Source organism: Liquorilactobacillus aquaticus DSM 21051 (assembly GCF_001436755.1).
GTDB lineage: Bacteria > Bacillota > Bacilli > Lactobacillales > Lactobacillaceae > Liquorilactobacillus > Liquorilactobacillus aquaticus.
Window position 1 is genome coordinate 1 of the sequence record NZ_AYZD01000002.1, and the last position, 42,779, is coordinate 42,779.

32 protein-coding genes, 1 pseudogene and 1 riboswitch are annotated in these 42,779 nt (G+C 38.6%); of the genes and pseudogenes, 6 read left to right on the forward strand and 27 right to left on the reverse strand.

From position 1 onward, the window contains the following. Window positions 1-522 precede the first annotated feature (522 nt). From serS to FC19_RS00940, 6 genes are all read right to left on the reverse strand, one after another. Window positions 523-1,791 carry a serine--tRNA ligase gene (serS, locus tag FC19_RS00915; RefSeq protein WP_057875121.1) on the reverse strand — a complete coding sequence of 423 codons (1,269 nt, stop codon included), beginning with the start codon at window positions 1,789-1,791 and terminating at the stop codon, window positions 523-525. Further along, the gene (locus FC19_RS00920) at window positions 1,778-2,047 is read right to left on the reverse strand and encodes a hypothetical protein (protein WP_057875122.1); all 270 of its coding nucleotides are present in this window, start codon (window positions 2,045-2,047) and stop codon (window positions 1,778-1,780) included. Before FC19_RS00920 ends, serS begins: the two co-directional genes overlap by 14 nt. A gap of 51 nt (window positions 2,048-2,098) precedes the next feature. Next, window positions 2,099-3,559: an amino acid permease gene (locus FC19_RS00925; RefSeq protein WP_057875123.1), complete on the reverse strand. Its 1,461-nt coding sequence runs from the start codon at window positions 3,557-3,559 to the stop codon at window positions 2,099-2,101. A 134-nt stretch (window positions 3,560-3,693) separates the two neighbouring features. Beyond that, window positions 3,694-3,868, reverse strand: a riboswitch (Lysine riboswitch). 76 nt (window positions 3,869-3,944) lie between these two features. Continuing rightward, the gene (alsS, locus tag FC19_RS00930; protein WP_057875124.1) at window positions 3,945-5,627 is read right to left on the reverse strand and encodes an acetolactate synthase AlsS; all 1,683 of its coding nucleotides are present in this window, start codon (window positions 5,625-5,627) and stop codon (window positions 3,945-3,947) included. Window positions 5,628-5,990: 363 nt separating this feature from the next. Next, on the reverse strand, window positions 5,991-6,494 hold the full coding sequence (locus tag FC19_RS00935; RefSeq protein WP_057875125.1) for an RrF2 family transcriptional regulator: 504 nt from the start codon (window positions 6,492-6,494) through the stop codon (window positions 5,991-5,993). Window positions 6,495-6,523: 29 nt separating this feature from the next. Next, the gene (locus FC19_RS00940; protein WP_057875126.1) at window positions 6,524-7,039 is read right to left on the reverse strand and encodes a GNAT family N-acetyltransferase; all 516 of its coding nucleotides are present in this window, start codon (window positions 7,037-7,039) and stop codon (window positions 6,524-6,526) included. A gap of 295 nt (window positions 7,040-7,334) precedes the next feature. Here FC19_RS00940 and FC19_RS00945 point away from each other — a divergent pair, with 295 nt between their 5' ends. Both FC19_RS00945 and FC19_RS00950 read left to right on the forward strand, forming a co-directional pair. Continuing rightward, the gene (locus FC19_RS00945; protein WP_476703308.1) at window positions 7,335-8,399 is read left to right on the forward strand and encodes an LCP family glycopolymer transferase; all 1,065 of its coding nucleotides are present in this window, start codon (window positions 7,335-7,337) and stop codon (window positions 8,397-8,399) included. Window positions 8,400-8,728: 329 nt separating this feature from the next. Next, window positions 8,729-9,001 (forward strand): hypothetical protein, encoded by a 273-nt coding sequence (locus tag FC19_RS00950; protein WP_057875128.1) that lies wholly within the window; start codon window positions 8,729-8,731, stop codon window positions 8,999-9,001. A gap of 341 nt (window positions 9,002-9,342) precedes the next feature. On the opposite strand, the gene FC19_RS00955 is transcribed toward FC19_RS00950, so the two are convergent. The 13 genes from FC19_RS00955 to FC19_RS01015 form a co-directional block, all read right to left on the reverse strand. After that, window positions 9,343-10,527, reverse strand: a complete 1,185-nt coding sequence (locus FC19_RS00955) for an MDR family MFS transporter (protein WP_057875129.1) — start codon at window positions 10,525-10,527, stop codon at window positions 9,343-9,345. A 76-nt stretch (window positions 10,528-10,603) separates the two neighbouring features. Next, window positions 10,604-10,804 carry a cold-shock protein gene (locus tag FC19_RS00960; RefSeq protein WP_057738235.1) on the reverse strand — a complete coding sequence of 67 codons (201 nt, stop codon included), beginning with the start codon at window positions 10,802-10,804 and terminating at the stop codon, window positions 10,604-10,606. Between the two features lie 160 nt (window positions 10,805-10,964). Continuing rightward, window positions 10,965-11,612, reverse strand: a complete 648-nt coding sequence (locus FC19_RS00965) for a metal-dependent transcriptional regulator (protein ID WP_057875130.1) — start codon at window positions 11,610-11,612, stop codon at window positions 10,965-10,967. 124 nt (window positions 11,613-11,736) lie between these two features. Continuing rightward, a complete protein-coding gene (locus FC19_RS00970) occupies window positions 11,737-12,648 on the reverse strand; it encodes an RluA family pseudouridine synthase (RefSeq protein ID WP_057875150.1) in 912 nt (303 codons plus the stop codon). Between the two features lie 25 nt (window positions 12,649-12,673). After that, on the reverse strand, window positions 12,674-13,543 hold the full coding sequence (locus FC19_RS00975; protein ID WP_057875131.1) for a hypothetical protein: 870 nt from the start codon (window positions 13,541-13,543) through the stop codon (window positions 12,674-12,676). A gap of 92 nt (window positions 13,544-13,635) precedes the next feature. After that, entirely contained in the window at window positions 13,636-14,427 is a 792-nt protein-coding gene (locus FC19_RS00980) for a hypothetical protein (RefSeq protein ID WP_157061229.1), read from the reverse strand. Then, entirely contained in the window at window positions 14,424-15,293 is an 870-nt protein-coding gene (locus FC19_RS00985; protein ID WP_057875133.1) for an ATP-binding cassette domain-containing protein, read from the reverse strand. Before FC19_RS00985 ends, FC19_RS00980 begins: the two co-directional genes overlap by 4 nt. A gap of 2 nt (window positions 15,294-15,295) precedes the next feature. Further along, entirely contained in the window at window positions 15,296-15,658 is a 363-nt protein-coding gene (locus FC19_RS00990) for a GntR family transcriptional regulator (protein WP_057875134.1), read from the reverse strand. Window positions 15,659-15,693: 35 nt separating this feature from the next. Next, a complete protein-coding gene (locus FC19_RS00995) occupies window positions 15,694-17,511 on the reverse strand; it encodes an FtsX-like permease family protein (protein ID WP_057875135.1) in 1,818 nt (605 codons plus the stop codon). An 11-nt stretch (window positions 17,512-17,522) separates the two neighbouring features. Then, window positions 17,523-18,284: an ABC transporter ATP-binding protein gene (locus FC19_RS01000; RefSeq protein WP_057875136.1), complete on the reverse strand. Its 762-nt coding sequence runs from the start codon at window positions 18,282-18,284 to the stop codon at window positions 17,523-17,525. 398 nt (window positions 18,285-18,682) lie between these two features. Further along, window positions 18,683-19,900, reverse strand: a complete 1,218-nt coding sequence (locus FC19_RS01005; protein WP_057875137.1) for an ABC transporter permease — start codon at window positions 19,898-19,900, stop codon at window positions 18,683-18,685. Then, entirely contained in the window at window positions 19,897-20,790 is an 894-nt protein-coding gene (locus tag FC19_RS01010; protein ID WP_057875138.1) for an ABC transporter ATP-binding protein, read from the reverse strand. Before FC19_RS01010 ends, FC19_RS01005 begins: the two co-directional genes overlap by 4 nt. Window positions 20,791-20,894: 104 nt before the next feature. Beyond that, entirely contained in the window at window positions 20,895-21,782 is an 888-nt protein-coding gene (locus FC19_RS01015) for a LysR family transcriptional regulator (protein ID WP_057875139.1), read from the reverse strand. A gap of 136 nt (window positions 21,783-21,918) precedes the next feature. Between FC19_RS01015 and FC19_RS01020 the strand changes: the two genes are divergently transcribed. Together FC19_RS01020 and FC19_RS01025 are read left to right on the forward strand one after the other, a co-directional pair. Continuing rightward, window positions 21,919-23,538, forward strand: a complete 1,620-nt coding sequence (locus tag FC19_RS01020) for a malolactic enzyme (protein WP_057875140.1) — start codon at window positions 21,919-21,921, stop codon at window positions 23,536-23,538. Window positions 23,539-23,553: 15 nt separating this feature from the next. After that, window positions 23,554-24,972, forward strand: a complete 1,419-nt coding sequence (locus tag FC19_RS01025) for an anion permease (protein ID WP_057875141.1) — start codon at window positions 23,554-23,556, stop codon at window positions 24,970-24,972. A gap of 169 nt (window positions 24,973-25,141) precedes the next feature. Here FC19_RS01025 and FC19_RS01030 read toward each other — a convergent pair whose 3' ends face one another. The 4 genes from FC19_RS01030 to glpK all read right to left on the reverse strand — a co-directional run bounded on the left by FC19_RS01030 (window position 25,142) and on the right by glpK (window position 30,904). Continuing rightward, the gene (locus tag FC19_RS01030; protein WP_057875142.1) at window positions 25,142-26,362 is read right to left on the reverse strand and encodes an acetate/propionate family kinase; all 1,221 of its coding nucleotides are present in this window, start codon (window positions 26,360-26,362) and stop codon (window positions 25,142-25,144) included. A 420-nt stretch (window positions 26,363-26,782) separates the two neighbouring features. Beyond that, window positions 26,783-27,499, reverse strand: coding sequence for an MIP/aquaporin family protein (locus FC19_RS01035; RefSeq protein ID WP_057875143.1), 717 nt, complete (start codon window positions 27,497-27,499; stop codon window positions 26,783-26,785). A 9-nt stretch (window positions 27,500-27,508) separates the two neighbouring features. Beyond that, window positions 27,509-29,368, reverse strand: coding sequence for a type 1 glycerol-3-phosphate oxidase (gene glpO, locus FC19_RS01040; protein WP_057875144.1), 1,860 nt, complete (start codon window positions 29,366-29,368; stop codon window positions 27,509-27,511). A gap of 18 nt (window positions 29,369-29,386) precedes the next feature. Continuing rightward, on the reverse strand, window positions 29,387-30,904 hold the full coding sequence (gene glpK, locus FC19_RS01045) for a glycerol kinase GlpK (RefSeq protein ID WP_057875145.1): 1,518 nt from the start codon (window positions 30,902-30,904) through the stop codon (window positions 29,387-29,389). 365 nt (window positions 30,905-31,269) lie between these two features. Here glpK and FC19_RS01050 point away from each other — a divergent pair, with 365 nt between their 5' ends. After that, entirely contained in the window at window positions 31,270-34,233 is a 2,964-nt protein-coding gene (locus FC19_RS01050; RefSeq protein WP_057875146.1) for an LTA synthase family protein, read from the forward strand. Window positions 34,234-34,366: 133 nt separating this feature from the next. Here the strand turns inward: FC19_RS01050 and FC19_RS11270 are convergent, their stop codons facing one another. After that, the gene (locus FC19_RS11270) at window positions 34,367-36,322 is read right to left on the reverse strand and encodes a peptidoglycan amidohydrolase family protein (protein ID WP_162261175.1); all 1,956 of its coding nucleotides are present in this window, start codon (window positions 36,320-36,322) and stop codon (window positions 34,367-34,369) included. Between the two features lie 320 nt (window positions 36,323-36,642). On the opposite strand from FC19_RS11270, the gene FC19_RS01060 reads away from it, so the two are divergent. Then, the gene (locus FC19_RS01060; RefSeq protein ID WP_057875147.1) at window positions 36,643-37,854 is read left to right on the forward strand and encodes an NAD(P)/FAD-dependent oxidoreductase; all 1,212 of its coding nucleotides are present in this window, start codon (window positions 36,643-36,645) and stop codon (window positions 37,852-37,854) included. A gap of 155 nt (window positions 37,855-38,009) precedes the next feature. On the opposite strand, the gene FC19_RS01065 is transcribed toward FC19_RS01060, so the two are convergent. The 3 genes and pseudogenes from FC19_RS01065 to FC19_RS01075 all read right to left on the reverse strand — a co-directional run. Continuing rightward, a complete protein-coding gene (locus tag FC19_RS01065; RefSeq protein WP_057875148.1) occupies window positions 38,010-40,544 on the reverse strand; it encodes a M1 family metallopeptidase in 2,535 nt (844 codons plus the stop codon). Between the two features lie 171 nt (window positions 40,545-40,715). Next, the gene (locus tag FC19_RS01070) at window positions 40,716-42,092 is read right to left on the reverse strand and encodes a DUF2252 domain-containing protein (protein ID WP_057875149.1); all 1,377 of its coding nucleotides are present in this window, start codon (window positions 42,090-42,092) and stop codon (window positions 40,716-40,718) included. A 312-nt stretch (window positions 42,093-42,404) separates the two neighbouring features. Further along, window positions 42,405-42,779 (reverse strand): annotated as a pseudogene (locus FC19_RS01075) (N-acetylmuramoyl-L-alanine amidase family protein); the annotation flags it as partial.

Below are 42,779 nucleotides of genomic sequence, written 5' to 3' on the forward strand. Positions count from 1 at the left end.
GGAGACCCTACACATTTGATTCGTCGAAACTTTGTTCAGTTTTCAAAGGTCTACATAAGTTAACAACGAGTACTGATTATAAACTACAATTCAAAGTGTGTCAAGATAATTTTGATTTATAATTATTAAGTATTCACACACGTAAATGTATAAATAACCATTTATCCTTCCTCTAGTTAACCCTGTCAAACAACCAACAATAATTTAAAAATATCCTTACAGGAATTATTTCTAACCTCATGCATGTCACTGACAACAATGAATATAATACCAACTATTCAACTTTACGTCAACAACTTTTTTATTTTTTTGCATATAATCTGAATTGATTCAATTTATCTGAATTTTATTTTTTATGAATATTCACTTTTAGGCAATAATAATTTGTTTACTCGCCTTATTCAGCCATTTTAGTGTCCAATTTAATAATTTTTGATTCGTTATTAATTTTATTGTTCGTCTTCTTATAAAAGAAGCACATGCAAAAATAATTGCGTGTGCTTCTTAACGAGATTATTAATCTTACTTGATTACTTCAACTCCGTGCATATAAGGCTGCAGAGCTTGGGGTACATTCACAGTTCCATCCTCATTCTGATAATTTTCCAAAATAGCCGCAACCGTTCTGCCTACAGCGAGGCCTGACCCATTCAATGTATGGACAAACTGTAACTTGCCATTTTCATCACGATATTGAATATGTGCGCGACGAGCTTGGAAATCTTCACAGTTTGAGCAGCTCGATATTTCACGATACATATTTTGCGCAGGAATCCATACTTCAAGATCATGCGTCATCGCAGCAGAAAAACCCATGTCTCCCGTTGAAAGAGTAATTATATGGTATGGAAGACCTAGTTTTTCTAAAATACTTCCCGCATTTTTGGTCATTTTTTCTAATTCGTCATATGAATTTTCCGGTTTGCAATACTTAACCATTTCAACCTTGTTGAATTGATGCAGCCTAATCAATCCACGCGTATCTCGACCAGCGCTTCCCGCTTCAGATCTAAATGCCGGCGATAGTGCTGTAAAGTAAACTGGCAATTTTTCGTCTGGAATAATTTCATCACGATAATAATTTGTCAGAGGTACTTCAGCAGTAGGTATCAAAGTCAGATCCTGTCCTTGAATTTGAAAAACATCCTCTTTAAATTTAGGAAATTGACTAGTCCCAAACATCGAAGCTCCATTAACTAAGTACGGAGGTAATATTTCTGTATATCCCTCTTTTTCATGCTCATCCAACATAAAATTATAAACTGCTCTTTCAAGTTTAGCTCCTAGACCCTTATAAAAAAGGAAGCGACTTCCAGAAACTTTTGCGCCGCGTTCAAAATCCAAAATATCAAGATTCTCACCTATTTCCCAGTGAGGTTTTGGTTCAAAATCAAATTTCCGCGGTTCGCCTACAACCTTTATCTCCACGTTAGAATCTTCATCCGGTCCAACAGGGATAGTCGGGTTAGGAAGATTAGGAAGACGCGCAGCCATGTCTTTCACACTTGCTTCAATGGCTTTCAATTCCTCTTCTAAAGCCTTTATCTTAGCTCCGACTTCTTTCATATCAGTAATCTGTTGACTAGCATCTTGTTTGTTTCTTTTTGCAGCTGCAATGGCTTCAGATACTTCGTTTCGTTTCTGACGCAAAGTTTCGCTATCAACAACCAATTCGCGCCGCTTTTGATCTTCTGCGATCAATTTATCAATCGTTTCTGCTTTTACGCCACGTGTTGCCAACCGTTGCTTTATCTCCGCAGCATTTTGACGGATCATTTTAATATCTAACATCTTGTTTCCTCCTTAATTTACAAACTAAAAAAGTCTTCTCATCCCTAATTGGGACGAAAAGACTAGATTCGCGGTACCACCCAAGTTCGACAAAAAGCATCGCACTCAAAATAATAACGGTCTCCCGTGCAGCATTACCTGCCCATACAACTGAACGCTGGAATTTCGACGTCATGGTTTGCAGCGACCACCATGTCTCTTCGTGTCTACTTATGGCGAACTTAGATGTTTTCACTATTACTTTTAAATACATCATAATATCAATTGTCTAAAAATTCAAGTACTAAAAACACCTTCCAAAAGCGGCTTATTCCTTTTTGATGTCTGTTCGTTTCAAATCAATTGACTCTAGGGGTATCAATTTAGTGTGGTATTTAATTTTATAGTACAGATAAAGAACCAAGAACAGCGGCACACTCATATAACTGACCCCTATTGCTTGCCAGTCCCAATTAGCGAAAGATTTCAAGTCCTGGCCCACAATTACCAAAATACAGAGTATCAATGACAAAACAGGCCCTAAGGGAAATAATTTAGCTCGATAACGCAATTCGTCCAAGGATTTCCCTTGTTTCTTAAAAGCCCTCCGAAACCGATAATGTGAAATTGCGATTCCCAGCCATGCAATAAAGCCGGTCAATCCGCTGGCACTAACCAGAAAAGTATATATTCTTGTCCCATACACACTGGCTAAAAATGTGAATAACCCTACAACCGTAGTTCCTAAAAGTGCAGGAAATGGAATCCCCCGAATATTTAACATTCCGAAAACTCTAGGTGCATCTCCACTGCGTGCCAGTGAATACAACATTCGCGTTGAAGCATACATTCCAGAATTGGCAGACGACAATACAGATGTCAGAATAACAGCATTCATGACGCTCGCGGCTGAAGCCAGCCCTGCTCTGCGAAAAACAAGTGTAAATGGACTAATTGTAATATCGTTTGTGCTGGAACCTAGTAAATTAGAGCTTGTATACGGAATTAAGCAGGCTATAACAAAAATCGATAAGATGTAGAATAGCAAAATTCGCCAAAAAACTTGTTTAATTGCTTTGGGAATACTTTTTTCCGGTGTTTTTGATTCACCAGCAGTTATTCCAATCAATTCTGTACCTTGAAATGAAAAACCAGCAACGACAAAAACACTTAGAATCGTTGGAATACCACCAACGAACGGAGCTTTTTTATAGAAAAAATTCTCCAATCCAACAGCATGTCCGCCCATAATACCGACTATCGTCAACATACCAACGATTAAAAAAATAATAACGGTTATCACTTTAATCAGTGCTAACCAATATTCTGTCTCACCAAACGACAGAACCGAAAATGCATTGATGCAAAAAATAATAGCCAGTGCAGCCAAACTAAAAATCCAGCTTGGCACATTTGGCAGCCAAAACTTCATTACAAGCGCCACCGTACTGATATCAACAGCTAATGTTATTGCCCAATTAAACCAATAATTCCATCCCATTGCAAAACCAAGAGCAGGATCAACGAAACGTTTAGAATACGTCGCAAAAGAGCCCGTTACAGGTAGGTACGTTGCCATTTCACCTAAACTTGTCATCAAGAAAAAAACCATTAATCCTATTCCAATATACGCAACAAGTGCTCCCCCAGGGCCGGCCGTACTAATTGCCGAACCGCTGGCAACAAAAAGCCCAGTTCCTATGCTTCCGCCTAATGCAATCATTGATAAGTGCCGTGTTTTAAGCGCTCTTCTAATATGCGATTGCTGCGGATGTTTATTAACTCCCATCTTTAAACAAACCTCCCTAATTTTGAGGCCCCTATACATATGCTTCAATCACCGCACTCAAAAAGCCTTGCCGCTGATACTGTATCGACAAGGCTTTTTATAATAGTCAGTTTAATAAACCAAAACTCAAAGTCATATTCGATAGCGCTCCGCAATTAATTGCGACAGTTCCCAGCCTATTAAGCTGAACCCCAGCCGTACACCGTTAAAGCGGCATCAGCTTCGGCAGATTCTCCTTTCATTATTTTTCAACGGTGCTTTACCACCTCAAAATAACTACTGATATCATCTGCGACCTCTCTTCGACAAAATATTTTACCCTTTTATGGCTCTAAAGACAACACTAAACTATACGACTGTTAAAACTTACTGAGACGTACCAAAATTAATGTATTTGATCCTCCAAAATTTGTTTGCCAAGCTCTTGATTGAAACTATAATCAACAGGAATATCAACTACCACTGGCCCCTTGGTAGCAAATGCTTGATCCAAAACTTTGCCGAGTTCACTTGCTTGTGTTACACGCAAACCTGTAGCGCCAAAGCTTTCAGCATATTTAACAAAATCAACAGGTCCAAACTTTACACCCGCAGCACGTCCGTATTTCAACTCTTCTTGAAATTTGACCATGTCGTAATTTCCATCATTCCAAATAATATGAACGATATTCAGTCCTAAGCGCACAGCTGTTTCCAAATCTTGACTTGAGAAAAGAAATCCCCCATCACCCGAAACAGAAACGACTTGTGTTTCAGGGCGAACCAGCGCAGCAGCTATCGCCCATGGCAAAGCTACTCCCAGTGTCTGCATACCATTGCTGAACAACAAATGACGCGGTGAATAACTTCTAAAATGACGTGCCATCCAAATATAAAAGCTTCCTACATCGACCGCAACGGTCATGTCATCAGTAACTCTTTTTTGAAGTTCACGAATAACACTTAACGGGTGGTTCAAAATTTGTCCCTCTTTGACCGCGGGTGCTTCATCCCGTTCTTCGAATTTAATATGCAATTCACTTAAATACTTCTTTGAGACATCTGAAACTTTGTAACCTTTCATATATGGCAAAAGAAAATCAAGTGTTTGCGCAATATCTCCAACCAATTCACGCTCAGGCTGGAAGTTTTTATCAATTTCCGCCCGCATTGTATCAATTACAACAATATTCGCTTTCCCATCTGCATTCCAGTTTCGTGGTTCATATTCAATCGGATCATATCCAATCGCTACAACCAAATCACTGCGTTTCAATAGCTGATCACCAGGCTGATTGCGGAACAAACCTACACGCCCAAAGAAATCTTCTTCCATTTCATGCGGAATAATACCTGCACCCTGAAACGTTTCTACAACCGGTAGATGAGTTTCCGCGATCAAATTGCGAATGGCTTTAGTCGTTTCTGGCGAGGAGGCACGCATCCCCAGAAGCAATACCGGCAATTTAGCCGCCTTGATCCGCTGTGCTAACAAAGTTGATTCAATCGGACTAGCAGGCCCCAGCTTAGGCGCTGTCAATGGTTTGATAACACGGGTTTTCACTTCCGAATCAGTTACATCCTGAGGCACTGATACAAACCCGGCTCCTTGTTTGCCAGCTTCTGCTTCCTGATATGCATTAGCAATTACTTCAGAGATATTTTCAGGGTCCTGAACTTCTGCACTATATTTAGTAATAGCAGCAAACAAAGCTGAATTATCCATACTTTGATGGGTCAAACGAAGTAGATCCGTTCTTTGGACTTGACCAGAAATCGCTAATACAGGATCACCCTCGGCCGTTGCCGTAACCAATCCTGTTGCCAGATTACTTGCTCCTGGGCCTGATGTAGTTAACACAACTCCCGGTTTGCCTGTGATACGGCCAATTCCCGCTGCCATGAAAGCCGCATTTTGCTCATGCCGCGTCAGAATCAATTTTGGTGTCTTGGGTGAAGCTGGATTTTCCAAACTTTCAAAAACACGATCTATTTTCGCTCCTGGAATCCCGAAAACGTATTCAACACCGTGGTTAATCAAACTATCAACAATCGCATCGGCTCCATAATACTTTTCATCATCTTTCATCTTACTAACTCCCTTTTGACTAAAAAGATTTCTTACATTAAAAAATTACAGCATAAGTACACCTTTTGATAACCATTTCAAAATTCATCATAGCATTGCACTTAGGCAAATACTAGTATCTTTTATGCTTGTGATTTTATTAATAAAAAAATAAACCAAACAATTATCATACCAACTATTTCGAGTGTTAAAAGTTTGTGAACTTGTCTCAAAGTAAGCTGTTACATTGTCGGTAAAAAGAAGTCTTTTACAGCGCTATTTAAGATAATTCCATCTAAGCTTTACCGTAATTTGGCATAGTCATCAGGCTCTAGCTTGTGAAAGGGCAAACTACAGTTAACTGTTTTACATATTTTTAGTAATTTACCTTAGTTTGGGAATGACATCACTTTTGGTCACAGCTGGATTATTCCAATCTACAAGAGGGATTTCTTCCTTCCCCAGTGTTTTTGAAATAACATGATAAACGGTCTGTTCATCCAGAAACTGGCACCAGCGTTTGTCGGCTTGCTGAAAAATATCATTCATGACTTGCTTTGCTTCATGCGGAATAGGACGAAAGTCTTTAAAAACAAGATCAATAAAGCCCAAATCGGGATAAGACTGAATTTCACCTTCAGTCGCATCGACAATCTGCAATATCGTAATTTCTTTGGGATCTTTGGCTAAAGAAAACCCCCCACTATTACCCGAAACAGATGTTATCAAACCTGCAACAACTAATTTTCGCAGCAGTTTTTGCAAGTATGTCTGTGAACCGCTTATTCTTTGATGAATCATCTGTGAAGAGAGCGGTACTTTTCGATCTTGTGTTGCAAGTAAAGCAATAATACATGCCGCTTGCTCAAATCCTTTTGTTAATTGCATTTTAAAATCCTCACCTTTGAGTTACATAATTAATTAAAAATTCTACGATATGTATAAACCTGTTTCATAGATGCATTTCTCAGAAACGGATTAGGCTTGTTTTTAGCAACTAATTCAAACCCATTTTTCTCAAGAACACGTTGCGATGCATGGTTCGTATCTGAGACGATTCCAATAATTTCTTTTATATCATTTTGCTGTGCCCATATGCATATGCCACCTAAAGACTCAGTCATAAAGCCCTGTCCCCAGTAATTTGCGTTGAGCGCATAACCGGCGATCCGCTTAGCAGGCTGTGGTTCATTATATTCGCCAATTTGCTCATACAGACAAATATTGCCAATTACCTTATTTTCAGCAACATATTCAAGAACCCAAGTATGATCGTTATCCAAAATGTCATAAAAGGCGTGTACATCATTCATTGTTTTGCATACAGTGAACTCTGCTTCTTGGGCAACCTCTTCTTGTGACGCATATTCCTGTAGGTCATGTAGATCACTCTTTCTTATCCGCCTAATTCTCAATCTCTTTGTTGAAAGCATAGACTCACATCTTTCCATGTTGTCTCTGAAAATCACACCGTAAAGCTGTTCAGAAAATACAAAACTTGTGTTTCATGAACCGCTTCATAAATTTATTTTTAGATAGGAACTGCTGACTTTATTTTAGCATTTTTTTTAAGCAATATACTACTAGTTTGTAAGAGCGTAAGCTTTTACCTTTAGCATAATAAATTATCTTTCCTCTAACGATTTATATATGCTGATTGGTCATCGTTAAAATAATTTGTTAAAATATAAATAGGTTAATAATAGAGCGTTAGGGAGATGTTTGTCGGTGGCTAAGAACAGAGAAGAATCTAAAGAGGGGGATTCTAGGCGCAGTTCGAAGAAAACCCGTTCTACTCAATCTTCAAAAAAGCGGCGAAAAATAATTTTTTTCTGGATCTTATTTGGAATGGTATGCTGTCTTAATTTAGGCCTGTTTTATTTTTCACGTGTCTATAAGAATGCACGCGAGGCTACCAACACAATGTATAGCCCAAACAATGTGAAAAAAAAGCGCGACACAACCTCCTTGCTGAAAAACGGCGAACCTATTTCAATCCTTTTGATGGGAACTGACACTGGTGCACTAGGGAGAAACTTTAAAGGTCGAACAGATACGCTGATTCTTTTGACCCTAAATCCAGACAAAAAACACATGACATTGGTTAGTCTCCCGCGTGATGCCAAAGTTGCTATCACTAATTACGAAAGTTATTATCCAAGCAAATTAAATTCTGCTTATGATTATGGTGGTTCTACAACAGCTGTTAAGACAGTTCAAAAGTACCTTAATGTTCCAATCGACTTTTATGCTACGATCAATATGGGTGGCTTAGAAAATATGGTCAACGCTGTCAATGGTGTTGATGTCAAGCCAACGCTTTCCTTTTCTTATGGTGGCTACTCATTCACTAAAAACAAAATGGTTCATATGTCCGGGCCTGAGGCCTTGGCCTATGTTCGGATGCGCCACGATGACCCCCAGGGAGATTATGGGCGCCAATTGCGCCAGCGACAGGTTCTTACTAAGATTGCGGCCAACGGTAGCAGTTTAAAAAATCTGCTGAGCGAAAAATTTTTCAATGAGATTTCAAAACAGTTAAAAACGGACCTTTCATTCAACGATATTATGTTGTTGGCTTTAAAATATCGAACAGCCACACACCACATGACTTCTGACCATGCTCAAGGGGATCCAGAATTAATCAATGGCGTTTCTTTTGAATCAGTCCCAGAAGATGAGAAGCAGCGCGTTACTGATTTACTCCGCTCCTCACTTAACATTCCAAAAGCAGATACAGGGAATACGCTTTTGAATTCAGACGACACTAGCGCGACAGACAGCCAGAATTAAATATCCTGCAAAAAGCAAATAAACTGAGAAATCGTAATATTGACTTTACGCTTTCCCAGCTTATTTTTATACAATTATTCAGGATTTAAAAATTTAAGACTTTTTTTGCAAACAAGGCGTTTAAATATTCAGAAATCGCCCATGTTCACAGTCAGTTCTTAGCGTTCAATTGCCGATCTCCACCATATATACACTACTTTTCAGTGCTTTCCTATCCCCGTTTTTATATAGCTGATTAATTTTTTAAAAAGCCTATTGACAATTGTCTGGTTGAAGTAGTATATTATCCATTAGTTAAAGAAAGCGTTTACACCAAAGGAGGATTATCTATGAATGAAGAAAGTTATCTTGCTTGGGCCGAAGCAACACCACATATTTATGAAATAAATTTCAGTAATAGTGTCCTAGTCCCACAAATCGATGATTTTCCCGAAATCAACGAGCTAGGTGTTGTTACACAGCTCAAACATAAGAAATGGCGTATCGAATCTATCGTTCCGGAACTTGATGTCTTCAGTCAATGTTTCATCGCTATCATGAAAAAACATCACGTTCCAACTGAAAACTATACTATCGTTCAGCTTGAAGAAGAAAACGTCTAATTCAAGATTCTTTCTAACTAACTGTAAATATCGATTAAAGAAGAGCTATGTGCGTCTGCACATAGCTTTTTTGTTTTCGCTAAAGACATGGTACTTTGTATAACGCAAGGTTAAAATAAAAAGCTGAGCGAGGAACATAGATGAGGAAAATTGAATACTAACGTGCAATTGCGAACATAGGGTGTGTTTTTCTATGAGTGATTCAAAATCAGACGATAAATTTTGAATTACGGAACACACTTATAGGGAGTCAATGAGCTAACTAGATCAAGCTTTACGACCCCACTCCCCTTTTCACCTGCTCCTGTCTTTCTAACTTACCTAAATCATATTTGTAAAGATCAATTCTTCTGCCTTTTCCCTCGGACTCCCGTCAATACAACGCATGCACTCCCACTAAAAACCACTAAAATGACCATGCAGGAAAAGAGCATTTCGTAGGAACCCATCTCAATGATCACGCCTCCAAGCAGTGGTCCGACAGCATGACCTAAGGAAGCAGCCATGCTGACAAAACCTTGAAATCTGCCTTTTTCAGCAACACTGCTCAATTTATTAACCAGTGAAGAAATCGTTGGAAAAGTAATAACTTCTCCGATCGTCACAACAACCATAGATAAAATGAAATGAGCGTAATCCTTAGCAAAAATCAGTGACGCAAAAGCGAGTCCAAATAAAAGAAAACCTACGTATATTTTTGTATACTCATTAACATTAAAATGTTCATCAACATAATTCACTAACGGTTGGCCCAAAACAATCAATAAACCATTAAGTGTCCATAACAAACTATAGTTTCTGACAGCAATTCCCAAACTCTGCATGTAAACAGATAAATTACTTTGCCATTGAGAATAACCAATTTGAATTGCCAAATAAGTTAATAAAATTAATGCAATAATTATAATGTTTCTCGTTCCAGTTTTTACAGTTGCTTTGTTGTTTTTCTTCTGGTTCTGCTCGCGTGCCTCTTTAGTAGGATTGCTATAATACTTCTTAGCAATTATAAAAAAAAGCAAAAACAAGATAAAGGTTACCAAAAAGACATAATGAATGCTGATGTCGATAATAAAGCCCACTAAAAGTGTGCCTAAGACCACACCAACATTAGCGGTGAAATACAGCATATTAAAAACATAGCGCGAATCATATTTCTTTATTGAAGTAGCCAAAGAATTAATCAACGTATTTGCAACCGCCCCGCCAAAACCGTTGATGATCAAAAGTATTGGGTAAGCCGGCCATCCATTAAAAAAAATTAAAACAAACATTGAACTCATTGATAACCCAATTGATGCCAGCAGCCATTGGTGACTGTTTGAACGATCATAAATATACCCACCTAAATAACTTCCGATAATCATGACTACTGATTCTATACATAAAACAATTCCTGCTGTCGTCAAACTTTGCTGCAAGTAGTCATGCACATATATCGTTGTTAGTGGCCATACAAAACTCGTTCCCGTACTGGCTATCAAACTTCCTACTAGTAACCAGCTTAGTTGAATTTCCCCTTTTCTCATGCATTCTCCTGAAATACAAAAAACCGGAGTAAGACAGCTAGCTGTCTTACTCCGGTTAAATTGTTTTATAATTTAATTAATCTTTAACAACATTAACAGCTTGTGGGCCACGGTCGCTTTCTTCAACATCGAAAGTTACATGTTGGCCTTCGTCTAAAGTTTTGAACCCGTCACCTTGGATAGCTGAGAAATGTACGAATACATCGCTACCATCTTCGCGAGTAATAAAACCAAAACCTTTGTCTGCATTGAACCACTTTACTGTACCTTGTTCCATAAATAAAATCCTCCTTGTGCCTCATGGCACTAAAATAGTTGTAATTCTTGATCGGCACAAATGGGGAAAGTTATTTGAAACAATCTAACCACGGTAACCCATACAAAAATACAACCATAGTATAACATGACATTACCAAAAAAGATAGCCCAAATAGCAATTATTTTACAAATATATAATGGGCAGCTTTAAAGCTAACATTAGTTTCCTGACCCGTTTCTTCAATCAATATTTTAATGGGGCCCTCAAAAGGAGCATGATTTATTATAGTTAATTTATCACCTATGTTCAATTCAATATCATCTAAATAAGTAAGCAGATCATGATTATCAATAAAACGGTCAACGACAACACTTTGACCATCCGCTGCGTCTGCTAGGACTTGATGACTATCTTCTGTATAATCGCCATTCTTATTAGGAATAACACCGCCGTGTGGACAGTGGGATGGATGACCCAAAAAATCATCCAAGTGATCCATTAAACGTTCACTTGTTACATGTTCCAGTACCTCAGCATCAGTGTGCACATCTTGTAACTTATAGCCTAATTTAAAAACTAAGAAACTCTCCCACAACCGATGTCTTCTAACCAAATTTTCTGCAATTTTAATTCCTTCAGAGGTAAGCGAAATGCCTGCATAAGGCGTATGTTCAGCTAAACCATCTTTAACCAGCTTACCGACCATTTCTGTAACCGAGCCCGCAGCAACATTCAAGCTCAACGAAATCTGTTTATTTGAAACCTTAGTTTGTGTTCCACCTAACTCAAAAATAATCTTCAAGTAATCTTCCTTCATGGGTGTCATGCCATTCACCTCACTTAATTTATCACTGACAATAGACCTAAAAAATGAAAATTCTAATAGCCATTATACCAGAATTTTTCCCTATCTGTTTGACTAAATAAATTTAACAGTTTTCTATTCAAGATTAATTCGACTGTTCTGAAACAGGAAATTCTAATCCAAGTGTGCGACAAAGTTCTAAAAAATCAGTTGGTGGAATCACAGAAACCTCGCGCGCAGTCCCGTCAAAAGGATCTGTATACTCTACCAAATTCGCATGTAGCGCCTGCCTTGATATTTTTCTTCCCATCTCACCACCATAAAGCTTATCTCCAAACAAAGGATGCCCGCAGTACTCAAAATGCACTCTAATCTGATGCGTTCTACCCGTATGTAGTTTCACTCTGATCAATGACGCGTCTTTATTTTCTGAGACTACCCAATATTCAGTTTTAGCGTACTGTCCATTTGCCAAAACAGCTCTCCTTATTTGATTGTCTTCACGCCCAATTGGTTGCTCAATCACCCCATGTTTACTCGGTAATTTACCTTCAACAACTGCTAAATAAAGCTTATTGATCTTTTTTTCCTCAACCTGCTTATTGATCAAGCCCTGCGCCAATCGATTTTTGGCAATCAGAACTACCCCACTTGTAAACCGGTCAAGTCGAGTTATTACGTGCGGAACTAGATCCTCAGCATGATTGTCGATCAAATAGCCCTTTACCCGATTGACTAATGTTTTCGCTCGATCACTCGGACCTGGAACACTGGTCAACCCAGCAGGTTTGTTAACTACAAGCCAATTCTTATCCTCGAACAATATCTCTATTTTTTCATAGTCAGCACTAACGTCTTGATTATTTTCCGGCGGTAAACAGAGTGTCACTTCTTCGACCCCCAAAACACGATCCGTCAATAACACTCTCTTTCCGTTAACTAAAACTCTTCCGTTCCCCTTTTTTACTTGGCTTAAAAGTCGGTGGCTTACTCCACGATTTGCCAAAAAACGTTTAACAGTTACGTTCTCTTTACTGTTGTTCCATGTATACTGCATAAAACTCTCTCTTCCAATTAAAATTCTAGGATTTCCTCCTGAAAATTCCAATAATCACTCCAAACACACCGCCTAGCATCAGTAACAACCCAGCATTTTGAAAACTTGCAGCGCTAAGTTCCAGCAAATTCTCTACTAATCCGCTTGCTTGATCAGCGCGTTCGGCTATTTGAGCAAAAAAGCCACTGTTGCTGGCAATAAAAGCCAATGCCGCCATTAGTGCTCCGCTCCAAAGAGCCGATAATCCCATATAATGCATCCAACGCAATAAGGAACGATCATGAAAAATCAGAATAATTGCTAAAATGAAGGCTGTGATAATACTAATCCAAAAAACAAGTTTGTTCACGCTGTCAGCTTTATTTATCGCAGCTGTTGCCTTATCCAAGTATCTGTCTTGAATCGTCTGATCAATATAACTGTCCACACTCCCTAGTAAAGCTGTCTGAACTGCTGTAAATTCCTCATTGCTCGTTGAAATGCCTGCATTTTGGGCCTTAACTGCAATGTTTTGGCTAATCTGCTGCTTTATTTTTTGATTGTCAATTGCATTTGCTTTGCCTGCATAGACATTCTCCACAATTTCAGCCAAATCTTCTTTGACTTGCTTGGTAGTCACTAAGTTGGTCGTCATAGTCGTTGGAACACCGTTTGAAGACGCCAAATCAGCCACAACATTATTTACAGTCGTTGTAGCTTCATTGACATAATCTGATTTGGTAGCTTGTGCAATTACAAATTGCGAATTCAAAATCGTTTTCTGCAAAACATGCGTGCTTACTGCCAGAAAAAGTGTAATTCCAATCAAAACAACCAGCCAGCGGCTGATTGCATATCCTGGAATTTTCACTGTTTGGCGGCCGCGTCTGCTTAGTTGCTCCACATCCTTTTTCATTATTTCACTCCTCATCCTTCATCATCTACCTCTTTAAGTATAAACTACTATACATCAGGGACAAATAAATTAGGTTGAAATTTTGAAAATAACTACTCATTTCTGATTTTAAAGTGCTTCATAACCTTTAAACTGCATATGCCGCTGAAGATTCCAAATATTATCAAATCAATAAACGGCATCGTTGGATTTAAACCTTTTCCAGCAGTGCTTTTGTCGTATCCTGCTAAAAAATTCAGCACATTGATAACCTTCGATGATACCGTAAAACCATATCTATTATATCCATCTGCTGTCGTCATAATTCCAACAACAAACAATGTTATCAGAGCCAAAAATATCAATCGCCGTTGTTTTTTAGTGAAAAGGCTAAAAATACTTCCAATCAAAATACAAAAGAGCGAGAATACAAAAGACGATAGTATGGCAAAAAGAAAGCTCATTAGATATGCAACCGTGGTGTTTTTGAAGAATCCCCCATATATCTGCATAAACAGTGAGTATTTTTCCCAACCAGTGCCACTCAATGTCTGTCTAATCAGAAAAACATACAAGATGCCTATTACTTGGCTCAAGCCACTAATCCCTAAAAAAGCAATGACTTTGGCTTTCCAGTATGTACGCCGTGAAATCCCATTTTGGATCAATATTTTAAAATCACTGTAACTCAACAGTGCAAGACATCCTATAATAATATAAAGCATTGGCCCGAGAGTTATATTTCTAATTGCTTCAACTAAATTATAGTTGGTTCCCGTTATAAAGGATAATACCATTGGGAAAACAATTCCACCAAGCAACAGCCACATCAATACATATAGTAGCTGACGAAAGACACGTTTGGATAGGAAAAAAACAACATTTTTCTCTTTTACTGTCATCACTTTTTTTCCCCCCTTGCGTTCGTTAAATTAATAAATAGTTTCTGCAGATCCATCTTTTCGACTGTAACTGTATCAGGCAGGATCCGTTCGCTGTCTAACTCACCGAAAACATAACTTCCTTGAATATTGCCTAAAGTCTCTTGACCGATAACATTTAATCCAGCCGTGTACTGCTCAACTTCTTTTACAGGACCGGCAATCAAGTAAGCTTTCTCAAGCACATCGTCAACGTCACCATCGACAATAATTTGTCCATCTCTTATTACAAAAACATGTTCCAAGCTATTTGCAACTTCTTCAATCAAATGTGTCGAAATCACAAATGTCTTCCCCGTTTTAACATAATTATCGACTAATTCGCGGTAAAATAGTTCACGATGATTCGCATCCAGTCCCAAAACTGGTTCATCCAAGAAAACATATTTGGCTGGTACACAAAGCGAAACAATCAATTTAAAAATCGTACGATATCCTGTCGATAATTTTCCAAATTTTTGATTTAAATCAAGTTCAAACATATTTGCCAATTTTTGTGCATAATTGTAATCAAAATTTCCGTACAGTAGCTCTGTAGTATTGAATAATTGCCTTAACTTGCTGCTGTTAGAATAAAGGTTTCGTTCACTCATCAAATATAGTTGTCCAAGCGCCTCATCATTCTCAAAAACAGTGTTGCCATCCAACATTACAGTCCCCTCATCTGAAAATATACGATTGGTAATAATGCTTAGCAATGTACTCTTTCCCGCGCCATTACGTCCTAATAGACCGTATATTTTCCCGGGTTTGATCTGAAGATCGATATTTTTTAAGATCGTTGCTTTATTGAAAGATTTTTTGATTTCCTTAACAATTATTCCATCCATACTTAAAACCCCCTTTTTATCAATTCAACCAACTCTTTTTGAGAGATCTGTAATTTTTTGGCCTCGCTAATCAGCTTAACTACCTCATCCTGATAAAAAAATTCTCTTCTTTTTTCAACAATCCTTCTTTGTGCGCCTTCCGCAACAAACATCCCGATTCCCCGTTTCTTTTCAATTAACCCGTCTGCAACAAGTAAATTCATGCCTTTTAAGACCGTTGCCGGATTAATATGGAAATCGCGTGAGATTTCCGTGGTCGAAGGTATTTGTTCGCCTTCTAAGTATGTCTTTGTAAAAATAGCCTCTCGAATTTGCTGAGCTACCTGCAAATAAATCGGTTCTGAACTGTTGAAATTAAAACGCATCTTTTTCACCTCGTCATCCGTAGGACAGAATTATTTCAATCACTTTGTCCGTTTTTCTTTTTTAGTACGATACGTCCATACATCAAAACCATGACTACATAATAACCAAAATATAATAATGCAAATATAGTAAACGGCACCCAGATAGCATAATATGGATTTTCCAACAATCCTTCAAAGAGCTTCAATCCAAAGAGCACATGCATTACACCGAGTACTCCAGGTATAGCAAAAAGGATTGCAATCTCTTTTTTTATTGCATTTTTAAGTTTCGATCGTCTTACGCCTAATTTTGCAAGCATTTGATAGCGTCTAACATCCGCAAAAGCCCCAGAGAGAATTTTAAACATTAGACAACTTGCTAGCATAGCCAGAAAAGCAATCCCTAAAAAGGCCCCCATAAATTCAAAGCCTCCATAAATTGCCTTCAGCTGTTTGAAACTACCAAAGCTTCCATTGACAAGATTATCCTTAGGCCTCTGCCCTGTAATTGACATCCCATTTTTATTTTTTGCATTCTCAACTTTTTGCAGCAAACCATAATCGTTCGTTATGTTTTTAACTCTAAACAGAAACAAAGTCTCCGTTTTTGTATTAATTCCTGCAAATATATTTTTGTCAGCAATTTTCACAGAATGCTTGCTGTTGGCAGTTGGCAAAAACGTCATGATTTCATCGCTGTTTTTTTCAAGTGCTGCAACTTTTTGATCAACGTATTTAATATTATACAAGCTACTACCAAATTTGACTATTTGAAACGGGGCGTGCCTTAATTGATTTTTGTCGAAATAGACAGTGCTCTCATCAATTTTCAGCTTATAAGTACTTCTTTTCGTGATATCCATCTCAGATAGCCATTTTTTCTGCTTTTTGCTTGGATTCACAATTCCAAGTGTATATGCTGACTGAGCACGAGCTGTGTTCTCAATAGAATTTCTAAAACCGATCCCCGTCGTTATGGCTCCCAAAGCTAACGCAAAAAGCATCGAAACAACTGTCAATATCTTGGTATAATCATGTATTCTATATTTTAATTGTCCCAGTGTAAAAGCATTCAGCTCCTTTTTGGACATCTGAGTCTTCTTCAAAAAATCGATGATTACAATTATACTAGCATTAAACAGGAAATATGAACCCAACGATAAAGAGAGTAATGCTGCTGGGATTGTTTTTTGTTTTAGAATAGACGGCTCGGACATTACCCAGTACCCAGCGATCAAGAACAACATCCCCATAAAGGCCTGTAGAAGCTGTATATACCAGGACATGAAATTTTTGCTGACTACCTGTTCACTTTTGAGAAGATGCAATGCTGGTTTACGCACCATAACAATTGTGTTAACAAAGGCTCCCAGCAAAAACAAAGCCAAATACAAAAACACAGTCCATAAAACAGCTTTCATCCAGAAGGGTTCATAATACTTAGGTGTTATTCCCAACATTTTCGTTAAAAGTTGAGGAACAAATGAACTAGCTAAAACACCCCCTGCAATTCCCATAGTTGTTGACAAGATTCCTATCAATATCGTTTCCAACCACACAAGTTGGCCGATCTTTTTCTTTTTTGCGCCTAACATCATAAAGAGCCCATAATCACGTTTTCGCATATTCAGCAGAAAACTATTAGCATAATTGAGATAGACAAATGTTATCAGCACTAACAACGTCGAACCAAAGTTAAAAATATAACCGGTAAAACTAACAGCTTCCCCGTTAGCATGCAAATACCGGTCATTTGTTGCCAATGTCTCAAAAAGATAAAAAATCGCACTGGAAACAACGAGCCCGGAAAGTAAAATCAAATAATCTTTCCACCTGTTTCTTAAACCGCCAATTGCCAATTTTCGTAACATCTAATCCCCCCTTATTGTTCAAATGTTCCTAAAACATCAAGAATTTCTTGGTAAAAAGCACTTCTCGTCTGTTCATTTTCTTTAATCAATTCACGGCCAATACATCCATCTTTAATAAAAAGAATTCTATTGCAAAAACTTGCTGAAAAAGCATCATGTGTCACCATCAGAATAGAGGTTGCATGTTCTATATTGATTTTAGTCAAAAGCTTTAACATTTCACGTGCTGACTTTGAATCAAGTGCTCCTGTCGGTTCATCGCCAAATAAAATTGCCGGATTATGGACTAAAGCTCTGGCACAAGCTACTCGTTGTTTTTGTCCACCTGATAGTTCATAAGGGTACTTCTTCAATAAAGCAGAAATTCCTAAGATTTGTGTAACTTTTGTTACCTTTTTATCTATTTCACTTGCAGAGCAATTTTGCAGGGATAAAGGTAAAGCAATGTTTTCAGCTGCCGTCAGGCTTTCGATCAAATTAAAATCTTGAAAAATAAATCCGATTTTTTGAGCTCTGAAATCAGCTAAATGGTTACCTTTTAATGAGCTGACTTCATCTCCAGCTATTTTTACTGAACCCGCTGTCGGCTTGTCAAAAGTTGACAGCATATTCAGTAATGTTGTTTTCCCTGAACCTGAGGCACCCATTATGCCTACAAATTCGCCTTTCTGCATCTCAAAGTCAATTTGCTTAAGTGCCATGTATTTTTTTTCGTTTCTTTTACCATAGATTTTTTGCAAATTTACAACTTTAACAACTGGTGTCTTCAACATTAATTTTCCTCCATTGCTCCTTTGGTTAGTTACTTATGCAGTTAACCATATCACTAGTTATTTAAAAAATCAACTTTTATCTAATAAATACAAAAACAGATGTACTAACAATTATTATGCTTCGAATATTAACTACGAATTACAAATATATGCTCATAATTCATAAGTACACAGAAAATATAACTATTGAAAAAATTAATTTACAATCCAAAATTAAAATAAGGAGATAGATCAAAAATTAGATTTTTGATCTATCTCCTCTGCAATATACGTATTAATTTGTTCCAGTGGTTAACTTTTCTTGTGCTCTATCAATTATTTTAATTTGCTAAAAACATAAAAGAAACATCTACAACAACTAAAAAAATTTCTCTAACAGCTAGATTCCAGCCCAGAAATCACTTGATGCTGATACCTCTTCTGAAGCTTTTTAAAAGCCCGATGTCATCTGTCTGCAAAATCAAACCTGAATATATTTTCCCAACATAGAATGTCAGTCCGAATGTGCTGGCCAATAAAATCAACAGTGAAATAATGACTTGCACCGTCCCTGCACTTCCATCGATTATTCTGATAGGCATAAAAAATGAAGACAAAAATGGGACAAATGACAGTACTTCAACAATAATATTAGTTGGATTTTGTCCCAGCATCAAGGCCCCAAAGAACCCCACCATCACTATATACAAAGCCGGCTGTGTTGCTTTAGTTGCATCTTCAGGGCGAACAACTAGCGCCCCACAAAGTGCAGCTAAAACAGTGAATAAAACAACACCTGCAATGACATATATCAAGTTCAAGGATCCTAAATTAGCAATAATTTTGTCAATAAAAGTTTTATTATCATTGAAAATCTGTTTAGAAAATTCAAATCGAGGCGCAAGACTGTATAGTATGCTTCCTCCCAAAATATATATCAAAATTTGAGTTGCAATCACACAAAAAATGCCCCCGATTTTACCATAAAAATACTTTTGTGCTGTCATGCTCGAAAAGATCATTTCCATAATCTTAGTGCCTTTTTCAGCAGCAATTTCCTGTGCTGTTGCCGAAGTATAAGTTATTAGTATGAAATACATTATAAAAAGCAATAACATGAAAGAAGCCGTCTTTATTGTTTCTTGATTATCGTTGTTATCGGTCTTAACAACCTGCTCAAACTGCGGTTGCATTCCCAGTGCCTTAGCTTGGGCTTGGCTTAAATCTGCACTCTGCACATTAATTTCTTGCTGCTTTTGACCAATCACTTCTAAAAAACTTCTTTTTTCATTTTGAGTTAAGTGCTTCGTGCCATGATAGACCGCAGCTATTTTATTTTTACTTTGTTCTATCTTCAAGTAGCCTTTGATCTTATCATTCTTGACAGCTTGTTTGGCTCGCGTCGTCGTTCCGTATTTTGCAGTCACAGTTTTGCTGTTTTGCAATTCGTGCCGTAACGATGCGTCAGTTGTCACAACCGCAACTTGATTATTATTCTGCCCAGTATTGGAAGATACATACCCTACACCAAAGGAAATTAGAATAAAGACAAAAGGCGAGATTACAAGTATCAAAAAGCTCCATGCCTTAACTTGGCGTCGATAAGTTTCTCTTATCACGACTCCGATTTGACTCATTTATTTTCACCCGCTTTTATTTTGAATATTTCGTTCAAGGTCGGTGGTTGCTGATCAAAGGTTTGAACATATTCGCCCTTAGTAATCGTCTCAAAAAGCTCTGTCCCATACTTTTCATCATCTAATTCCAAACGGTAGCTTCCAGATTTAGTCTGTGAAACCCTTCTTACGTGCGGCAAACCCGCTAGTTGTTCTTTTGTCCAATCTGATCTGACGAAGATCCGTGTTAGTCCAAAACTGTTTCTAACAGCTTGAATATCACCATTCAAGACAACCTTTCCATTACTGATCATTATCAAATCATCACATACTTCTTCGACATTTGTCATATCATGATCAGAAAAGATAATTGTTGCTCCTCTTTTTTTCTCATCAAGAATAACTTGTTTTAACAAATCAGTGTTGATCGGGTCCAATCCGCTGAACGGCTCATCTAAAATAATCAGCTTGGGATTGTGCAACAAAGTACAGATCAACTGAATCTTTTGCTGATTTCCTTTTGAAAGACTTTTGATCTTGTCCTCTGGTTTTCCTTTGACTTGCAAACGCTCAAGCCATTCTCCAAGACGCTTTTGAACTTCCTTAGTTGAGACACCTTTAAGATTAGCTAAAAAACGTACTTGTTCAAAAACTGTCAGTTTAGGCATTAAACTGCGTTCCTCCGGCAAATAGCCAATTTGTGAATAGTGTTTTTCTGTCAATTTTTTCCCATCAAAAGTTATTTCACCCTCGAAACCAACAAAGTTCAAAATACTATGAAAAATGGTCGTCTTACCAGCCCCATTTTTACCCACCAAACCTGCAATTTGTCCGCTTGGGACAGTGAAATTGATTCCTCTCAAAACTTTCTTATCTGAAAAGTTTTTATAAAGAGCGTCAACTTTAAGCATTAATTTCCTCCTAATCAACCATCAGCACTAAAATCAGAATGCTCAATGGCATGATGTTTAATCATCATATTATAGCATAAGCTCTTGAGTTTCCTCAGTTACTATTATTTTTTAAATAAAGTTTTCCTAATATTTTTTAAAATATCACGTTGAAGATCATTAAAAAAATATGCATGTCGATATGCAATACTTGTTACAAATTGCGGCATATCTTTATCTAGTAAATTAATTTTAACAATATCGTTCCTCATTGGTGTGATAACAGATGTTAAAAAACCGATACCAACTCCATCTGCAATCAGGTTCATAAGACTGTGTGTTCCATTCGAACGGAAAACGACATGTGGTCTAAAATGATTTCTCTGCGCTAAAGTATTAATAGCTTGATTATGCACAAATCCATTTTTAAACAGCACAAAATCTTCCTTTTTTAAATCCGCGAAGTAGACACTTGTTCTCCCTGCAAGTTCATGCTTTCGTGAAACAAAAATACTGAAATTCTGTCGATCAAATTCCTCCGTAATAATATCTTCATCACTTAATGAATCGATCGACCCGAGAAGTGCTAAATCTATCTCACCCTTTCGTAACGCTTCAAGTGTACGCATTGAACCATACTCCATTGTCTTAATTTTATTTAGCAACTTCTTTTCCTTGAGCACGCGTGCTACCGCTGGAAAATAATTGTTCTCAATAATCGGTGGGAGTCCTAGGGACAATTTCTTTTGTTTAATATCAGTTATTTCCATCTTGATCAACTGATAATGCCGGAGCATTCGTCTAGCATGTCGCAGCAGTTGCTGGCCGCTATCAGTAATAATCAGCTGGCTATGTGCACGATGTCTGATGATCAGCTTTGCATCTAATTCTTTTTCCAGTCTCTGAAGTGCAAAGGTAATACTCGGCTGACTAACCTTGAATTCCTGTGCAACTTTTGAAAAGTTTTTCACTTCCGTTAATCTTATAAAGTACTCAATATCCCGCGTGTTCATTTAGCCCCTCCATATACACTGATATAGCAACATTTTAAATTTCATTATAATAAATACTTATTATAATACAACATTTTGACTATAAAAATAATCTTCGCTTATCATAAGGGCAACTTTAAAAAAGGGAGTAATACTATTGGGACTAAATATTATTAATGATCCATTCAAAAACAAAGGTACTGCTTTTACCGCTCAAGAACGTAAAGATCTAGGCTTAGAGGGCTTGCTCCCTCCTTACGTTCAAACCTTAGATGAACAAGTAAAACGCGTTTATGCTCAATTTCAGGCCAAAAGTTCAAATCTCGAAAAAAGATTATTTTTAATGGAGATTTTCAATGAAAATCGCGTGTTATTCTTCAAAATGTTCAGTCAGCATGTTGTTGAGTTCATGCCGATCGTTTATGATCCAACGATTGCTGATACGATTGAAAACTACAGCGAACTTTTTGTAGATCCGCAAAATGCAACTTTTCTGTCAATCGATGATCCAGATGCTATTAAGAATTCACTACGCAATGCCGCAAACGACCGTAAAATTCGCCTGATTGTTGTTACTGATGCGGAAGGAATTTTAGGCATCGGTGACTGGGGGACAAACGGGGTTGACATCGCTGTCGGCAAACTAATGGTTTATACCGTAGCTGCTGGCATTGATCCTAGTCAGGTCTTGCCTGTCGTTTTGGATACAGGTACAAACAACGAAAAACTTTTAAAAGATCCATTATACTTCGGCAATCACCACAAACGCGTTACCGGACCAAAATATTATGATTTCGTTGATCGCTTTGTCGATGCAGCCGAGAGCCTATTCCCTAATCTCTACCTTCACTTCGAAGATTTTGGGCGTGGGAATGCCGCCAACTTGCTCAACAAATACAAGGATAAAATCACGACCTTTAATGATGATATTCAAGGTACGGGAATTATCGTTTTAGCAGGTATTTTAGGCGCTATGAACATCTCTAAACAGAAGATGACTGATCAAACCTACTTATGTTTTGGTGCTGGCACAGCGGGTGCAGGTATCACAAAACGTATTTATGATGAATTCTTACAACAAGGATTGACACCGGATGAAGCACGAAAACATTTCTATATGGTTGATAAACAAGGCTTATTGTTTGACGATGACCCGACTCTGACACCGGAACAAAAGCCATTTGCAAGGTCACGCAGCGAATTTCAAAATGCGGACAATTTAACTACTTTAGAAATGGCTGTTAAAGCAATCCATCCAACTATTTTAGTCGGTACTTCAACACAACCTGGTGCTTTTACAGAAAACGTTGTTAAGGAAATGGCAGCACACACTGAACGTCCGATTATTTTTCCATTGTCCAATCCAACTAAATTAGCAGAAGCCCAAGCTGCTGACTTGTTAAAATGGTCAAATGGCCGAGCTTTAGTTGCTACAGGAATTCCTGTTGAAGATGTCGAATTCAATGGCGTAACCTATCAAATAGGGCAAGCTAACAATGCTCTTGTTTATCCTGGGCTAGGACTTGGCGTGATTGCTTCAACGGCTACCCTATTGAACGATGAAATGATTTCAGCCGCAGCTCACTCATTGGGTGGAATAGTTGATCCGAATAAACCTGGTGCTGCTGTTTTACCTCCTGTCTCCAAGTTGAATATCTTCTCAACAACCGTTGCCAAGGCCGTCGCAAACAGTGCTGTTAAGCAAGGTCTGACCCGCACACCAATCACCGACGTTGACAGAGCTATTGAAGATACCAAGTGGATACCGCATTATTAGGAGAGCGTGACAAAATTGAATATTGAAAAAATAAATTATAAAAAGTTTCTCTTACCTCTTGTCGTAGGCTTGGTAATTTGGTTTTTAACACCTTTTAAGCCTGTTGGTGTTTCAATAGTTGCCTGGCACATGCTGGCAATCTTTGTTGCCACGATCATTGGCTGCATCACACAACCTCTACCGATCGGAGCAGTTGCCATTCTAGGATTCACGGTCACTGTTATTACTGGAGAAGTCAAAATCGATACCGCTGTTGCTGGTTTTGGAAATGATAGTATTTGGCTGATCGCCATGGCCTTTTTCATCTCGCGCGGTTTCATTAAAACTGGGCTCGGGAAAAGAATTGCCCTCGTCTTCGTTAGACTGTTCGGCAAAAAAACACTTGGCCTCGCTTATTCACTGATCGGGGTTGACTTGATCTTGTCACCAGCAACTCCAAGTAATACTGCTAGAGCCGGTGGGATTATGTATCCAATTATTGACTCACTGTCACGGTCATTTGGTTCTAATCCTGAAGATAAAACCGAAAGAAAAATTGGTTCTTTCCTAACATTTGCTGAATTTCACGGAAATACGATTACTTCGGCAATGTTTCTAACAGCTATGGCTGGGAATCCCTTAGCACAGTCTCTAGCTAAGGCAGCTCATGTTAACATTTCATGGATGGGCTGGTTTTTAGCCGCACTTGTTCCGGGAGTTATCTCATTAATTTTAGTTCCATTTTTGATCTATAAGCTTTACCCGCCCGAAGTCAAAGAAACACCTAATGCTAAAAAGTGGGCTGAAGATCAGTTAACTGAAATGGGGCATATGTCCTTAGCAGAGCGTTTCATGTCTGTTATCTTCATCATTGCACTTGTCCTTTGGGTTTTAGGTGGAACCTTTAAAATTGATGCGACTTTGACTGCATTCATTGCGTTATCACTTCTGCTGTTGACTGGAGTTCTATCTTGGTCCGATATTTTGCAAGAAAAAGGCGCTTGGAATACTTTAACCTGGTTTTCTATCCTTGTAATGATGGCCAATCAGTTAAACATTTTAGGCTTTATTCCTTGGTTAAGTAAAACGATCTCAAACAGCTTGCATGGGCTTAGCTGGCCGATTGTCTTAGTTGTTCTGATTTTATTCTATTTCTATTCACATTACCTCTTTGCGAGCGCAACCGCACATGTCAGTGCAATGTATACTGCTTTGCTGGGGGTAGCGATTGCAGCTGGAGTGCCGCCCTTGCTTGGCGCCTTGATGCTTGGTTTCTTCGGCAATCTATTTGCTTCAACAACACACTACAGTGATGGACCCGCACCAATTTTATTTTCTTCCGGTTATGTCCTTCAAAAAGACTGGTGGACCTTAAATGCTATTCTCGGAATCTTCTACTTGATTGTCTGGTTAGGTGTAGGAACCTTATGGATGAAAGTTATAGGTATCTTCTAAAAAATTTAAGATACTCGAAGACAGCATTAAGAGAATTGAAAAAAATAAAACATTAAGTTAATATTTTTTATACACCAAGAGGCTGGAACAAAAATGTTCCAGCCTCTTGTACTATCTTGTAATATTAGTTTTAGCAGCCTACCGCACTTCGTTATTGGATATAAGACAATTAAAGTGAGAGTTCCTTGTCACTACTATGTGCTGAACTTAAACTAAAAACATCCCGTGCAATCATCAATTCTTCATTTGTTGGAATCATTAATAACTTAGCAGCGCTTCCTTTGCCTGTAAAATCAAGTTCATGGTCAGGTGTTCGCTGTCCATCCGATGCTGCGAAGACATTCAAAGGTGCCAATTTTGCAGCAATACGTGCACGCATCGCTGCATCTTTTTCCCCAATGCCACCTGTAAATATCAGAGCATCAGCTCCGCCTAATTCCAACCAATAAGCGCCGATATAATCAACGATCTTCTTTACAAACATATCAATCGCCAATTTGGCTTGCTGCTTAGAATCTGCTTGTTTCTCTAAGATACGCATATCATTGCTTATCTCTGAAACTCCCAGCAGACCTGATTTTTTATTTAAAATAGTGAGACAATCGTCAATATTTTTGATTGCTCCTTTATGCATTAAGTAAAAGAGCGCCGAAGGATCAATATCACCTGTACGAGTTCCCATCATTAAACCAGAAACTGGCGAAAATCCCATTGATGTATCAATACTTTTTCCGTTTTTAATAGCCGTCACGGATGCTCCCGCACCAAGGTGCAAAGAAATTAACTTCAAGGAATTGAGCGGTTTTTTAATAAGTTTCGCCGCCTGCATCGCCACATAACGATGACTGGTCCCATGAGCTCCGTACTTACGAACCCCAAGAGTCCGGTAATAATCGTATGGAAGAGCATATAAATAATTCTTTTTTTCCATTGAAGAGTGAAAAGAAGTATCGAAAACAGCAACTTGCCGCGCATGGGGCAGGAGTCGTTCTGTCGCGCGAATTCCCTTAGCATTAGCTGGATTATGTAAAGGTGCAAATTCAGCTAAATCTTCAATATCTTGTAAAACATCATCTGTAATCACGGTTGACGAAGTAAACTTTTCACCTCCAGCCACAATCCGATGACCGATACCATGAATTTCAGAAAAATCAGTAATTACATGATATTTTTTCAATAACTTGAGTGCAAGTTCAATTGCTTCAGTATAATCGATAGCGGTATCTAGATGAAGTTTGTTTTGAAAATTATCTTGTTTAAAAGTTATGTTGCAATAAGCAGTATTGATAGGGTCAAATAAAATGCTGACCAAGCTTTTTTCTGAAGGCATCTCGAAAAGCCGGATCTTAAGAGTAGAGCTTCCTGAATTGACAGCGAGTATTTTCTCCATGATCATTCCTCCAATAATTGTGGAATTATTACCGGTAAATGTGATTCATTTCACAATTACAATGATAAACACTTTTGATATAATGTCAACCGTATAGAAGCAATAATAATAAATAAGGTGTATTAATTATTAATTGTCTTAATACATGGGTATTAACTCGTATGTTCTGGAAATAATCGATTGATAAACTCAATTTAAGCAAAATAAAACGTTTGAAAACAATTTCACTTGCTTAGTTAAAATACACATTGTCTATAACAAAAAGTTTTCTTCTCTCCTGCTTTTTGATTATATTCCAAATATAATGCCAAATAGAGCCTCCAGAATTGACCATACTCAACTCTGTAAGCTCTATTCTATATCAACTTTATTTTTGAATTATCCGCTGCATCTCTACTGCGCTATTATCTTCATCACCAATTATGGAAGTATTATAAAGAGACCTGCTCCTAAAATGCCGCCAACAACTGGACCTAACACTGGTACCCAACTATACTCCCAATCCGATGTACCTTTATTTTTAATCGGTAGAAATGCATGAGCAAGCCGCGGTCCTAAGTCTCGTGCAGGATTAATTGCATATCCTGTTGTTCCTCCTAGCGAAAGGCCAATTGCAATAATTAAAATACCTACAATAACTGGATTTAACCCTGCGGTAAACTGTCCCCGCGTAAAAGCCAAAAGGGAAAATACCAGGACAAAGGTTCCAATAACTTCGCTTATAAAATTTGCAAAATAACTGCGGATCGCCGGACCAGTGGCAAAAGTGCCTAAAATCATTTCTTTGTCCTGTGTTGCTTTCCAGTGCGGCAGATAATGGATCCAGACCAGCACAGCTCCCAAAAATGCTCCCAACATTTGTGCAACAATAAATATTAAAACGCCTGACCAGGGGAATTTGCCTGCAATTGCCATTCCAATAGTAACTGCTGGATTAAGATGCGCTGGTCCTAAGAATGCCGACGTATAGATTCCCATTGTGACAGCAAAACCCCAACCTAACGAGATCGCTATCCAACCGGCATTATTGGCCTTCGATTTGGCCAGATTGACTCCAGCACAAACTCCATCTCCTAATAAAACTAAAACAAAGGTTCCGATAAACTCGCCTAGTGCTTGAATTATAATGCTATTCATTTCTTTCACCTACCCTATCAATTGTTTTTGTTTGCTTTCCTTAAGATAATTCAACTCCGTTTCTGAAATTACCTGATCCAACTGTTCAGACATTTTTTCCTTTTGCTCATCTGACCACTCCAAAATTTTTGCCATTTCTCCAACAATTGCTTCACTTATGTTGTTAATCTTATCGGCATGAAACAAAATGTGATTAGTACGGCGTAGAAGATAGTCAACAGGTGTAAGTGTCATTTCTTCTTGGATCGAATAGTACAGACTAAGTCGCTCGGCAAGATCAAGCGTTGAATTTCCCGCTTTTAGCTTCTTAGCATATGAAATGACACGCGGCGTATTTGAACCAAAACGATTAGCAAGATCAAGAGCTCGCTTTTCAGGAATTCCCTTTTCCATCGTTATTGTTTTGTAAAATTCGATTGTATCTTCAACATTCGTAGCGTCAAAGTGACCACCTGAGACTTGCAATTTTTTGGAATCAATTTGTTTGGAATCAACGTTAAAATAGTCCTTAAGCATTTTCCTGATCAGCTTCAACGCCCCAGCAGCCATTTTTCGATAATCTGTTATTTTCCCCCCAGACAACGTCAGCAAACGGTCTGCTCCTACATCAAGGGACGATCCGCGTGAAACTTGGGATGGTTTCAGGTTCGTTTCCATTCGTGCTGTCTTCAATTGGCTGATCGCCTGTTCAACATCTTCCCGTGTTGCCTTATTCTCATTGAACGAGTCTACCGTTTCGATTAAGTACGTAAAACTTTCTTCAGAGACTTTACCTGTATTGGCTCCTCCACCATTATAATCAGAACTGCTGTTGCCAGCTATCAAAGGCCTCAAACCAGCCCAGCTGGCTTCAATATCATTCAAACTAAGCCCAGCTTTAGGGAAGTGTTTATTGAGCGCTTTCAATAAATAGTCAACATCTTCACGTTCTACCCTAGGATGTCTATAATCTCCATGATAATCAGTATCCGTAGTTCCAAAATAAGTTTTCCCTTCACGCGGAACAACAAAGATCATTCTTCCATCACCCATTCCAGAATCGAAATAGGTGGGCTGTGGAATTGACAGGCGCTTCTCGTCTACTACCAAATGGATCCCCTTAGTTGGGCGCATAACTGGAATCTTACTTTTATTCTCATCAAGTTCAAAAGCCTTATCTACCCATGGACCTGTAGTATTTATAACCAATTTAGCCCTTATTTCAAATTTTTCTTTCGTCAATCCATCTTCAGCTATCACACCATTGATAATTCCATCAGAATCATAAATTGCGGAAACAGCTTTAACTCGGTTAGCGATTATTCCTCCTAAATCATTTGCCTCTTTTATATTCTCAATAACCAGTCTTGAATCATTATTCACATAATCAAGATAGACACCTGCTCCTAATAGATTTTCTTGGTTGATATTTGGCTCCCGTTGAACTACTTCTTCTCTATCAATCGTATAGTTAGCATACTTAGTCCCATCAACACCGGCCAACCGATCGTACAAATCCATAGCGACTTTTAAACTGAACATATTAAAAGTCGACGATGGATCATCGTAAATCGGCAACAGCATTGGAAATGGTCTTGGAATATGCGGCGCGATCCCTTGAACAACGGCTCGTTCTTTAACCGTATCAGAGACAACCTCAACGTCAAATGTCTTCAAATAACGTAGTCCACCATGGACTAATTTAGTTGAACGTGAGCTTGTTCCTTCAGCAAAATCTTGCATCTCGATCAATCCAGTCTTGATCCCGGATGCCACAGCCTGAACGGCAACACCTGCACCAGTTATTCCCCCACCGATCACTAATAAATCGAGTCCTTCATCTTTCAGACGTTTGATATTTTCCTGACGTGTCATATAAGAAAATTCCATTTGTTCTTCCTTCCTTTCCTAATCATCTTCATCTTCCGGTCTAAACTTAAACATTTGTGTTGCTTTGACTGCATTTTTCCAACCCTTATATAAATTCTCACGTTTTTTTTCGCCCATTTTAGGTTCAAAACTCCGACCAACTTCAAAGATTTGCTGAAGTTCATCCGTGTTTTTCCAAAAACCAACAGCAAGCCCAGCTAAGAATGCGGCTCCTAATGCTGTCGTTTCAAGATTCTTAGCTCTTTCTATTGGAATGTTTAACAAATCCGCTTGAAATTGCATCAAATAATTATTGTTGGCCGCACCGCCATCAACTCTAAGCGCTGGAATATTAAGTCCAGTATCCTTATTCATTGTGTCAACAACATCTCGTGTCTGATAGGATAACGCTTGCAAAGTAGCCTTGATAAAATCCTCGCGTGTTGTTCCCCGAGTTAATCCAAAAACTGCACCGCGTGCTTCACTGTCCCAATAAGGCGCACCTAATCCGGTAAAAGCCGGAACAACGTAAACTTCATCACGACTTGTAGAGGAAAGAGCGGCCTCTTCTGATTCTGGTGCAGAATGCAGCATTTTCATACTATCACGCAGCCACTGCATGGCAGATCCAGATACGAAAACCGAACCTTCTAGTGCGTACGTAACCTTCCCATTGATAGAATATCCAATCGTTGTCAGCAAATCATTTTGAGAGAGAGTCAAGTCGGAGCCTGTATTCATCACTATAAACGAACCTGTGCCATAGGTGTTTTTTACCATTCCTTTTTTTAATGCCAATTGACCAAACAAAGCGGCCTGCTGATCACCAGCCATTCCAGCAATTGGGATTGAACTTCCATAAAAATGGTATTCCTTGGTTTTACCGTATACCTCTGAATTCTCTCTTACTTCCGGCAGCATTACTCGTGGAATATTCAAGAGGTCCAAAATTTCCTGATCCCAATCCAACTCATGAATATTAAACAACATCGTTCTGCATGCATTCGTGTAATCTGTAACGTGTACATCCCCACCCGTTAGTTTCCAAACGAGCCATGTATCAATCGTTCCAAATAACAATTCTCCCTTTTCGGCCCTTTCTTGTGCTCCTGGTACTTGATCCAGTATCCATCTTACTTTAGTTGCCGAAAAATAAGCATCAACGACCAGTCCCGTTTTTTGATGAATCATCTCTGCCTGTCCTTCACTCTTTAACTTGTCAGCTAAGGGACTAGTCTGGCGCGACTGCCAAACTACCGCATTGTAAATTGGGAGCCCAGTCTTTTTTTCCCACACAACAGTCGTTTCCCGCTGATTGGTGATCCCGATCCCCTCTATTTGATTCGGATGTATTCCAGAATCAATAAATGCTGAAGCAACAGTTGACAACACTGCATTCCAAATTTCATTCGCATTATGTTCTACCCAACCCGGATGCGGGAAAAACTGTGTAAATTCTTTTTGTGAATCGGCAACCTTCTTACCATCGTGATCAAAAATAATTGCTCGTGTGCTTGTTGTCCCCTCGTCAATTGCCATTACGTATGATTTATCCATAATAATCCCCCCTATAGTGTTCAAAAACATCTTTTAAAATTAATTCGGCCTTTTATTATGTATGCGCTATCATAATAATTTAAGTTTTACACAATATTTATTTTTTGGCAATCTATTTGTCTCCTGCCTGTTTGATTAGAAAATTATGTAACTTTTTAACCATTTTGTTTAAGTATACTATATCAATTTTTTAAAAAGAATTAATTTGGCTCAATCAACAGAAGATGCTATTATTTTCACTGTGTAATCTTAAATATAAAATGATGCTTAAATGTGAGCATTTCTTACAAAGTCGCAAGCATGATATGCTAGAATAAATGAATATATAATTTAAATTAACCATAAGTTAGGGAGTGCTTGACTTAATGCTGAAACTCGTTCGATCCTACAAAAATATGATGCCGTTTACAATCACAATCTTATTCATTATCTACCAACTCTTATCATCTGCAGTAACACCGCCGCTTATTGGAGAACAGCCTTATCGCTACCTCTTGTATTGGTCTCTTTTTGTTTTCAGCAGTACCGCGGTTAACTTGATTCCACTCTATATGGGGGCGCTCGCTCGGAGAAATCCTCACCCCATCAGAAATTTAGGCAAGATCGTTTTCTTTTTCTTCTCGATCGGAATAAGCGGTATTCTACTAGCACTTTTATTATTCAAGAGTTTCGCCGCGCGCGATATATGGCTTCTTTTTTTCCCGCTTAGTCATAATGATTTCCCCTTTGCGGCTTCTTTATTGGTTTGGTACATTCTTGGATACAGGATTTCCACTTATCTTGACTCGCTCTCCGCTAATAATAAGCACTCAATTATGCTGTTTTTAATGTGGCTCTTTGTTGCCATGCCTTTTATATTTAACAAACCACTTTGGGGGATTAATTCCGCCAGCAGTCTCGTCTGGACAGGTTTTTTATTCATATTGGGAAACTATTTCTCAGATAGTCGTTCTTATTCAAAAAAATATTATTTAAAATATGCTGGACTGTTCCTATTATCACTTCTTGCGCTGGTTTTATTCTTAAAAATCGCACCGATCAGCCAGACACCTGGAAATCTTGACAGCCGTTTTTTTTCAAGCTATGCAGTCATTCCTTTTATACTCAGCCTCTGCCTTTTCAACATCTTCAAAAAAAGTTTCACAATCACAACTTCTGCCATTAAGCACCACGCATATTCTTCGTGGATGATTTTTACTGCGGTCATTTTTACTTCACTTCCCATTTTTAATTATCGCTTGAAAACAAATTATATGATCGCTAATAAGCTCAGCTTAGTTTCATGGCTTAAAGAATTAATAGTTTGCAGCGGTATCATTTTATTGATCGTTATCTGTCTCACACTGCTGTTCAATCGTCTCGCCCGCCTCTCTTTGATCAGCAGACGATTAGAAAAAATTTCACCGAAACAGCTCAGTGATGTTTATAATTTCACTCCATTCGTTAAAAAAATGATCAAAAACAACAAGCGTCTCATCTTTTCATTTATTTGGGGTGCCGTCTTAACTATTATTCAATTTTGGAGCGTTCAACTCGCTACGAACCGACTTACAATCAATCTTCTCAAACAAACCTTGCTCACTTCGCAAAATCAAATACTTTTGAATGTACTCATTTTCTTAACATTATTTATCGCACTGTATGCCTTGATTAACCGCTACACTTATTCCTTGTTCATCGCTACTGGAATTTCGATCTTTATCTCTATTTCAGAATATTTAAAAATAAAAATGCGTAACGAGCCAATACTTCCAGCCGATCTTTCAATGATCACATCTATTGATGAACTTGCAAAAATGATCGGCAATTTCGCGCTCTATGGTATTATCGCCCTACTCATAGTCCTGACAGTCTCCAGCATTTTAATTACGCTCAAGTTTGAGCGTAATTATCATAACCGATTCCACAGTTGGCGTAAAAGATTATTAACACTTCTTTTTTCAGGAATCATTTTGTTTTTCTCACTGGGCATCAGTGATAAAAGTTCTGTCTCATCCATCATTCAAGGAGCCTTTTCAGTCCAAAATATAGCATGGGATGCTACACGCAATGCACAGCTTAACGGACCTGTTCTTCAGTTTTTCAGCGGTTTAAGCCCTTCGATCATGCCTGAACCATCTGGGTATTCTAAAAGTAAAATTGCACAAATCACCAAAAAGTACAGTGCTGAAGCTCATAAAATCAACAAAACCCGCAAAAATAGTTTAAACAATCAAACAGTTATTTTCGTTTTAAGCGAGAGTTACAGTGACCCCAATCGTGTTCCTAATTTGAAGGTCACTCCGAATCCCATTCCTTATCTGACAAGTTTAAAAAAACAAACAACATCAGGTCTGATGCTAAGTACCGGCTATGGTGGAGGAACTGCCAACCTAGAATGGCAATCTCTGACAGGACTATCATACAGTAATCTTTCATCTACTCTAAGCCTGCCTTACTACCAAATCGTTCCCCAACAGAAAAGTGCGCCAGCTTTCACTGATCTTTTTAAGAATAAAGTTGCGATTCACCCGTTTACTGCAACTTTTTATAACCGGATCAATGTTTTTAAAAAATTTGGTTTTCAAAAATTCTATTATGTCGGCAGCAAAGACAAATTAACTTACACCCAAAAACTAGACAATAGCACAATGATCTCAGATCGCTCTGCATACAATGAAACTATCAAACAAGCTCGAAAATATCGTAAAGGTTCAACTTTTATTCAATTAACAACCATGCAGAACCATCAACCATATAATGATTTTTATACTTCCAGCAAATACAAAATATCAGGTTCAGCTGTGAATGATGCAGATAAGCAAAAATTGCAGACATATTCGCAAGGCCTCAACTATACTGACTGGGCTTTGAGATCATTTATTCGTAAGATCAATAAAATCAATCGACCGGTCACGCTCGTATGGTATGGTGATCATTTACCCGGTTTATATTCCGGTGACAGCATGAGCAAATATGGCTTGCAACTGCACCAAACAGATTACTTCATTTACAGCAATCAAGAAGCTTCAAAGTTAAAGCAAAACATCGCCAGTCCGTATCAGTTTCCTGCCTTGTCTTTAGCAGCTGGCAATAATAAGGTTTCACCATATTATGCTTTGCTAACTAAAGTTTCCGCTGACTTACCTGCAATGAATACTAATCCTTCTTTCGATGGTGAAAAAAACAATAGTTACAATATTTTTGTTTCCCAAGCAAATAAAATCGTTCAAAAGAAATCTCTCTCAAAGAAACAAAAGGAGCTGCTACATGACTATCTGCTGATTCAGTATGATCTAACTGCTGGCAAACAGTATTCTGCCACTTGGGCTCAGCAGAAGGTTAAATAAACTGTATAAATAAGGGCTCTGTTTCATCACTTTATGTATAGATATAAAAAGCAACGATCCTTCGAAAATATGACATTTTTCGAAGGATCGTTGCTTTTTTGAAATCAATTTTTGGTTTGATCTGTGTCCACTATCATGCGTGGCGGTATACGTAATAATAAGGCTTATCGTCGTACAGCCAGTAGGTATAATATGACAAATCTTGAATAGCCGTATTGCGCTGCCCATTAGTCCAATAACAGGTCGAAATAAATTTAGCTGTCGTATTTGCCGAACCCATATATCCTGGTGAAGAAATGATTCCGGTATGCCCAGCGCCGCCACTGCTCGACCCTTTCTTACCCCATATGATCACATCACCACGCTGAACATTTATAGGGTGATTCTCAGCCACTAGTTTAAACCCATTGCTTGTAAGATAACTATGCAGACTGTCAGTATTGTAACCACCCCATCTTCGTGCTGAAGCCGCTGGCGTTCCTAATCCGGCAGTCCACAAAGCCTGTGTAACAGAGCCTGAACAGTCGGCGGTTCCGTCATTACCGTTACGCGAGCCCATCATTGAATAAGTAATGCGCCCCTCGCGCTCATAAAACCATTTAATCGCTCGCTCTGCCAACGACTTTCCACTTGTTACCTCACCAGTTCCAAGCTTGAAGTAATAATGGACCCCGTCAATCACCTGCGAACCATAAAGCATCTGACCACTGGTATTATAGTAAACGACTTTACGCTGATTAATTATATAACAGAAACCAAGCTGCATTGCACCTGTGCTGCTGTCGAATAAATACCAATGACCGTTAAGACGCTGCTGGCCATATTGCATCTGACCGCTGCCGCTATAATAAACTGTCTTATTTTGATTAGCAATACGCTGAAAACTCGTTTTCATTGCACCGGTATTACTGTCAAATAAGTACCAATGTTTATTAAGGTACTGCTGACCATACTGCATTTGACCGTTATCAGTGTAATGCACTGTCTTATGTTGATTGCCGATATACTGGAACCCGGTCTTCATTGCCCCTGTATTGTCATCAAACAAGTACCAATGTTTATTAAGATACTGTTGTCCGTACTGCATTTGACCGCTGCCATTGTAATAAACTGTCTTATTCTGATTAGCGATCCGTTGAAAGTTTGTTCTCATTGAACCAGTGTTAGTATCAAATAAGTACCAATGTTTATTAAGGTGCTGCTGACCGTATTGCATCTGACCATTTTCGTTATAGTAAACCGTTTTGTGCTGATTATTGATATACTGAAAACCGGTCTTCATTGCGCCGGTCCTATTGTCAAACAAGTACCAGTAGCTACTGATGTACTGCTGGCCATATTGCATCTGACCATTGTTGCTATAATAGACTGTTTTATTCTGATCTTTAATCTTCTGAAAACCAGTTAAATACTTATTTGTTGCTACGTCAGTCAAATACCAATGACCATTTACATAAACTTGTTTATATACATTTGCCGTGTCCTTTTTATCACTATTGTTATTAACAATTTTATCTGCATTCTTCTGTTCCTGAGTATCCGTTGCCGCCTTTTGTGTCGATTGCCCTGCAACCGCAGCTTTTACTGTTTTAGCAACTGAAGCAGATTGCGAAACCGCCGTCTCAGAAGAAGCATTTTGAGCTGCAGAACTCTTCTCACTGCTGTCTTTTTGAGAACTACTTGTTTTGACCGTATTGGTCTGATCGGCCTTTTGAACAGTGTTCATACTGCTATCAACTGTATTTGGAACTGAAGTTGTCGCAGCGTCACGACTTGCACTATCACTAGTTTTTGATGCCTTAGCAGGTGCATCTGTGCTGCTTGTTGTACTTGCAGCATCTGTTGTATTATTCTTAACACCTGCAGTTTTTTCCGCCGCATCTGCAGATATATCTTCTCTTTGCGATGTACTTTGAGCATCACTTCTACTAGTTGAAACTGTCACGGAATTTCTTGAGGACACATCATCCGCTGAAATATACGTGTTGCTTGCTGCTATCCCAGCAGCTGCCACGAATGCCATTATTGAGGCAAAAATCCAAGTTTTCCCAGCTTTATACATCTTATAGTGTTTTCTTCTAACCAACATCATTTATTCCCTTTCTTTACTCACCTTGAATCTAAGATCAACAAATTACTTCCCCTACCTAGAATTATCGCCGAAATTTGTTCTTTTTAAAGGGGATATCTCAAAAAAGTTCAAAAAATGATATAAAATTATGTTTGCGAGCAATTTAACGAACTTTCCGAAGACTATTTCATTATTTTTTAGAAATAAACGCCTACATTTACTCATTCACAAGCAGATTTTTTAAATTTTTAGTCAAGCTATCTTATAATTGGGGATGAAACTTTTTTATAAAAGGAAATCTTATTACTGACTAAAAATATGGAAGAAGGTACTGTTCTATGCCTGAAAAAATAAAACATTTTAATTATCTTTTTATTGGTGGCGGGATGGCGGCAGACCAAGCTGCCGCTGGAATTCGTTCTATCGATTCAAAGGGCTCGCTTGGTATTGTCTCTGCTGATTCTGACGAGCCGTATGCCCGTCCTGCTCTGAGCAAGAAACTTTGGGTAGATCCTGAATTTACAGAAGACGATACAAACTTTCATACGAAGGAAAAAAATAATGCTGTTCTTTTTTTAAAAACACAAGTGACCCAAATTGATCCAACTAAACACTTAGTCACTACTGCCGATGGAATACAGTTCAGTTATGATAAGTTGCTGCTTGCGACCGGCAGTACCCCTCAAACGCTTGCTGGTCCTGACAGTGATCTGGTTGTTGCGTTACGTTCTAAAGATGATTACCGTAAAATTCGTGCTTTTAGCAGTGCACATAAACACATTATCGTTGTCGGCAATGGTTATATTGGCAATGAAATCGCAGCAGGCCTTGTCCAAAATGATGTCCAAGTTTCTCTTGTTATCAGTGGTGAGCGTCTCTACGATAAGAAGTTTCCAATTTACTTAAGTAAAAAATACCAGCAAAAGTATATCGATGCCGGTGTTAAAATATATTCAAACAAACGCGCTGAAAAATATGAGACACAAGGTGACCAAGTTAAAGTTTTCCTAAATGACGGCACAGTTCTCAAAGGTGATGGATTAGTCCTTGGTTTAGGAGCCAAAATTGAACTCGAACTGGCTGAAAAAGCGCATCTAAAAACTGATAAACTCGGTGTTATTGTCGACAAAAATTTGAAAACCTCTGCTTCCGATATCTGGGCTGCCGGTGACATTATCTCATATTCAGATGCCATTCTTGGTCGTCAAAATGCTGGTCACGTTAACCATGCGGTCAAATCCGGGTATACTGCTGGCCAAAATATGGCCGGGAAAGAAACTTCCTATAACCACACACCTTATTTCTACAGCTGGGTCTTTGATGTTTCATGGGAAGCGCTCGGGGCAGTCAGTTCTAGCCTAAGAATGTATGCGGAGCGTCTCCAGCACTCAGATGGCAGTGTGATTTACTACTTCGATGATAATGATGTCCTTCAAGGTGTTTTGCTATGGAATGCCCGCATAAACTTGGATCATTATCGTAATATCTTGAAAAAGAAGCCACACTTGACTGATTTAGAAAAGATACTATCTTTAGAAAAAGTTGATTGATAAATATCTATCACTTCAGCAACTTTTGCTTATCTCCTAAACAGCAAAAAAGGCAACTCAAAATTTGAGCTGCCTTTTTATTATACTTGCATTTCTAATTGCATAAACATATTTATTTTATCCAACTAAAATGCCTTAAATATTTACGGTAAACGTTATTCAACGATTGAAGCGATGGCCGCATCCACAGCATTCTTCTCACGCTCGATGAGTTCAACACGGCTTTCGATTACGTTGATATCCATCTTGATTTCACGCGTTAAACCGGGAGTTTCCAACTTAGGTTCGAAGAAGGTTTTAAACTCTGCCAAGCGCTCCGGTGTTCGGAAAATGCTGGCAATAACTGTAATATACGTTGTAAATTCCATGTCGCCACCAACAGTCTTTTCCAGCCACTTCCAGTCAGCACGAATCCAGTCCCATGCTGCCTGTTGACCATCCTTGTTGGCCAAAACGCTGCGGAACCAAGCACGCAGATCCTGCGGTTTGATTGTATCAGCATCTTCAAATTTCTCAATTAACCGTGCAATCAAACTTGTATCGGGCGTACCTGACAGTGCTGAACTTATATCTGCTTTATAGCTGGCATCTGAGGACTGACGATATGCCTCCAACAATTTATTGAACAGCGTGCCACTGCCGAAATGTTTGACTTCATTGCTCAAAACAAAAACTCGAATATCAGCTGGCAAAGCTACAAGATGTTCTACGTTAGATTCAAATAAACTGTGTGCTGCTGCAATTGCGTCGGCATTTTCGGCATACAAAGCCGCACCTAATACATATGGTCGGGTCAACTGATCATCATTGGATTCACCCTTTTTTGCCTTCCAACCCAAACGCGCAACTTGTGCAGCGCTTAACTTGTTGAAAAACGCTTTTAAATTTCTCTCTTCATCTGAATCAGGTGTCACAAATTTCTTTAAATTGCCCGCAACCTGATAAAGTACTGTGTTGACAACTGCTGAATGACTATCTGCAAAACTCAAAAGCAGTGGTGCAACAGTTACGTAAGATACGTACTTTCCTTCTGCTAACAAGCGTAAGTCTTGTAAAAGCTGTAATTTTGAAATAGGATCCAATGCAGCAGAATTATCCAGAATATCAGTTAACAAAGTCTCGTCATATTTAACAATGAAGTGTGAATTATTACCAATGTTCACTCTAAAAGGTACGCCATTTTTTTCGCGCAGAGCCGCATAATTTCCAAGTACAATCTTCTTATCAGCCATAATTGCTGGTGCCGTTTCATAATTACTATTCAAAGGAATCTGCCATTGACGCCCAGCTGCTTGAGCTTTACCGATAAAGAATTGCTGCTGCTCTAATACTAATTGTCCATCAGTCACGCTGGCAGTTACCACTGGATATCCGGGTTGTTCTAGCCATGAATTCATGATGGCACCCACATCAATACCAGATGAGTCACCTAAAGCAGCCCATAGATCGGCCCCAGTTGCGTTTCCGAATTGATGTGCGGCAAAATAATTTTTCAATCCAGCTCGCAAAGCATCATCGCCAATTAAGGCCCGGACCATCACCAACATGCGTGAGCCTTTTGCATAAACGATCGCACCATCAAACAAAGCATCGATCTCTGCTGGGTTTTCAACATTAACATGCACAGATTGCACACCGTCAGTAGCATCACGCTGCAGTGCAGCCGGAACTTCTGAGATTTGGAAGGTTTCCCAGATACGCCAATCCGGTTCAAGCGCATCAACTGCAACATATTCCATCATATTGGCAAAACTTTCGTTCAACCATAAATCATCCCACCACTTCATCGTGACTAAATCACCAAACCATTGATGAGCTAGTTCGTGCGCAATCACAGTTGCAACAAGCTGCTTCATATCAAGTGCTGTATTCTCTGGGTCAAGCAACAGATACGCTTCACGGTAGGTTACAAGGCCCCAGTTCTCCATTGCACCTGCGGAAAAATCAGGCAGAGCTAGCTGCCAAGAATGGGGCAGCGGATATGGTGTTTGATAAAAATCTTCATAAAACTCAATCGAACGCTTGGCAATATCAAGTCCAAAATCAAGTTCATTTGCTTGATGAGCCTTTGTTGCAAAAACCCCGATTTTTACACCGCTTTTAGTTGTTGTCTGTTTACTTTGCAATTCGCCAAAAGCAAACGCAATCAAGTAAGTTGACATCCGAACAGTTGTGTCAAAGTAGTGTACTCCATCTTCAACTCGCAGCTCGGGCATGTTACTTAACGTCACCTCACCGGGATGCTCGTCAAATTTAAGTGCAATATCAAAAGTTGCTTTAGCTTCAGGCTCATCAATACATGGGAAGGCCTGCCGTGCAAAGTTGGTTTCAAATTGTGTCCCGATTATCTGCTTTTTAACACCATCAACAGTGTAGTAGGATGGATAGATTCCCATCATTGTATCAGTCAGTTCCGCCTTATAGGTGATCGTTATCTTGACATCACCCGCTTTTGCCAAGTTGATTTGAAGTGCATCGGTTTCAGTATCAGTAGTAAAGGCCCTGTCCTCCCCATCTACCTGAACAGACAAAATCTTCAAATCCTTTTGGTGGATAGATATCGACTGTTCTTTAGCAGCACCCGTGATCGTTGTCTTACCGGTAAACTGCTTTTCTTCGCGATTAATATTCAAAAAAATGTCATAATGTGTTGGTTGGAACATATTATAAAAACGTGTCAATTCAGCCATGATTTCTCCTCTGTTTTGTTAGAATAAAGATATTATACGACTTTCAGTCTCAAGACGCTACTATTCCGAAATGTAAATGTAAGAAAAAGTAACATTCCTTCAAGTGATAAGTTCAAAGAACAAGACCCCTTCTCTTAACTTTATCATAAATGTCACTATTTGAAAGCCAGCTCAGTTTTCTGTCTCCACATATTTTTTATATTTTTTATAGTCAATTTTCACTTGCCGAGCATATTTCAATGTCCAATCGGCCATTAGCTCATCAAAGTTTTCTGCCTCTTCAAGGTACCCCTGAATCATCGGTGCAGTTGGACTATGAAAATGGCTAAAAGCCAGAAGCAGTGCACAAACTTCCGCATAAAGTTTATATCCTTGCCAACTCATCTTTTCAAGATTAAATGAGCCCTTCATATCCCTAAATTGACGCACATAATAGCTGCGCTGATCAATATTCATGCTGCCCAAAAAAGGATCTGAGGCAGATTGCATTATTTTTTGTGCCTTGATAATTCGGTTTCCCTCACCGATCTCACGATGAAGATCAATATCCAACTTTATCGGAATAAAGGAGTCTCTTGTGGGTAAAGCCTCTTTAACTTGAAGAACTAAATGACTACCATCATTTGCGGTCAAAAGCACCAGATAACAACGGGACCCAAAACTACCGACTCCCACACTATGACGAATCACATCCGTAATTCGGTAATGCATCAGCAAAACTTTGATCCTTTCAGGAACTGTTGCACGGTAGTCTTTAAATGCGGCTGCAAATTTCTGGATCTGCTTCTTAGAAACATGGACAGACCGTGGTGCATCTTCAATAAAAACTCGTTCTCCATTAGAATTGAGCAGTGTAAATTTCTTGAGTACCTTACCTAGATCATTTTTGGTTGCCTTTGCAATAATATCTGCCAACGATTTTTCAAAATCACCATCATTTTGTTCATGAACTATTTCAGCTAACAATCGAACTTTAGGTGAAAGGTAAAAACGTTCCATCATTTTCATTGATCCTACATGTGCAATAGCAGACCGATAGGCTGTTGTTGCTTTTTGAGTTAGCTTTCGCAGTTTTTTATTTTTAAACCCATTTTCTTTTCCAGCTAAATAAATGCTGACCAGTAAACGACGTAAATCACTATCCCAATTACCAATTCGAGCTTCATCAAAATCATTGAGATCAAATAATAGCTGCCGTTCCGGCGATGCATAAAAACCATAGTTTTCAATATGAGCATCCCCACACAGCAGAACTGGAATGTTGCTGTGGACCTGTTCAGCTAAATCAAAATCCATCAATCCAGCTGTCCCACGATAAAATGAGAACGTATTTTTCAACATTCGCTCTCGACGCATCGGAAGCAGGTCCGAAATCATTCCTATTTCAACTGCCTTAATGCTCTTAACAGCGTCTCTTTTGAGCTCTCGGTAAGTCGTTAATTTGTCGCTCGGTGTCTCCTGATACTTTTTTCTACCAATCTCAATTAATTCCTCTGCTGTTTTTGAAACATTTATCTGATCGACGTCAAAGATCATTTTCTTAGTCATTTCTATTACTCCCATCTTGCTAAGCAATATTCCCTATCATTTAAAAAAAGAGAAAAAATCATTATTAGTCATTGGAAGACCCTTTCCTAGAGTGTAACGCATTTTTTGCATTCTACGGTAAATTTTAACTGATACATTAAATTTAGGTGCTGAATATTTTTTCTTCGGCCACTCAATATTTGAACCCTTTTTAGCAAAAAATGAACTCTCAGATGATTTCTGTGAGAGTTCATTTTTATGAAGTGATTACTTCTAGATTATGTTTTTGAATAAGGTCAAGAGTTTTATATCAAAACACATTAATGCTGTTCCTTATTTCTGTGCTCCAGTGGCAGTGTTAAAATAGTACATTTTGCCATTAATTTTTTGAGACCCGTACTGCATTTGACCATTGGCATTATAGTAAACCGTCTTATATTGGTTGGCTATATACTGCAAGCCGGTCTTCATTGCTCCAGTATTATTATCGAACAAGTACCAGTGCCCATTAATGTGTTGTTGCCCATATTGCATTTGACCGTTAGCGTTATAGTAAACTGTCTTATGTTGATTAGCTATATACTGCAAGCCGGTCTTCATTGCTCCAGTGTTGTTGTCGAACAGGTACCAGTGTCCATTAATGTGTTGTTGACCATACTGCATTTGACCGTTGGCATTATAGTAAACTGTTTTATGTTGATTAGCTAT

Bases quoted from the DNA above. Each gene is read 5' to 3' on its own strand.
- FC19_RS00925 (WP_057875123.1), bottom strand. From the start codon at position 3,559: ATGGGAGTTAATAAACATCCGCAGCAATCGCATATTAGAAGAGCGCTT.
- FC19_RS00960 (WP_057738235.1), bottom strand. From the start codon at position 10,804: ATGGAACAAGGTACAGTAAAGTGGTTCAATGCAGACAAAGGTTTTGGT.
- FC19_RS01060 (WP_057875147.1), top strand. From the start codon at position 36,643: ATGCCTGAAAAAATAAAACATTTTAATTATCTTTTTATTGGTGGCGGG.
- glpK (WP_057875145.1), bottom strand. From the start codon at position 30,904: ATGGATAAATCATACGTAATGGCAATTGACGAGGGGACAACAAGCACA.
- FC19_RS01070 (WP_057875149.1), bottom strand. From the start codon at position 42,092: ATGACTAAGAAAATGATCTTTGACGTCGATCAGATAAATGTTTCAAAA.
- FC19_RS01050 (WP_057875146.1), top strand. From the start codon at position 31,270: ATGCTGAAACTCGTTCGATCCTACAAAAATATGATGCCGTTTACAATC.
- FC19_RS11270 (WP_162261175.1), bottom strand. From the start codon at position 36,322: ATGTTGGTTAGAAGAAAACACTATAAGATGTATAAAGCTGGGAAAACT.
- FC19_RS01005 (WP_057875137.1), bottom strand. From the start codon at position 19,900: ATGAGTCAAATCGGAGTCGTGATAAGAGAAACTTATCGACGCCAAGTT.
- glpO (WP_057875144.1), bottom strand. From the start codon at position 29,368: ATGGAATTTTCTTATATGACACGTCAGGAAAATATCAAACGTCTGAAA.
- serS (WP_057875121.1), bottom strand. From the start codon at position 1,791: ATGTTAGATATTAAAATGATCCGTCAAAATGCTGCGGAGATAAAGCAA.
- FC19_RS00970 (WP_057875150.1), bottom strand. From the start codon at position 12,648: ATGCAGTATACATGGAACAACAGTAAAGAGAACGTAACTGTTAAACGT.
- FC19_RS01000 (WP_057875136.1), bottom strand. From the start codon at position 18,284: ATGTTGAAGACACCAGTTGTTAAAGTTGTAAATTTGCAAAAAATCTAT.
- FC19_RS01035 (WP_057875143.1), bottom strand. From the start codon at position 27,499: ATGAATAGCATTATAATTCAAGCACTAGGCGAGTTTATCGGAACCTTT.
- FC19_RS00935 (WP_057875125.1), bottom strand. From the start codon at position 6,494: ATGCAATTAACAAAAGGATTTGAGCAAGCGGCATGTATTATTGCTTTA.
- FC19_RS00965 (WP_057875130.1), bottom strand. From the start codon at position 11,612: ATGACACCCATGAAGGAAGATTACTTGAAGATTATTTTTGAGTTAGGT.
- FC19_RS00995 (WP_057875135.1), bottom strand. From the start codon at position 17,511: ATGTTACGAAAATTGGCAATTGGCGGTTTAAGAAACAGGTGGAAAGAT.
- FC19_RS00920 (WP_057875122.1), bottom strand. From the start codon at position 2,047: ATGATGTATTTAAAAGTAATAGTGAAAACATCTAAGTTCGCCATAAGT.
- FC19_RS00975 (WP_057875131.1), bottom strand. From the start codon at position 13,543: ATGAAAAAGGATGTGGAGCAACTAAGCAGACGCGGCCGCCAAACAGTG.
- FC19_RS01015 (WP_057875139.1), bottom strand. From the start codon at position 21,782: ATGAACACGCGGGATATTGAGTACTTTATAAGATTAACGGAAGTGAAA.
- FC19_RS00940 (WP_057875126.1), bottom strand. From the start codon at position 7,039: ATGCTTTCAACAAAGAGATTGAGAATTAGGCGGATAAGAAAGAGTGAT.
- FC19_RS00955 (WP_057875129.1), bottom strand. From the start codon at position 10,527: ATGAGAAAAGGGGAAATTCAACTAAGCTGGTTACTAGTAGGAAGTTTG.
- FC19_RS00985 (WP_057875133.1), bottom strand. From the start codon at position 15,293: ATGGATGGAATAATTGTTAAGGAAATCAAAAAATCTTTCAATAAAGCA.
- FC19_RS01030 (WP_057875142.1), bottom strand. From the start codon at position 26,362: ATGGAGAAAATACTCGCTGTCAATTCAGGAAGCTCTACTCTTAAGATC.
- FC19_RS00950 (WP_057875128.1), top strand. From the start codon at position 8,729: ATGAATGAAGAAAGTTATCTTGCTTGGGCCGAAGCAACACCACATATT.
- FC19_RS00990 (WP_057875134.1), bottom strand. From the start codon at position 15,658: ATGCGTTTTAATTTCAACAGTTCAGAACCGATTTATTTGCAGGTAGCT.
- FC19_RS01065 (WP_057875148.1), bottom strand. From the start codon at position 40,544: ATGGCTGAATTGACACGTTTTTATAATATGTTCCAACCAACACATTAT.
- FC19_RS01010 (WP_057875138.1), bottom strand. From the start codon at position 20,790: ATGCTTAAAGTTGACGCTCTTTATAAAAACTTTTCAGATAAGAAAGTT.
- alsS (WP_057875124.1), bottom strand. From the start codon at position 5,627: ATGAAAGATGATGAAAAGTATTATGGAGCCGATGCGATTGTTGATAGT.